This window comes from Pseudomonas sp. stari2, assembly GCF_040760005.1.
Lineage (GTDB): Bacteria > Pseudomonadota > Gammaproteobacteria > Pseudomonadales > Pseudomonadaceae > Aquipseudomonas.
In genome coordinates, this window is sequence record NZ_CP099760.1 from 4615172 (window position 1) to 4671770 (window position 56599).

Here is a 56599-nt window from a genome sequence, read left to right on the forward strand (position 1 = left end):
CCCGGACGACCCGAAAAAACCCTACGACGTGCGCGAAATCATCGCGCGGATCGCCGACGAATCACGCTTTCTGGAGTTCAAGGGTGAATTCGATCAGCAGACCGTTTGTGGCCACCTGAAAATTCAGGGCCGCGCCTGCGGCTTCATCGGCAATAACGGCCCGATCACGCCCAACGGCGCGAGCAAGGCAGCGCAGTTCATTCAACTGTGTGACCAGAGCCAGACACCGCTGCTGTTTTTCCATAACACCACCGGATTCATGGTCGGCACCGAATCGGAACAGCACGGCGTGATCAAGCACGGCTCGAAACTGATCCAGGCCGTGGCCAATGCGCGGGTGCCGAAACTGACCATCGTGGTCGGCGGTTCCTACGGCGCGGGCAACTACGCGATGTGCGGGCGCGGCCTCGATCCGCGCTTTATCTTCGCCTGGCCCAACAGCCGCACTGCGGTGATGGGTGGCGCCCAGGCCGGCAAGGTGCTGCGCATCGTCACCGAAGCCAAACAGCTCAAGGACGGCCTGGTGCCCGACCCGAAAATGCTCGACATGCTGGAGCAGGTCACCGCGCAGAAACTCGACAGCCAGTCCACCGCCCTCTACGGCAGCGCCAACCTGTGGGACGACGGGCTGATCGATCCGCGCGACACCCGAACCCTGCTCGGTTACCTGCTGGACATCTGCCACGAAGCCGACATCCGCACGTTGCAACCCAACAGCTTCGGCGTCAGCCGGTTCTGATTGCCACGGACTCAAGGAGAACAATAAAAATGATCTTCACCCCGGAACACGAAGCCCTGCGCCGCACCGTCCGCCAATTCGTCGAGCACGAGATCAACCCGCACGTCGATGAATGGGAAAAGGCCGGGCGCTTTCCGATCCACGAGATTTTCCGCAAGGCCGGCGAACTCGGTCTGCTGGGGATTTCCAAGCCGGAAAAATTCGGCGGCATGGGCCTGGATTACAGCTATTCGATCGTCGCCGCCGAAGAGTTCGGCACCATCCACTGTGGCGGCATTCCAATGTCGATCGGCGTGCAGACCGACATGTGTACTCCCGCCCTCGCCCGCTTCGGTTCCGATGAATTGCGCGAAGAGTTTTTGCGCCCGGCGATCACCGGCGAGCAGGTCGGCTGCATCGGCGTCTCGGAAGTCGGTGCCGGCTCCGATGTCGCCGGGCTCAAGACCACCGCGCGCAAGGACGGCGACGACTATGTGATCAACGGCAGCAAGATGTGGATCACCAACTCGCCGAGCGCCGACTTCATCTGCCTGCTGGCCAACACTTCGGACGACAAGCCGCACGTCAACAAGTCGCTGATCATGGTACCGATGAACACACCGGGCATCAGCCTCAGTTCGCACCTGGACAAGCTCGGCATGCGCAGCTCGGAAACCGCCCAAGTGTTTTTCGACAACGTACGCGTGCCCCAGCGCAATCGCATCGGCCATGAAGGCGCCGGGTTCATGATGCAGATGCTGCAATTCCAGGAGGAACGCCTGTTCGGCGCGGCCAACATGATCAAGGGCCTGGAATACTGCGTCGACAGCACCATCGAGTACTGCAAGGAGCGCAAGACCTTCGGCAACGCGCTGATCGACAATCAGGTGATCCATTTCCGCCTCGCCGAATTGCAGACCGAAATCGAATGCCTGCGAGCGCTGGTCTATCAGGCCACCGAGCAATACGTGAAAGGCCAGGACGTCACCCGACTGGCCTCGATGGCCAAACTCAAGGCCGGGCGTCTCGGCCGCGAAGTCAGTGACAGTTGCCTGCAGTACTGGGGCGGCATGGGCTTCATGTGGGACAACCCGGTGGCCCGTGCCTATCGCGATGTGCGACTGGTGTCGATTGGCGGCGGCGCCGACGAAATCATGCTGGGCATCATCTGCAAACTGATGGGCATCCTGCCGGGGAAAAAGAAATGAGCGCCCTGCCCGATTGTCAGACGCTGCTGCTGGAACGGCACAACGGCGTGTTGCACATCACCCTCAATCGCCCGGAATGCCGCAACGCCATGAGCCTGCAAATGGTCGCCGAGTTACGCGCAATTCTGGCCACTGTGCGCGATGACCGCAGCGTGCGCGCCTTGGTGCTCAGCGGTGCCGGCGGGCATTTCTGCGCCGGTGGCGACATCAAGGACATGGCCAACGCCCGCGCCCAGGGCAGCGAAGCCTATCGCGAGTTGAACCGAGCCTTCGGGTCACTGCTGGAAGAAGCACAGCACGCGCCGCAAGTGCTGATCACCGTGTTGCAGGGCGCTGTGCTCGGGGGCGGCTTCGGGCTGGCCTGTGTCAGCGATATCGCCATCGCCGATCATCAGGCGCAGTTCGGTTTGCCGGAAACCAGTCTTGGTCTGCTGCCGGCGCAGATCGCGCCGTTTGTGGTGCAGCGCATCGGCCTCACTGAAGCCCGCCGCCTGGCGCTGACCGCCGCGCGTTTTGACGGCCATCAGGCACGGCGTCTGGGGCTGGTGCACTTTGTCGAGCAGGATTCCCAGGCGCTTGCCGAACGTTTGGATGAAGTGCTGCAACATGTGCTGTGCTGCGCCCCCGAAGCGAATGCCGCCACCAAGAAACTTTTGCTGGCCAGCGCCGGCCAACCATCGAGTGAATTGCTGGATGAAGCGGCGCAGTGGTTCAGCGAAGCCGTGACCGGTGCCGAAGGTATCGAAGGCACGATGGCGTTTGTGCAAAAACGCAAACCCGGATGGAGCACCTGACCTTGCGAAAGCGAGCTCGCGATGAGGCCCTCCAATCCACCGCCAACATTCAGGAAAAACCACCATGCCCGCCCTCCACAAAGTCCTGATCGCCAACCGCGGTGAAATCGCCTGCCGCATCCAGCGCACCGCCCAGGCCCTCGGTTATCGCACGGTCGCGGTGTTCAGCGACGCCGACGCCGATGCGCTGCATGTCCGAATGGCGGACGAGGCAGTGAACATCGGCCCGGCACCGGTTCAACAGTCCTACCTGAATATCCCGGCGATCCTCGACGCCGCCCGGCGCAGCGGTGCCGACGCCATACACCCAGGCTACGGCTTCCTCTCGGAAAATGCCGAATTCGCCCGCGCCTGCGAACAGGCCGGCCTGACCTTCATCGGCCCCAGCGTCGAAGCCATCGAGCTGATGGGCAGCAAACGCCAGTCGAAAATTGCCATGCTCGCCGCCGGAGTGCCGTGCATCGCCGGCTATCAAGGTGCCGAGCAGGACGACGCAACCCTGACCCTTGAAGCCGAACGCATCGGCTATCCACTGATGATCAAGGCCAGCGCCGGCGGTGGCGGACGCGGCATGCGGCTGGTGCATCACGCCGAGGATCTGACGGCGCAATTGCGCACGGCGCGCTCTGAAGCCCTCAACGGATTCGGCAGCGACGAACTGATCCTCGAACAGGCCCTGATCGAACCACGGCATGTCGAGATTCAGCTTTTCGGCGACCAGCACGGCAACCTGATTTACCTCGGCGAACGAGACTGCTCGATCCAGCGTCGTCACCAGAAGGTCATCGAGGAAGCGCCGTGCCCGGTAATGACCGAAGAACTGCGCCAGGCGATGGGCGAAGCGGCGCTCAAGGCTGGGCGGGCGGTGAACTATGTGGGTGCCGGCACCGTTGAGTTCCTGCTCGATGCCCGCGGCCAGTTCTACTTTCTGGAGATGAATACCCGGTTGCAGGTCGAACACCCGGTAACCGAATTGATTACCGGGCTGGACCTGGTGTCCTGGCAACTTTTGGTTGCCGAAGGCCAGCCGCTGCCGTTGACCCAGGCGCAGGTAAAACTCGAAGGCCACGCCATGGAAGTGCGTCTCTACGCCGAGGACCCGGCCCAGGGATTTCTGCCTCAGACCGGTCGTGTCGAAACCTGGGCACCGGTGCTGGATCGTGGGGCGCGGGTTGATCACGGGCTGATCGAAGGTCAGTCGATCTCACCGTTCTACGACCCGATGCTCGGCAAACTGATCACACACGGCGCGACCCGCGAAGAGGCCCGGCGCAAACTGTTGTGCGCGGTGCAGGACAGCGTGTTGCTCGGCGTGCAGAGCAATCAGCGACTGCTCGCCAGTCTGTTGCAGCATCCGCAGTTCATCAGCGGTGAGTTCAGCACCGGGTTTATCCCGCAACACTTCGCCGATCATCCTTGTCTGCATCCCCATACACCGAGCGCCGAAGAACTCGCAGTGGCGGCGCTGCTGTTTTATCAATCCGCCGCAGGTTCGCACCGCACACCGCTGGCCGGTTGGCGCAACAACGCTGGCGCGCCGCTGAACTATCGGCTGGGTCTCGACGATCAGGCGTGGAGTGTGCATTTGCTCGCCGCCCCAGATGGCATCGTTCGGGTTCAAGTGGCTGAACGTGCCTTCGAACTGAAGCTCATCGAATACAACGAACGCTCGATATCCCTGGAAATCGAAGGCCTGCGCCGACGCCACGCCTATCGGCTGCACGACGACCAGCTCTGGCTGTTCACCCGTCCCGGCAGCCTGCGCCTGGTGGATCGAACTCATGCCGTGATCGACAGTCAGACCAGCGTCAGCACCGGCACCTTGAAAGCCCCGATGGATGGCGCAATCATCGATGTGCTTGTCAGCGAAGGCAGCCCGGTCAGCAAAGGCCAGTTGCTGGTGGTGCTGGAGGCGATGAAAATGGAGCACCCGCTCAAGGCCGGCATCGATGGCGTACTCAAGCGGGTGCAGGTCAAGGTCGGCGATCAGGTGAAAAATCGTCAGGTTCTGTTGCAGGTCGAGTAGTCACCGCGCGCATCCGCAAGGTTTGACTACGCTCTGAATAATCAGGACGCGGAAATCAGGAACCCTGCGATGCCCCATTGGCTGGTCATAGATCTGGAAGCCACCACCGATGAGGGTGGCTGGCCGGTTACGGAAATGGAGATCATCGAGATCGGCGCCACGCTGGTGGATCGTGCCGGTCGCGAGCAGGATCACTTTCAACGCTTCGTCAAACCGACGCGTCGGCCACTGCTGACGCCGTTCTGTCGCGAACTCACGCATATCACCCAGGCCAATATCGACGCGGCACAGCCGCTGACCGACGTCTGGCCGGCGTTCGAGCGCTGGCTCGGTCAGCACCAGACACGCCTTGAAGGCTGGGCCAGCTGGGGCGATTACGACCGCAAGCAATTGCTTCAGGAATGGCAGCGCCTGCAACTCGACAGCGCGCTGAGCCGTGTGCCGCACATGAACCTCAAACAACGCTTTGCCAAGGCCCGACGTCTCGAACGACCTCTTGGACTCAATGGCGCCCTGCAACTGGCGGGCATGCAGTTCACCGGTCAGCAGCACCGGGCACTGGAGGATGCACGTAATACCGCCCGATTATTGCCGCTGGCGCTGCCGCTCTAGCGCAGGTGACGACGCCCTGAGCCTTGTGCATACTGGCCAACCTTTTTGACCCTTTTAAGCCCTTTTCGAGAGGAATCGCCCATGTTTAAAGTCAACGAGTACTTCGACGGCACCGTCAAGTCGATCGCCTTTGGCACTGCTGAAGGTCCTGCGACCATCGGCGTCATGGCCCCGGGCGAATACGAATTCGGCACCAGCCAGCGTGAAATCATGCACGTGGTGTCCGGCGCACTGACCGTCAAACTGCCGGACAGCAGCGACTGGGAAACCTTCGCTGCAGGCAGCCAGTTCAACGTGCCAGCCAACAGCAAGTTTCAGCTGAAAGTGGCCGTCGACACCGCTTACCTGTGCGAATACCGCGGCTGAAACCACGGTTTTCTGCGGCAATAAAAAATGCCCGTGTCCTTGGACACGGGCATTTTTCGTTTCGGGGCAGATTACTCGAGGATTTCCACCGGCATGCCGACTTCGAGTCGACCGTTGCTGTCATTGACCAGGTTCTGACCGAACATCGCACCATCGGCCTGGGCGCGGGTCTTCTGCAGGGTCGCCAGTGGTTCGCGGTCAGCGCTGCGTTCACCGGTCTGCGGATCGATGGTGGTGAGAATGCACCGCGAGCATGACTTGACCACGCGGAACTCGACATCGCCGATGCGGATGCGCTTCCAGCCATCCTCGGCATACGCCTCACTGCCTTCGATCACCAGGTTCGGCCGGAACCGCAGCATTTCCAGCGGGCGCCCGACTTCCTGCGACAGATGTTGCAGCGACGCCTCGCCAATCAGCAGCAACGGGAAACCGTCGGCGAACGCCACCTGGTCGTCATCGTTGCCGTACCCGGCTGCAGTCGTACGGGCGCGATCCAGCGGCACTTGCACCAGACGGGTCGGTTTGCCGATGAACTCGCTGACCCAGCGGGCCGCTTCTTCGCCGGCATCAGGCACGCGCAGGGTGTCGCGCCAGATGGTCACGCCGCGCAGTTCGGCTTCGTTGCCCGGCAAGGCGATATCGATCGCCGAATGCCCCGGCGCATCGAGGGTCAGGCCACCGTCGGCATTCCACAGCGCCGACAACTGGCTCATCTTCGCTTCGGCACGCTGAGTCAGGAAACGCCCGCTGGCCTCATCCACCAGCATCCAGCGTCGATCGCCCTCAAGCCCCAGTTTGTCCAGGCCGATCCCTTGCAGAACCTCGCCCTTGCCGGATTTCAACGGGTAACGATAAAGCGCGCTCAGACGCAGCATGGCCAACTCCCTGATGGGTGAAAAACGCCACCCTATACGAGCTGGGTCGCCGAATCAAAGGCCGGAGAATGAGGAAGCGAACTAGCTCGCTTCCGCTGCAACCGCGTCGTGATCAGGCCGGGACTTCGTCGAGCATCAGGCGCTGACGAACTACATCGACCAGCTTGTCCGGCTGGAACTTGGAGAGGAAGTTGTCACAGCCGACCTTCTTCACCATCGAGTCGTTGAAACTGCCGGACAGCGAGGTGTGCAATACCACATACAAGCCACGCAGACGCGGGTCGTTGCGGATTTCGGTGGTCAGGCGATAGCCGTCCATCTCCGGCATTTCGGCGTCGGTGAACACCATCAGCAGTTTGTCGGTCATGTTCACCCCGGTGTCCGCCCAGGCCTTGAGCATGTTCAGGGCTTTAAGGCCGTCGCTGGCGATATGCATCTTCACGCCCAACTGGCCGAGGGTGTCGCGCAATTGCGAGAGCGCCACGTTGGAGTCGTCCACCAGCAACACTTCGCGGCCACGGGCGCGTTCCAGCACCGGATCGTCCAGTTTGTCGCGAGAAACCTTGGCGTTGTACGGCACGATTTCGGCGAGGACCTTCTCGACGTCGATGATTTCCACCAGTTGATCGTCAACCTTGCTGATGGCGGTCAGGTAGTGCTGGCGGCCGGCGCTGGTCGGCGGCGGCAGGATGGCTTCCCAGTTCATGTTGACGATGCGGTCCACACCACCGACGAGGAACGCCTGCACGGAGCGGTTGTACTCGGTGACGATGATCGTGCTGTTGGGGCCCGGTACCAGCGGACGCATGCCGATCGCCTGGGACAGGTCGATCACCGGCAGGGTCTGGCCGCGCAGGTTGACCACACCGCAGACAAACGGGTGACGCTGAGGCATCAGGGTCAGCTTCGGCAGTTGCAGGACTTCCTGAACCTTGAACACGTTGATCGCGAACAATTGGCGCCCGGCCAGCCGAAACATGAGAATTTCCAGGCGATTCTCACCCACCAGTTGCGTGCGTTGGTCTACCGTATCGAGAATGCCGGCCATCAATGACTCCTGGGCTGTTCTGGTGAATTCATTAAAGGGGGTTATCGGCTGATTCCGGCCAATCTTGATCCCCATACAAATCACCTACAAAATGCCATGAGAAGGCATTGATGTCACATTAACATCATGCTTTACTGCCTCCGTGATTTCATCTGCTACATTTTCTGCGGCGCGACCTCGGTTTGCGCGGCAGGTTCCCGTGTCTAAGGGATTCCCCTAGTAACAATCAGGCCCAACCTGATGTTCGCAATATCCAATAGCCATTAATGTGACGCCATTCTCATTGCATGAACGGAGTCAGGCTTTTGTGTGCGATCGCAGGTCAGTGGAAACTCACCCTCTCGAAACCCCTGTCAAAAGCCTCGGCACCGCAGGGCGCGATCTCACGACGGTTCATGATCGTCGACACACACGACATTCGCTCATCAGACATGACGTTGTGGAGATAAGCATGCCGAACGACCGTAAAGAGTGGGCGCAGCGGTTCCCCGAATTTCTTGTCGAGGCTGAAACGCTCCTGGCCAAGTCCGAAGAGTGCCTGAGTCATTTACAACTGATCAGCAATGACAAGGACGCCATCGACTGCATGCTCAGCAGCCTGCTCAAACTGGCGAACAAGGCTGACGCCCTCGCATTGGTGGCAGTGTCCGAATTCTGCCTGCACCTGCACGGCCTGCTCACTCAGACGCAGGATCATGTCGACCTGCATGCCCAGGCGCTCGACGCCCTGAAAGATTGCTTCACCTTGATGGCCTGGCAACTTGAACTGGTCGACCAGAGCACCGGCCAGTTGAGCCTGGACGAAAGCGAGCAGACGTCCCTCATCGAAGCGTTCGCCTTCCAGGTCGGACAGAGCCAGTTTCAGCCGCCGCTTAGTGCCAAACCCTTGTCCCTCGTGTCATACGCGGAGCGGCAAGCGTAATCGAGTGCACGCCGGGCCCATTGCAGGCCGTTAGTTCGAGCCATCGAATGTCGCAATTGAATAACTCATGCCTGCCAGCGACAACCTCAAATAAATACGCTCCAACATGCAGACTGGCCATCGTTGAAGTCAGGGTTTACCTGTGTATGAAAATTGAAAACTTCAGGTTTCATCGATAATTATCGATCCCAATAAATCAACTTTTTCCATTATGGAACTCGCGTCCAAATGGCGTAATTCCTGACTCTTTGGACATATAGGGTGAACGCGACCAACGGTATGTTAAGTGGTATTATGCCGCCCGTTAGTTGCTTTCACTTAATGGCACAGTGACTTCAATGATCGGGCCCCACCGAAGTTGGCAGTCAATTATCGATCACTGAACCGTATTGAAACCAACAACCTGAATCACAGATTTTCAGACAGAGACCGCCGGCCACTCCGCCCGGTCTACCCGCAGCGAACATCCATTGGCTCCATCCGCTATGTACGCCAGCCTCAAGTCAATCACCACATGGCCACCCTCCCGAGAAAACGCGCGCAGGTTCACGCTCACGCTTTGCATTGGCGCGGCGGTGGGCAGCCTGCTGACTTATGGTTTGTCTGCACCGCTGTCGTTTGGTCTGCTTTTGATCAATCTGGCAGCTGCCGGCTGTGTCTGGACACAGCATCGCCTGTCGCGCAAGTCGATTAAGTTTCAGCCTCAGGAACTGGCCGATCGATTACTCGAAGTTCAGGAAAACGAACGTCACCGCCTCAGTCGCGAATTGCACGACGATATTGGCCAGTTGCTGACCGCCGCCAAGCTGCAGAGCGAATGGCTCAAGCGACGGCTGCCGGACGAATTGCAGGAACAGTGTTCGGCACTCTGCGACACCCTTGAGGAAACCCTCAATAAAGTCCGCGACGTTTCGGCCATTCTCAATCCACGGCAACTGACCAGCCTTGGCCTGGAAGCCAGTCTGCGTGCGCATCTGCTCAAGACATTGACCAACACTTCGGTGCACTGGAGCCTGGACTGTCAGCAGCGTTTGAACGGCATTCCCGAAGAAATGGCAGTCGCCGCGTTCCGCATCACCCAGGAAGCCGTGACCAACATCCTGCGTCATGCGCAGGCCAAGAACCTGCTGATCCGCGTGCAACGCCTTCCCCAAGGCTTGACCCTGCTGATCAGCGATGACGGTCTGGGCTTTGCCCCGGCCGCCAATCCCGGTCGTGAAGGACAACGAGGCATGGCCGGGATGGCCGAGCGGATCGAGCAACTGGGCGGCAGCCTGAGCGTGACGAGCGAACCGGGCAAAGGCACTCAAATCGAAGCACTATTCCCCTGGGCGCCCCGTGCACTCGAGCGGGCCAGTACGAATAAGGTTATGCGTTGACTTGTAACTTACTTCTGGTGGATGACCACTCGCTGATCAGGGCCGGCGTGCGCGCTCTGGTGCTGGATATTCCCGGTTATGCGGTAATCGGCGAAGCCAATGACGGCTCGCAGTTGCTTGAAATGGTCGAGCAACTGAACCCCGATATCGTCTTGCTGGATATTTCCATGAGAGAAACCGGCGGCCTGGAGGCGTTGCAACGGCTCAGACGGGTTCGTCCGCACAGCAAGGTGCTGATTCTGTCGATGCACACCGACCCTGCGTTGATCATGCAGGCACTGGAATCCGGTGCCCACGGTTATCTGCTCAAGGACACCACGGCCACCGAGCTCGAACATGCGCTGGAAGCCCTGCGCAACAATGAACGCTACCTGAGCCCGGCCATCGCCCACACTGTGATCAATCAGGCACTGACCCGCAATCAGAAGCTGCAACCGGAAGTCGCCGACTCACATAACCTGACAGCGCGCCAGCTGGAAATCCTGCGCCTGATCGTGCGCGGCAAGTCCACCCGCGAGATCGCCAATGGTCTGGGCCTGAGCATCAAGACCGTGGAAACTCACCGCTCGCAGATCATGAAACGCCTGCAGATTTACGATGTGGCCGGGCTGGTGCTGTTTGCCGTACGGGAACAGATCATCAGTCTGGACGACTGACGCGCGGCGTCCTGCCCAATAGCGGCGAGTTTTCCGGCAAGTGCACACGCAACGCCGCCGGACGCGCCGCAAACCGCAGACTGTCTCCTTCCAGAGGCTCGCCATCGAGATTGATGCAGAGCCCTTCGGCGACCTTGATTTCGACCCACGGCAAACGCGTGCGCACAAACATGTTGTCGATGCCGAACCCGTCGCTGAGCAGATTTTTCAGTGTGCCAACCAATTCCTGCGGGGCCGGCAGGATGCTGATATCCAGCAGGCCGTCATCCGCTAATGCCTCTGGGCACAATACATGCCCTCCGCCCGCTTGGCGGCCGTTGCCGATGCCCAGCGCGAGCAGCTCACCGCGCCAATGGAAATCCGGCCCCTGCAATTCGCCATAGGCGGCGTGCAGCTCACTGAATCGCGACAAGCCTGTAAACAGATAGGCCGCGCCCCCGAGTACCTTTTTCAGATCTTCCGAGGTATTGGCGGTGACCTGACTGCCAAACCCGCCCGTGGCCATGTTCAGGAATATCTGCCCGCCCACCTCCCCCAGATCGATCTCACAGGCAGGTGCATCAAGCAACTCGAGTGCCTCATCCGGCTCCAGAGGAACACCGGCCGCGCGAGAAAAATCGTTGGCAGTGCCCAGAGGCAACAACACCAGACTGGCCTTGCCCGGGTGAGCCGCCAGGGCCTCGGCGATATCACGCAAGGTGCCATCGCCACCGCCAGCAATGATCTGCCCGAATCCGGCAGCCAGAGCTTCTTCGACCAGACGCTGGGCATCGCCGGCTTCCCAGGTCAGGCGTACAGCCAATTCCCAGCCCTGCTTGCGTTTGCGCTCAACAGCGGCACGAACCGCTTCGTTGAGTGCCTGCTTGCCATGCAGAATTAACAATGCCCTGCGTTCACTCATTTTGTGTCACTCCCGGAATTGAATCAGCTCGGGACATCTTGACCCTCACGGCACGTAAAAGAGCCGTCGCAATCCCAAGTATTTCCAGTACCCCCTTTCACTCGTCCTACAAGGCGGTATTTTTTCGTACGGAATGTAAGGAATCGGCTCAATTGACCCACCCTGGCCATTGGTACACCGTGTGTCGGTGGCAACAATTTTCAACCCGATAACACAAGGATGTGCAGGTAATGAGTCAAAACATCATCAGGACTTTCGATCATTCGAGTAGCCGTTTCTGCCGGCAGAAACTCATGGCAGCAGGCGGGTATTTCCATGCACAGCCATAAAGCAAGAATGCCAGTGAGTCCGGTTGCCCCCCTCTCCGACAGTCGCGCCAGTCAAAAAGCCGAATTCAACAGCTGTACCAAAAACACTGGAGAAACCGTTATGGAACCTCGTGTCACCGAGCTGGAAACCCACCTCAAGTACATCCGCCGTGACATGGACGAAGTAAAGGGAGACGTCAAAGCCATCAAGCACCGTCTCGCCTACTCCGCAGGTGCCACAGCGGTGGTTCTTGGATTGTTGGGCTGGGTTGCCAATAGTCGCTTCGACCAGCTCGTTGCACTGATCAGCCGTTGACGGACTGAAGTGCAGGCCCATGACGAGCCTGCATTTCAATGATCAGCCGAGAAGTTCACTCATGGGAATGAAGGGCACCATGTCTCCCTGAGTCAGGGTGCGCCCCTCCTGCACCTCTACCAATCCATCAGCCCAAGCGGCGCTACGCAAAACGCCCGAACTCTGGTTGCGGTAGATCGTTGCCTGTCCCTGCTCCAGACGTCCCCTCAGGAATTCACGCCGATTGCCGGCCTGGGGCCAGACGAATCCAGCCGGAACTGGAAACTTGAGTGGCTCGACATCCTGCACCCCCTGACGACGCAGCAAATAGGGCTTGGTCAACAAGGCAAACGTCACCAGGGTCGACGCCGGGTTGCCGGGCAGACCGATGACCGGAACATCGCGGAAATGACCTACAGTCAAAGGCTTCCCGGGTTTGATCGCCAGCTTCCACAGTGTCAGCTCACCCTCTTCCCTCAGCGCAACGCCGAGGAAGTCCGCTTCCCCAACCGATACGCCACCGGTCGACAGTATCAAGTCGGCTTCCTTGAGCGCCTCAAGACGTGCGCGGGTGATGGACAAGTCATCCGGAAGAATCCCGGCATCCAGCACTTCACAACCCAAACGCTGCAGCCAGCTGCACAGCACCACCCGGTTGCTGTTGTAAATCTGTCCCGGGCCCAGTGCCGTTCCCGGTTCGACCAACTCATCGCCAGTGGACAACACTGCCACGCGGATCTTGCGGACCACATCAAGGCCGGCGCAGCCCAAAGACGCAGCCAGCCCTTGCTCGATCGGACCGAGCCGGGTTCCCGCAGACAGGATCAACTCACCCACTGTAGTTTCTTGCCCCTGCGGGCGGATGTTCTGGCCGGACACCATGGTCTCGATGAACCGCACTCGTTCGTCAGCTTCGATCACGGCGTTTTCCTGCATCTCGACGCAATCGGCGCCCGGCGGAACGGGCGCCCCCGTAAAGATACGGGCGCAGGTGCCCGGCTCCAGCGGTTCAGGCGCCTGACCGGCAAAAACCTTCTGACTGACCGGCATCGGCTCACCAGTCCAGTCGGCCAGGCTCAAGGCATAACCGTCCATGGCACTGTTGGGCCATGGCGGCAGATCCAGCGTCGAAACCAGATCCTGCGCCAACACCCGCCCCTCGACCTGCGCCAATGGCAGATACTCTGATTCGACAATCCGCGAGGCGTCAGCCATGTCCAGCAGACGCGCCAGGGCCACCTCGACCGGCATCAGGCTTCCGGCCTTTCCAGGCTTACCCGCGGGATACACAGGGAGCCGCCTGTTTCAGATGAGGGACGAAATTGCATGGACGGTGCCGCGAATCCAGTTGCTCAGCCAGGATGCCATCCCAACCGGTACGAACCGCGTTGGTCGAGCCCGGCAGACAGCAGACCAGCGTACCGTTGGCCAACCCTGCCAGGGCACGGGACTGCACAGTGGAGGTGCCGATATCGGCAACCGAGATCTGGCGGAACAGCTCACCAAAACCATCGACTTGCTTGTCGAGCAGGCACGCAACGGCTTCGGGTGTACTGTCGCGACCAGTAAAGCCTGTGCCCCCGGTGATCAGCACCACCTGCACGACGTCTTCGGCAATCCAGTGGGCGACTTGCGCACGGATTTTGTACAGGTCATCTTTGAGCAATACCCGCTCCGCCAGGTTGTGACCGGCTGCGGTCAATCGGTCGACGAAGACCTGGCCGGAGGTATCGGTTTCCAGGGTACGAGTGTCGCTGACCGTCAATACCGCGATATTGAGCGGTGCGAAAGGTACATCAGCCTTGGCTTTCATAGGCTCATCCAGTTGTAGGAGAAACAGCCCGGTGTTATATCACAGCGCCCCATTTTTTCGCCGAACCTGCGGAGAGTTGCCATGACTTCCAATACCCGATTGCCGCCCTGTTCCGTCCTGTTGCTGGCCGGTGGACGAGGCCAGCGCATGGGTGGTCAGGACAAAGGACTGATCGAATGGCAAGGGGAACCACTGATCGCTCATTTGCAGCGCAAGGTTCGTCCGCTGACCGACGACCTGATCATTTCCTGCAACCGCAATCGCGAACGCTATGCACCCTTTGCCGATCAATTGGTCTCGGATGACGAGGAAAATTTTCCCGGGCCATTGGCCGGTATTCGTGCAGGCTTGCGAGCCGCCCACCATACGCATCTGCTGGTATTGCCATGCGACGTACCGCTAATCGACCTTCCCCTGTTGCAGAGCATGCGCGAGACCGCGAGCCTGCAACCTGAAAACCCGTTGATGCTGCGTCACGACGAGCACTGGGAACCGCTGCTTTGCGTGATTCCCGTGGCGCTTCTGCCCGCATTCGAAGAGGCCTGGCATGAGGGGGAGCGCAGCCCTGGCCGGCTCATGCGCAGCCTTGGCGCCCAGGCCCTGATTTGCCCGGACAACGACCCACGGCTGGCCAATCTCAATACCCCGGAACTGTTAAGCTCTCATAACACTGTGTCAGACTGACCGCATTCAAGGAACTCTCACGCCTTGCATACGTCTACAAGCTCAGTAACCAAAAGAATTCCCTTCGGAGACAAACACATGACTCAACGGACTCTCGCCACTTTCATGCTCGCTCTGGGCCTGGCCACCCTCGCCGGTTGCGCTTCGCCAACGGTGATCACCTTGAATGACGGTCGCGAAATCCAGGCTGTCGACTCGCCTAAATACGACAAGGATTCGGGCTTCTACGAATTCGAACAACTGGACGGCAAGCATACTCGCATCAACAAAGATCAGGTTCGCACCGTTAAAGAGCTGTAAGCGACGCCAGATCCAGATATAGAAAAGCCCGCATGATGCGGGCTTTTTCGTGGGCGCAAGAAAGTGGCCAACGGTGATAATCACCAGTCCAGCGTGATCCGGCTTTCAAATTCGCGCTCCTGCCTAGTGACTGGATCGATGAACCGCAACCCCTGCGCCAGCAGCTTCAGCGGTTTGGCGTAATCATCCTCAACGTCCTTCAGAACCTGAGGGTAGAACGGATCGTTGCAGATGCTCGCGCCCAGCGCCGTCATGTGTACCCGCAACTGATGCTTCTTGCCGGTCACCGGATACAGGCCGTAGCGCCAGAGGTCACCGTTCCTTTCGCGCACTTCCACTGCCGTTTCGGTGTTGCTGACACCGGGAGCTTCCTGCATGCGGAAAAAAGGCTCGCCATCGACCATACGGCTCTTGTGTACCAATGGAAAATCCAGCCCCGGCAATGCAGCAGCGATGGCTTCGTAGCGTTTTTCGATTTGCCGTGTCGGGAACAATGACTGATACGCCGAACGCGTCTGCGGGTTGGCCGAAAAAATTACCAACCCGGCGGTATGCCGGTCAATCCGGTGCAGCGGCACCAGGTGCGGATTGTCCAGTCGGCGAATCAACCGGCGCAGCAGCGTTTGCTCCACGTATTCCCCCGCTGGCGTCACCGGCAGGAAGTGGGGTTTGTCTGCGACGACCAGATGCTCGTCCGCGTAGAGAATCGACTCGACCACCGGAATCGGCTTTTCATCCGGCACTTCGCGAAAGTAATGGATACGCAGGCCTTCCTTGTACGGCAAGTCCAGCGCAATTGGCTGGCCTTCACCATCCAGCACCCGACCTCGGGCAATCCGGTCCAGCCATTGAGCGCGTCCGATGGCACTGAAGTGATCACATAGACAATCGAACACTGTCCGCCAGTCGCCGGGAGGCAGATAAAGCGTGCTGGCCTGATTCTGTGCGGCGGAAAATGTAGGTGTGCTGGACATACGGAGAACTCGAACCCTCAAAGCAGAGCGGCATTATCCAACACGGGGCGCAGCAGACCTAGCGCAGAATCAGGCAGGGATCGATTTGAGGGCCGCTGCCTCGGTGAATTCCTTCAGCCAGCGCAACACATCGACAGCCTCCCAGCGGCCCGGATCGTACAACGCGTACAACAAGCCCTGATAACCCACCACATCCAGCTGCTTGTGATAGCCGGCGCGCTGGAACAACGCCTCGATCTCGGCAAAACAGGTATTGAAATGCAGCTTGTTGAACGGCGTCTTGCCCTCCGTGACCAGACCGTCCAGGCGCAATTCGTGGACGGCTTCGCGCACTACGTCAACCGACATCCGGTTCACGCTGCTTTTCAACTGTTCGACATTGACCACGGTTCATCCCTCTGACGTCCTGACTGCCCTGCTTATCGCCCCAAAGGGGCACAGCACGACGAGCTCACCCATTTACTGTATGAACATACAGTAACCGAATAAACCCCAGAGTGCCAAGGTTCGATAACCGTCTCGATGAATGGCCAGACAGCGTCGAGGGAAAGGATTAACGCAGAAATGCCACAACCTGATCGGCGCTGAACGGCCAGCCCAGTTCCGCCCCGGTATCAACCCGGCGCAGCACAGGAATCCGCAGGCTATAAGCTTCGAACCAGGACTCATCGTCAGCAATGTCCACCAGTTCCACTAGCAGGCCATGCTCGACAAACGGCATCAGCTCGGCTTCAGCGACTTCACACAGATGGCACCCCAGGGTACCGAACAACTGGCATTCAGGAAGCATGCGCGTTCAATCCCAAATTTTGATTGGCCATTTTAGGCCTGACCTGTGAACCCGTCGACCCACCAGAGACCTCAAGCCGTTGAGCGGGGCTGTCCTCGCAAAACCCTGACTCAAATCAGCCCGCACAAATGTGTTTTACACCATGCTCCGGTGTTTTTTGCCTCTACGCTTGAAGAGCCTGACCCTGCCGCCGGAGTGTTTTGTGTTTGCCAATCTGTTGATCATTCTTGCCTCGTCACTGGTGATGATTGCCCTGTTCCGCCGCCTGCGCCTGCCACCGGTGCTGGGCTATCTGTGCGTCGGGCTGATGGTCGGACCGAAGGCGTTCGACTGGATCAACGAGAGCGAGCATCTACCGGACCTTGCAGAGTTGGGCGTGGTATTTCTGCTGTTTTCCCTGGGGCTGGAATTCTCCCTGTCGAAAATGATCGCCCTGCGTCAGGTGGTTTTTCGTCTGGGCAGCCAACAGGTACTGGTCAGTTCAGCGCTGTTGGGAAGTGTGCTGATGCTGCTGGGCATGCCTCTCACCCCGGCGCTGCTGCTCGGCGCGGGTCTGTCGCTTTCTTCCACGGCGATCGTCACCAAGGAACTGGGCAGCCTCGGCGAAATCTTCAGCAGCCACGGCCAGAACGCAGTGGGCGTCCTGTTGTTTCAGGACGTGGTAGCCGTGTTGTTGCTGACGCTGGTGCCCGTCTTCGCCGGCAGCAGCGATCAAGCCTGGTATTGGGCGTTGCCGCTGACACTGCTCAAGACTGTCTTGCTGTTCATCGGCTTGCTGCTGGCCAGTCGCTGGCTGTTGCCACGCCTGTTCCAGGAGGTGGCGGCATCGCGCTCGGCCGAGCTGTTCGTACTGTTGGCGCTGGTCATCGTGTTGCTCACGGCATGGCTGACTCACCTGCTCGGCCTGTCCCCTGCCCTCGGCGCCTTCCTGGCCGGCATGCTGCTGGGGGAAAGCCATTATCGGCATCAGATCGAGGCCGATATCCGGCCGTTCCGCGACATCTTGCTCGGCCTGTTCTTCGTCAGCATCGGCATGCTGATCGACCTGCAATTGTTCGCCAGCCACAGCGTGCTGATTATTGCGATGACCCTGGGTTTGCTGGTGATCAAGGGTTCAGTGGTGGCGCTGCTGGTGAAATGGCGCGGCAACGACAATGAGACCGCGTGGCGCAGCGGCCTGGCACTGGCTCAGGGCGGTGAGTTCTGTTTCGCCCTGATGGCCCAGATGCAGCAGACCCGATTGCTCCCCGCCGAACTCGGCGCCCTGCTGCTGGCCGCCACGTTTTGCTCGATGCTGCTGACGCCGCTGATGCTGCGTGCCGCACCACGCATCGCCGCCGCTCTGCACCGCAAACCCAATCAGGAAGCGCAGATCGAGGAAATCAGTGCCCTCAATGCCGGGTTGGAAGGGCATGTGGTGATCTGTGGTTACGGCCGTGTCGGTCAATCCATCGGGCGCATCATGCGCAATGCCGGGCAAACCTACATCGCACTGGACAACGATCCGGTGCGGATACAGGAAGCCGCCACCGCCGAACGCGACGTCCACTACGGAGATTCAACACGCGGCGATCTGTTGACCGCCGTCGGTTTGCTGCGCGCGAGGTTGCTGGTGATTGCCGTGGATCAAGCCGACGTGGCCTTGCGGGTTCTCAATGAGGCCCGGCGCCTCAACCCGAAAGTGCCGATCCTGGTGCGCACCCGGGACGACAGCCAGTCGGCCGAGCTGAAAGCAGCCGGCGCCAGCGAGGTGGTGCCGGAACTGCTGGAGTCGAGCCTGATGCTCGGTTCGCATGCCTTGGTCCTATTGGGGTTTCCTGCGCACCAGGTGCAGGAGAAAGTCGATCAGGTGCGCGCCGACCGTTATCGCCTGCTTCACGGCTTTTATCCCGGGGCCGCTGATGAGGAGACCTAATCCTGACTTACCGCGCCAATCTTGTGCAGCGACAGGTCAGCGCCGTAATACTCCTGTTCCTGACTCAGGCGCAGACCATGCAGTGCCTTGATCGAGCCGTAGACGGCAAAGCCACCGACCAGCGCCACCAGCACGCCCGATGCCGTGCCGATCAACTGGCTGATCAGGCTGACGCCACCGAGTCCGTCCAACGCGCTCGAACCGAAGATCCCGCAGGCGATGCCACCCCACACGCCACACAAGCCGTGCAACGGCCAGACACCCAGCACGTCGTCGATCCGCCATTTGACTTGCGCGGCCGTGAAGCACCAGACAAACAGGGCACCGGCAATCGCACCGGTGACCAGCGCGCCCACCGGATGCATCAGGTCGGATCCGGCACACACCGCCACCAGACCGGCCAGCGGACCGTTGTGCAGAAAGCCCGGGTCATTGCGTCCGACGATCAACGCCGCCACGGTACCTCCCACCATCGCCATCAACGAATTGACCGCCACCAGGCCACTGACGCCCTGCAAGGTTTGCGCGCTCATCACGTTGAAGCCGAACCAGCCGACGATCAGGATCCACGAGCCCAGCGCCAGAAACGGAATGCTCGACGGCGCGAACGCCACCAACCGGCCATCGCGATAGCGGCCGTTGCGCGGGCCCAGCAACAGCACCGCCGCCAGCGCCAGCCAGCCACCCATGGCGTGAACCACCACGGAGCCGGCGAAATCATGGAACGGGGCGCCGAATCGCGCGGTCAGCCAGGCTTGCAGACCGTAGTTGCCGTTCCAGATCATCCCCTCGAAAAACGGATAGATGAACGCCACAATCAATGCCGTCGCGCACAGCTGCGGAACGAACCGCGCCCGCTCGGCAATGCCGCCGGAAATGATCGCCGGAATCGCCGCTGCGAACGTCAGGAGGAAGAAAAACTTCACCAGCCCGTAACCATGATCGGCACTGAGCACCGCCGCCGGTTGCAGAAACGTCACCCCGTATGAAATCCAATAGCCTATAAAGAAATAGGCCAGGGTCGATACGGCGAAGTCGCTGAGAATCTTCGACAGAGCGTTCACCTGATTCTTCTGGCGAACCGTTCCGACCTCCAGAAAGGCGAAACCGGCGTGCATGGCCAGCACCATGACCGCACCGATCAGAATGAACAACGTGTTGGAACTATGAACGAGCGTATCCACAGCGCTTTGCAGATTTTCCATGAAGAGGCAGACCCAAGGCTGAAAAAGGCACCAAAGCGGTTCATGCAGACATTTCACGCACCAAGTTGCGACCGCGCAGTCATGACCCCCATGGAGCCGGTGAACCGCTTTGGCGCACGAGGTCGATGTCCTGAGCTGAACCCGTGTCATCCGGGCTATGATTTCCCGGCTTCGCGCCCGACAACAGCGCACTGCTGCCGGATGACGCACCACGACACAGCAAAAGATGTACCAGTCATTTGTAATGAACCTTCACGCAAGGCTCATACTCGAAAGTTTCAGAAGCCGCTTCAGACCGCCACTTACGGAGATTCCCAATGGCCAGCACCAAGGCAAAGACTGCTCAAGAAATCCTGATGAACGACTTCCAGACCCTGGTCAGCGACACCGAACGGTTGCTGGAACACACCGCCACGCTGGCCGGTGATCAGGCTGACGAATTGCGCGAACAGATCCACGAAAGTCTGCTGCGTGCGCGAGAAACCCTGAAGCTGACCGAAGACACTCTGCGCGAGCGCGGCCAGGCTGCGGTCACCGCCACCGAAGATTATGTGTCGGCCAACCCGTGGCAATCCGTGGGTATCGCGGCGGGTGTGGGCTTTCTGATTGGCCTGCTGGCCACGCGGCGCTGATCATGTCGATCGGTGAATCCGGCCCGACTGCGGGCACTGCCTCTTCCACGCGGCGCCTGGGTGCAGCCGTCCTTGGTCTGTTGCACAGTCATGTCGAACTGTTCGGCATCGAACTGCAGGAGCAGAAAGCACGCACCGTCAGCCTGTTGCTGTTTGCAGGCCTGGCGCTGGTGTTTGCATTGCTGTTGCTGGTCGGCCTGTCGACCCTCGTCCTGATCGTGTTCTGGGACACGTATCGTCTCGCCGCGATCGTCGGCCTGTGCGTGTTCTACACCCTGGCGGCGATCTTCTGCGCATTGCGCCTCAAGGCTGCGATCTTCGATGAGTCCTCGCCCTTCCACGGTACCCTGGAAGAACTGGCCAACGACCGGGAGCGCCTGCTGCCATGAGCCTTCCTGAACTTCCGCGCAACAGCTCGCGCCAGGAAATGCGCAAGGCCCTGATCCGTCTGCGCATGGAAATGCATCGCCAGGAAATCCGTCACGAAACCGGCCAAATGCTGCAGCCCTTGCAACGCATGCGCGGCATGACGCAGAACCTGCAGGACGGTTTCGGCATCAAACATGCGCCGTTATGGGGCGTAGCCGCCGTGACACTACTGGGGTTCCTGACCGGCAAAGGTGCGAAAAGCGGTGGCATCGGCGGCCTGAGCCGGTTGATCCGCCTCGGCACCAGCCTCGCCCCGCTGATCAAACTGGTCATGCAGAACTCGGGTAAACGCTGAGCTGCACATCTGGCTGCATTCTTGCACTGCTGGCGGGATTGAATCTCTTCACCCGGAGATTCAATCCCGTTTGCCTACCCGGCAGGCAGGACCCCACCAGAACAACAATGACCAAGGAGGCCCCGTGATCGACGGGCAACCGCTCGCCTGCTTTCAGCCTTTCATCGATACCGCCACCGGACGCATTGCAGGCGTCGAGGCTCTGGGTCGACTGCGCCAGGCGCATGGACAACTGACTTCGGTCGGGCCGTTATTCGCCGACCCACGAACGCCCGCTACCGCCTTGCGCCGTCTCGACCGGCAGATTCGTGACAATGCACTGAGCCGATTTCACGAAGCACCGCCAGACTGGTTTCTCAGCCTGAACATGTCACCGCGCTGGATCAGCCGTCTGCGCGCCGATCAGGCGCTTCCCAGCCTGAAACAACTCGCCCGGCATGGCGTCGACCCGCAGCGGATTGTCTTCGAGATCACTGAACTGGGCGGCAACAGTGAGCGTCTGTCTGAAGTGGTCGCACGCTATCGCGATGCCGGGGCGCGAATCGCGATCGACGATTTCGGCGCCGGGTATTCACAACTTGATCGTGTGCTCGCATTGCAACCGGACATCCTCAAGCTCGACATGCGCCTGTTTCAGGCCGCCGCGCTCGGCGGCCCGAGCAGCGATGTGGTCAAGGCGCTGGCACAGATGGCCGAAAAAACCGGCTGCTGGATCATCGCTGAAGGCGTGGAGACCGAAGCGCAGCTGAATTTCGCGCTGGAGTGTGGTTCACGCTACGTACAGGGTTTTCTGTTCGCCCAGGCGCAGGAGGCTTTTTTTGCGACGGATGCGTTCGTCCAGCGCTTCGCTGAACTGCGCCAATCCTATGTGAAGCAGAAGCTCAATGAGCGAGGCAAGTTGATGGCCATGCGCCAACAGCTCGGCGAGTTGATGACGATCCTGCAGACCTGGGCCCAGGCTCGCGCGCCGCTCAGCGCCTTGCCGCAACTTGATGCCTTTCCGTGGTTGCTGCGGTTTTATCAGTGCGACCGTCAGGGCACGCAACTAACCCCGAATCTGGAATGGCGCCAAAGCGGCTGGGTCGCCGACAACCGCTATCTGGGGCACAACTGGTCGTGGCGCCCCTATTTCTACCACCTGCTGGCCGAAGGCTGGGAAGAACGGCGGCTGACGCTCTCCAACACCTACCGCGATGCCACCAGCAACCAGTATTGCCTGACCGCCGGGCAATTCTTCGACAATGGCGAACGCCTGCTGTTGATCGACATTGATGCCGCCGGACTGTAGTTGCGCTTGCAGACACCCGCTCGAACCGGGAAGCTAGGGCACCAGTCACCCGACGGAGAGAATCAGCCTTGGATTGGCAAACCCTGCTCAACCGCGAACGTCTCGGCAAGCCTCTGCACAGCCCGCAGGAACTCGGGCGCAGCCCGTTCCACAAAGACCATGACCGCATCATTTTCTCTGGCGCCTTTCGCCGCCTGGGACGCAAGACCCAGGTGCATCCCGTGTCGAGCAACGACCACATTCACACGCGACTGACCCACTCGCTGGAAGTCAGCTGCGTCGGTCGTTCGCTGGGCATGCGCGTCGGTGAAACCCTGCGTCGCGACCTGCCAGAGTGGTGCGAGCCGAGCGATCTGGGCATGGTCGTCCAGTCCGCCTGCCTGGCCCATGACATCGGCAATCCGCCGTTTGGCCATTCCGGTGAAGACGCCATTCGTCACTGGTTCCAGCAGGCTGCGGGGCGCGGCTGGCTGGATGCGATGAGTGACGCCGAGCGCGGTGACTTCCTGAACTTCGAGGGTAATGCCCAAGGTTTCCGGGTCCTCACGCAATTGGAATATCACCAGTTCGACGGTGGCACCCGGCTGACCTACGCGACCCTCGGCACCTACCTCAAGTACCCGTGGACCGCGCGTCACGCCGACTCCCTGGGCTACAAGAAACACAAATTCGGCTGCTATCAGAGCGAGTTGCCACTGCTGGAACAGATCGCCCACAAACTGGGTCTGCCGCAACTCGAAGAGCAGCGCTGGGCACGCCATCCACTGGTGTATCTGATGGAGGCCGCGGATGACATCTGCTATGCGCTGATCGATCTGGAAGATGGCCTGGAGATGGAGCTGCTGGATTACGCCGAAGTCGAGTCGCTGTTGCTGGGTCTGGTCGGCGACGATCTGCCGGAAACCTATCGACAGTTGGGCCCGCAGGATTCGCGCCGGCGCAAACTGGCGATCCTACGGGGCAAGGCCATCGAGCACCTGACCAACGCCGCCGCCCGGGCCTTCGTCGAGCAGCAGGACGCGCTGCTGGCGGGAACGCTGCACGGGGATCTCGTGGAGCATATGCACGGCCCGGCCAAACGCTGTGTCTTGAATGCAAAAGACATCGCCCGCCGGAAGATCTTCCAGGACAAGCGCAAGACGCTGCACGAGATTGGTGCCTACACGACACTGGAAATTCTTCTCAACGCGTTTTGCGGCGCGGCTCTGGAACAGCACAACGGCCGTACGCCGTCGTTCAAGAGCCGCAGAATCCTCGATTTGTTGGGTAACAATGCGCCGGATCCACACGGCCCGTTGCACACATCGTTCCTACGCATGATCGACTTCATCGCGGGCATGACTGACAGTTACGCCAGTGACATGGCCCTGGAAATGACGGGGCGCTCCAGTCATTGATGCTTCGTAGCCCGATCGGTCAGGCATTGATCGGTCGGGCACGATCCCACGATCCACGCAGCACACAAAACAGATTCGGGCCAGGGTCTGTTGCAGGTTCCACCCTCACTCACATAGGCATCGTCCGAATGTCGCGAAGCATCATCGAAACAAAAAACCGAAGAAGTATTAATGTTCGATAAATATTAAACAGCCAGGCTTTTCAGCAATACACTGCGCTCCTTTGAAGAAATCCAATTAACGCCCCACTCCCTCTACCTACGTCAAAACTAGTTAACACGTAGTACTGTTCTTCTTTATTTGTAGGATTAATCCTAGATTGCCGATGAAGCACTATCAGTTCATGCGACCGCTCATTCATCTGAGCTAAGGTGCGCCCTTTATTCGCGCTCGCATGGGACTTTATTATGAACTCCGTTTTTATTGTCGACGATCATCCGGTTATTCGTCTTGCCGTTCGAATGTTATTGGAACATGAGGGCTACAAGGTCGTCGGTGAAACCGATAATGGGGTCGATGCCATGCAAATGGTTCGAGAGTGCGCGCCTGACCTGATCATTCTCGACATCAGCATTCCGAAGCTGGATGGCCTGGAAGTCCTCGCTCGCTTCAATGCCATGAGTTCCCCGTTCAAGACATTGATACTGACCGCACAGTGTCCGACGCTGTTCGGCATTCGCTGCATGCAGTCCGGCGCATCGGGTTACGTATGCAAGCAGGAAGACCTGAGTGAACTGGTCAGCGCCATCAAGGCAGTACTTTCCGGTTACAACTATTTCCCCAGCCAGGCTCTGAATCCCGCTCGCAATGATGATGTTCGCTATGCGGAACTGGAACTTTTCAAGTCCGTCAATGACCGGGAACTGATGGTATTGCAACTATTTGCCCAAGGCCGCACAAACAAGGAAATCGCCAAAGGCATGTTCCTCAGCAACAAAACCGTCAGCACTTACAAGAAACGGCTAATGCAGAAACTCAAGGCCAAATCCCTTGTAGAACTAATCGAAATGGCCAAACGTAACGCACTCGTGTGAGAGCCAACATGCCCAGCCGTTTAAAGAATTGTCTGATTGTAGTGAGTGCGTACCTTGGATTGAGCGTTCATGTAAATGCCACGCCCATCACCTCGCAAGACCTGACCCTGCTTAACCGTTCGACCAGCAAGTTGCTGCCAGTTTCACTTGAATACTCGCAACGGGATTGGCTGCACGGTCGCAAAGAACTGATTCTGGGTACATCAGCTCCCGACTATCCGCCTTTTGACATGACAGCCAGCGGCCACGACTACGAAGGCTTCACAGCTGACTACGCCGGACTCGTGGGCCAGGCAACCGGCCTACCGATCCGGGTAAAGCGCTATGCCACGCGAGACGCCGCGATACGAGCATTGATCGATGGCAATATCGACATGCTCGGAACGTCCAACGGGCTGGAAGCGGAAAATGCCCACATCATGCTGTCCGCCCCCTACGCCGTCGATCAACCGGTATTGGTGACCCGCGAGGGCGAAACCCGGTCACTGAGCGATGGGCTGGCCGGTATGCGGCTGAGTATGCTGTATCACTACCTGCCGCTGGACGAGGTCAAGTCCCTCTATCCAAAAGCGTTGATCACGTCCTATCCGTCTTACCAGAACGCAATCAACGCGGTCGCTTTCGATCAGGCAGACGTGTTTCTCGGTGACACCATTTCCACCCACTACATGATCAGCAAGGGTTACCTGAACAACATCCGGATGGCCAATTTCGGCAAACACGAAGCCCACGGTTTCAGCTTCGCCGTGCGCCGTGACAATCCTCATCTGCTGGGCATCATCGATAGTGTGCTCAAAGCCGTCCCGGGCAGCGAGCGCGAGACTATTGCCAAACGCTGGAGTGCCGGCAGCGACACCTTGCTGACCGACCAGAAACTGCAACTGACCCATCGCGAAGAACAATGGCTGAAAAAGAATCCGGTGGTGAGCGTGGTCGTCAACGAGGCCTTTGCTCCTCTGACGTTCTTCGACACGGACGGCAATTTTCGCGGCATCAGCGCCGACCTGCTCGAACTCATCCGGTTGCGCACCGGCCTGCGCTTCGAAATTCGTCGCAGCCGCAGCGACGCCGAGATGATCAAGCAGATCGAGAACCATCAGGCCGACCTGATCGCCGCTCTGCTACCTACCGCTCAGCGAGAGAAAACCCTGAAATTCAGCCGCCCCTACCTTGAAAACTCCTACGTTCTGTTGACGCGCAAGGCGGCGGACAGTCCGACGCATCTGGGCCAGCTCAAGCGCAAACGCCTAGCCATCGCCCAGGGCAATCCGATGATCGAGTACCTGCGCCACGAGTTTCCGCGCATTCAGTTGATCGAAACACCGGACACCTTCAGTGCCGTGGCACTGCTCGACGAAGGCCAGGTCGAGGGGGCGGTGAACTCGCTGGTGATTGCCAATTACTTCATCGCCTCACACATCTTCGAACAGCCGTTGCAGATCACCACCACGATTGGCACGCGGCAGGCAGCCTTTTCCCTGGCAACGGCCCGGGACAGCACGGAGCTGGGCTCGATCATCGACAAGGCGCTGATGAGCACAACGCCCGAAGAACTGGGGATCATCAATGGTCGCTGGCGGGGTTACTCAAACCTTTCACAGGGCACCTGGCACCATTATCGACGCTTGTTCTATCAGGTGATCGGAGGCGCCGGCCTGCTCTTGCTGTTGTCGATGCTCTGGAATGCCTACATGCGCCGCCAGATCAAACAACGCCAGTCGGCCGAACGCGCGTTGAATGATCAACTGGAATTCATGCGTTCGTTGCTCAACGGCACCCCTCATCCGATCTATGTGCGTGATAGACAGGGCCTGCTGCAAAGCTGCAACGACAGTTACCTTGAGGCCTTCAACGCCAGACGCGAAGATGTCATTGGCAAGAATGTGATGGAAGGTGCGCTCAACAACGCTTCCGAAGCCAGAGCCTTTCAGGCCGACTATCACCGGGTAGCGTCCGAGGGTAAGCCACTCGTGCAAGACCGGCCTTTGCATATCGGCAACCGGCGACTGACCATCTATCACTGGATACTGCCGTATCGCGACTCCAGTGGCGATGTCCAGGGAGTCATCGGCGGCTGGATCGACATCAGTGAACGTCATGAACTGCTCGACGAACTGCGCACCGCCAAGGAGCGTGCGGATGAAGCCAACCGGGCCAAGAGTACCTTCCTGGCAACCATGAGCCACGAAATCCGTACCCCGATGAACGCAGTGATCGGCATGCTGGAGCTGACGCTCAAGCGCATGGACAAAATGCATCCGGACCGCTCCAGCATCGAAACCGCCTACAGCTCGGCCAAGGACCTGTTGGGCTTGATCGGCGACATACTGGATATCGCCCGGATCGAATCCGGACGCCTGAGCCTGAGTCCCGAACGGGTCAATCTCATTGAAACTGTCGGCTCGGCGACCCGGATTTTCGAAGGCCTGGCCCGACAGAAACGGCTGGCCTTGATCGTGCACGTCTCCCCTCCCGAACTTAACGTCGACGTGCACCTGGACCCCTTGCGCTTCAAGCAGGTGCTGTCGAACCTGATCAGCAATGCCATCAAGTTCACCAACAAAGGCCAGGTCAGAATCACCCTTGAACTTCTGGCCAGCGAGGTTCCCGAATGCTCGCAAGTGCATCTGACCGTTCAGGACAGCGGCATCGGTATCTGCGCCGAAGATCAGCGGCGTCTGTTCGAACCTTTCACCCAGGCCCGCCATGGAAAGGATCGGGCAATCAGTGGTGCGGGACTTGGACTGGTCATCAGTCGTAGCCTCTGCGAAATGATGGGTGGCCAACTGCAACTGAGCAGCCAGCCCGGGGTCGGCACACAAGTAAGTGTGTCGCTGCCACTGGCCACCCTGCCCGCTGAAGTGACCGGTCCGAAACACGAACCGCAGATCAAGACCGCTCTCACCCCCCTGAATGTTCTGGTAGTCGACGACCACCCGGCCAATCGCCTGTTGATGTGCCAGCAACTGGAATTCCTCGGCCATCTCTTCAGCATCGCCGAAGAAGGGCGAAGCGCACTGGAACAATGGAAAAACGGTTCATTCGATCTGGTCATCGCCGATTGCAACATGCCCCTCATGAACGGCTATGAACTGACTCGCGCCATCCGTCGCCACGAAAAACTCATGCGGCGTCCGACCTGTACCGTGCTGGGGTTTACGGCCAATGCACAACCGGAAGAGATTCTTCGCTGCAAGCAGGCCGGCATGGACGACTGCCTGTTCAAACCCCTGAGCCTGATTGTCTTGAGCCAGTGGGTCGACAGCGTCCAGCCGCTGTTCCCTGCGCCTGCATTCAACCTGCAAGGGTTGAAGTCGCTGACCGGAGGCAATCCTGTCCAGATTCAGCGACTGCTGACTGAACTGCTCGACAGCAGTCGGCTGGACCGAAAGGATCTGCAGGCATTGTCCCCCCAACGGGATCACCAGGCACTGGCCGAGATCGCACACAAAATCAAAGGTGCAGCGCGTATTGCCCAGGCATCACGCCTGATCGAAAGTTGCGACGCGCTGGAACAGGCCTGCCTGCAAGCATTGCCGACTGACGAGATCCAACGCCGCTGCAAAGCGAGCAACCTCGCCATCCTTGAACTGGAGAAAGCACTGGAGCAGCAACTGATGCAGGCTGATCAGAGCATAACGATCGGGCCTTAACTATGCTTGAGCGCTGAGCAGTGTGTTTACCAACACGGAGAGCCCGCAATGCCCAGCCCACTGCGTCCGGATCAACGCCGGTTTCCTCTGCACGTGCACATTAGCGTGATGTTCACCTTTCTGCTGTTGCTCACAGGAGTCGTGCTGGGGCTATTCAATTACCGCCAGACAACACAGATCATTCTGTCAAGCAGCGAGAAACTGTTCGAACGCATCGAACAGGATGTACGCGTCGACCTGCAATCGACCTATTCGCCGATCCGGCACCTGCTGAGCCTGCTCGCGGACAACCCGGGAACCCAGACCTTTGTCCTCGAACAACGCCTGGCGCTGCTCAAGCCATTCAGCCAGTCACTCGCGGACAACCCGGACCTGGCCTCATTGTATTTGGGTTACGACAACGGCGATTTTTTCATGGTGCGCCCATTGCGCGGTGCATCACTCAAAACGCTGCTGAAAGCTCCGGGCGCGGCGGCGTATCAAGTCTGGAGCATCGAACATGACGCCAATGGCAGCGTCAGATCGCAATCGCTGTTCTTTGATCAGGCGTTATCACCGGTCGGTCGACACGACAATCCGGACGATGCCTACGACCCGCGCAGCCGAGGCTGGTACATCGGCGCACAAAAACAGAACGAGCAGATCACTACCGAACCCTACGTGTTCTTTTCCACCCACAATGTCGGCACGACCCTCGCCAAGCGTAGCGGTGAGCATGCCGTGATCGCTGCCGATCTGACCCTCGACGCGCTATCGGCAACCCTGACCAAGCATGTTGTAACGCCGGCGACAGAAATCGTCCTCTTCGACGTCGATGGCAACGCCGTGGCGTATCCCGACAGCGGCCGGCTGATCGTCGATGATCGTACCGCGCGCCTGGCCAAGGCGGCCGACTTGAGCCCGAGCCTGAATGCCCTGTTGTCCGGCGGGCATCAGGGCAATCGGCTGAAGGCTGACGGACGACGCTGGATCGTCGCCCGCAGCAGTCTGCAGGAAGGCGGCCCGAAAGGTTTGCAGATGGCCTTGCTGGTACCAGAGGACGAGTTGCTGGTCGATGCCTATCGCATGCGCTGGCAAGGTGCGCTGATTACTCTCGCCACCCTGTTGCTCTGCCTGCCGCTGGGCTGGCTGATCTCGCGAATTCTGGTCAAGCCGCTGCATGCACTGGTCAAGGAAGCCGATGCCATCCGCAGCTTCGATTTCAACTTTCCCCTGACCCGTCGCTCGCCGGTGCTGGAGGTTGACCAGTTGAGCCTGTCGATGGCGCGGATGAAGGACACCCTGGCCAGCTTCTTTCGCATCACCGACAGCCTGACCGCCGAAACCCGGTTCGCCCCGCTGCTGCAACGGGTGTTGTTCGAAACGGTGCAAATTGCCCAGGCCCAGGTGGGCCTGATCTACCTGCGTGAAAGTGATGGCAACCGCATGGAGCCTTACGGGCTCGTGGTCGACGGCACTTCCCAGCCACTGGCAGCGTTCGACATTCAAGGCCACAACCTTGACACCGCGCAGGGTCCCGCCTGGTTCGAGCAACTGGCGCATGCCGACAACGTGGTGAGCAACCTCGGCTTCGAACAGGCCGCCGACCTGCAAAAGGTTCTGCTGGCCATGGACACGCCGCGCGTCCACCTGATCGGGATCCGCCTGCACAACCAACACAACGAAACAATCGGATTACTGGTGTTGCTGATCAACGACAGCGGCACCCCCGCCGACCTGGAGAAGCTGCGGCCCGACCGCATTGCGTTCCTGCAAGCGGTGTCCGGTGCGGCGGCGGTGAGTATCGAAAGCCAGCGCCTGCAAGCCCGACAGAAACAACTGCTCGATGCGTTCATTCAACTGCTCGCCGGCGCCATCGATGCCAAGAGCCCTTACACCGGCGGGCATTGCCAACGCGTGCCGGAACTGACCCTGATGCTCGCCCACGCCGCAGCGGCCAGCGAGGCCCCCGCCTTCAGCGACTACCAGCCCAGTGAGGACGAATGGGAAGCCTTGCACATCGCCGCGTGGCTGCACGACTGCGGCAAGGTCACGACGCCGGAATACGTCGTCGACAAAGCCACCAAACTGGAAACCCTGAACGATCGCATTCATGAAATCCGCACCCGGTTCGAAGTGCTCAAGCGCGATGCCTGGATCAGCTACTGGCAAGCCCTGGCGTCAGGTGGCGACGAGCGAAACCTGGCTAACCTGCGCGACACGACGCTGGCAGCTCTGGATGATGATTTCAGTTTCGTAGCACGCTGCAATCTGGGTAGTGAAGCAATGGCAGACGCCGATCTTAGGCGTCTTGAGGGCATTGCACAGCGCACCTGGACACGCACACTGGATGACCGCCTGGGCGTTTCATGGGAGGAAAACCGGCGTCAGGCACGCACATCGGCGCCCCTCCTGCCGGTCAGCGAAAAGTTACTGTCCGACAAGCCCGAACACCTGCTCGAACGCGCCGACAGCGAACTGATTCCGGAGGACAACCCGTGGGGGTTCAAACTCGACGTCCCGCGCTACAAATACAACCGCGGCGAGCTGTACAACCTGAGCATTCCTCGCGGCACCCTGACCCGAGAGGAGCGTTACATCATCAACCATCACATGGTGCAGACGATTCTGATGCTCAGCCATCTGCCCTTCCCCGGGCATCTGAACAACGTGGCGGAAATCGCCGGCGGCCATCACGAAAAAATGGACGGCACCGGTTACCCGAAACGCTTGAGACGTGAAGAAATGAGCCTGCCGGCACGGATGATGGCGATTGCCGACATCTTCGAAGCGCTGACCGCCGCCGACCGCCCGTACAAAAAGGCCAAGACCCTCAGCGAAGCGCTGGGGATCATGGCCACCATGTGCCGCGAGGCGCACATCGATGCCGAACTGTTCGGCCTGTTCATTCGCGAAGGCCTTTATCTGCAGTACGCCAGTCGTTTCCTCGATCCGCAACAGATCGATGCGGTCGACCCTGCCGGCGTGCTGCGCAAGGCGGGGCTTGCGGCGTGATCAGCAGTCGGTCAGGCGCAGGAAGATCGCTGCCAGTCGTTCGATACCAGCCTGATCGTCTACACCGAAACGTGAAAGCTTCGGGCTGTCGAGGTCGAGCACACCGATCAGACGACCGTCCTTGACCAGCGGCACCACCAGTTCGCTGTTCGACGCGCTGTCACAGGCGATGTGGCCGGGGAACGCGTGAACGTCTTCGACCCGTTGTGTCTGCAGACTGGCCGCCGCCGCGCCACACACACCGCGACCGAACGGAATGCGTACGCAAGCGATCTGGCCCTGGAACGGGCCGAGCACCAGTTCTTCATTGCGATTGAGGTAAAAACCGGCCCAGTTCAGATCATCGAGCTGGTTGAACAGGAACGCCGAAAACTGCGCGGCGTTGGCGATGAAATCGCGTTCGTCCGCCAGCAGCGACTCCAGTTGCGCGGCCAACATGCCATAGCCTTCGAGGCCCTGGCCGCTCTGTTGCAAATCAATCATGCCTTGTGCTCCAGCAATTTCAGTCCCACCCAGTAACGGGCGAATTGGTACGCGCAACGTCCGTTGCGGTTGCCACGGCCGGTCGCCCAGCGCACGGCAAGAATGTCCAGTTGTTCGTCACGTTGCCAGCTCAGGCCGGCCTTGGCGGCCAACTGGCCGATCCAGTGCTCGACGACATTGAGAAAGTGTTCCTGGGTAAACGGATAGAACGACAGCCACAAGCCGAAGCGATCCGACAGCGCGATCTTGTCTTCTACCGCTTCGCTGGGATGCAGTTCGCCATCGACGCGCTTCCAGTTTTCGTTGTCGCTTTCCTTTTCCGGCACCAGATGGCGACGGTTGGAGGTGGCGTACAGCAACACGTTGTCCGGCGCCTGCTCCAGCGAGCCATCCAGCACGCTTTTCAGCACGCGGTAATCACCTTCGCCGGATTCGAACGACAGGTCATCGCAGAACAGGACGAATCGTTGCGGCAGTTTGGCAATCTGCTCCACCACCCGCGGCAGATCCGCCAGGTGATCGCGCTCGATCTCGATCAGGCGCAGACCAGCCTTGGCGTGTTCGGCCAGCAGCGCCCGCACCAGTGAGGATTTACCGGTACCGCGCGAACCCCAGAGCAGCGCATGGTTGGCCGGCATGCCGTCGAGAAACTGTTGGGTATTTCGGCCCAATTGCTCCAGTTGCCGATCAACACCGATCAAGTCCGACAGACGCATGTCTAGGCTGACTTCCAGCGGCAGCAGATAGCCGCTGCGACCGTCACGCTGCCAGCGTGCGGCCAGGCAAGTGCCCCAGTCGATGACCGGGCGTGGCGCCGGCAGCAGCGGTTCGATCCGCGCCAGAACCGATTCGGCGCGCTCAAGAAAAGCATTCAATCGGGAATCCACGTCTTCTCCTCGGGCTGGTTCACAGTAATGATGGCGATACAGCGACGACCAATAGCGTTCGACACCCGCCCCGGCCCTTGTTACAAGGCGATTCGGGAACCACGGCATCCATACATGATCGACTATGCTTGAGCAGCGAAGGGAAACGGAAGTGGTTCAACACCCCATGGATATCAAATTCACCCACCGGCTGTCGTACAAACAGGCCCGGCTTACCGTGCTGGTCGGGTTCATTCTGGGCACGCTGCTCAGCCTGCTGCAAATCGGCATCGATTATGCCAGTGAAGACGCGTCCATCAACCGTGAAATCCTGTCTTTGCTGGAAATCAGCCATAACCCGGCCTCGCGTATCGCCTATAACATCGATGCCGAGCTGGCCCAGGAACTCACGCTGGGCCTGCTGCGCTCGCCGGCCATCATTTCCGCACAACTGACCGACAACAATCAGACGGTACTGGCCAGCGTGAAGCGCCCGGAGCTGCAAAGCGGCTATCGGTTGATCAGCGACTTCCTGTTCGGCGCCAAACGCGAGTTCGAAGATCGGCTCTATCTCGACCACTTGCCCAACGAATCCCTCGGTACCCTGAGCCTGGAAGTCGACACCTATGCCTTCGGCAGCCGCTTCCTGCGTCGGGCCGAAGTCACGCTGCTCAATGGTTTTGCCCGCAGCCTGATTCTGACCGGCATCCTGCTGGCACTGTTCTACGTGATGCTGACCAAGCCGCTGGTGCGGGTGATCCGTGAACTCAGCGGGCGCGATCCGCGCAGTGCCGAACCGACCACTCTTGAATGTCCGAGTGGCCACGCCAACGACGAGATCGGCGTGCTGGTGAAGGTCGCCAACCAGCAGTTCGAGAACATCGCCACGGAAATCCAGCAACGGCGCACCGCGGAAAACCGCCTCACCGACTACCTCGCCCAACTCGAAGATATCGTGTCGGCGCGCACCGCCGAACTCAAAGCGATCAACGCCCGCCTCAGCCAGTCCAACGAAGAACTGGAGGTCGCTCGCAGCACTGCACTGGACATGGCCGAAGCGCGCTCAGCGTTCCTTGCCAACATGAGCCACGAGATCCGCACCCCGCTCAACGGCCTGCTGGGCATGATCGCGCTGTCCCTCGACGGCCCGCTCAATGGCGAACAACAGCAACAACTGTCCATTGCCCACGACTCGGGCAAAGTGCTGGTGGAGTTGCTCAACGATATTCTCGACCTGTCGAAATTCGATGCCGGGCAACTGGAGCTGGAACAGATCCCGTTCGACCTCGGCTCGCTGATCGAAGACACCGCCAACCTGCTTTCGCAGAATGCGGCACCGAGTGTCGAGCTGACGTGCCTGATCGATCCGCACTTTCCGGCGCTGGTGCTCGGCGACCCGACACGGGTCAGGCAGATCGTCAGTAACCTGCTGTCCAACGCCCTGAAGTTCACCCGTTTTGGTCGGGTCGATGTGCGTTTGTCGACCTGGAAGGATGGCGTGCGCATCGAGGTATGCGATACCGGCATCGGCATTGCCCAGGAGGCCCAGGTCAAGATTTTCCAGCCGTTCACGCAGGCCGGGGCCGGTATTACCCGCCAGTACGGCGGCACCGGACTGGGCCTGGCGCTGACCTACAACCTGTGCGAAGCCATGGAGGGGCGACTGACGATCAGCTCCGAAGTCGGTTTCGGCAGCCAGTTCTGTGCCGAACTGCCACTGCCCTGCCACACCCGCGCGGTCATTCCGGCACAACTGCATGGCAGCGTGCTTGCCATCACCACGGCGGCCAGCGGCCTGTCAGAGCTGCTGAGCAGTCTGTTGCCGGTCTGGGGCCTGTCGTACGAACAGCGCACGATTGAAGCGTCACTGCTCGGCCCGTCACCGGACATCATCATCACGGATTGCCCCGAATGCCTGTTCGGCCTGCGGCCGACCATGACCGCACCGATTCTGCTGGTGACGGCTTACGGCAGTTTTCTGCCGGGCGAAGAAGCCGCCGCCCTCGCCCCGCTGCAACAGCAGGCTCGCCCCCTGGCTCGCAATGCGCTGTATCAGAATCTGCGCAGAACCCTGCAACCGGACATCACCACCATCGACCGCGGGCGGCTTGAAAGCGTGCCGTCACAGCGTCGCGGGCGAGTGTTGCTGGTGGAAGACAACCCGGTCAACCAACTGGTGGCCAAGGGCATGCTGGGTAAACTCGGTTGCGAAGTGGTGGTGGCGGCCCATGGCGCAGAAGCGCTGGATCAACTGGAATACCACGAGTTCGATCTGGTGCTGATGGACTGCAACATGCCGGTGATGGATGGCTACGAAGCGAGCCGGCAAATCCGTCAGAGCGGCCGCTGGCCGCACCTGCCGATCGTGGCGTTGACGGCCAACGCCATGTCTGAAGAACGCGAACGCTGCCGGGCTGCTGGTATGAGTGACTATCTGGCCAAACCATTTCGTCGCGAAGAACTGGCCGCACTGCTGGATCAGTGGATACCGACTACGACAACGCTTTGATTTGCCCCAGCAGATGGTCAAGCCCGGTGCGCAGTTCGTTGAGCCGATCCATGTCCACGCCGCTGTCGCACAGCAACCGGTCCTTCAATGGCCCGACTTGCTCGCGCAGCGCCTGCCCCTGAGGCGTGAGGCTCAGGTGAACCTCACGCTCGTCCCGCGCCGAACGTTGGCGCTGCACCAGTTGCAGTTGCTCCAGACGCTTGAGCAGTGGCGTCAGCGTCCCGGAATCCAGCGCCAGACGCTCACCCAACGCCTTGACGGTCGGTTGTTCAGGCGCCGCTTCCTGCCATTCCCACAACACCAGCATCGCCAGGTATTGCGGGTAGGTCAGGCCAAGCTGATCGAGCATCGGCTTGTAGGCACGAATCACTGCCCGGGACGCGGCGTACAGCTTGAAGCACAACTGACTGTCGAGCTTCAGCGCATCGGCTGACAGTTCGTTCATTTGAGCAGGGCTTCGATCTCACGGCTCAAATCCTGCGGCTTGGTGGCCGGGGCGAAGCGCTTGACCAACTGGCCGTCCTTGCCGATCAGGAATTTGGTGAAGTTCCACTTGATGCCCTGGGAACCCAGTACCCCCGGCGCACGCTTCTTCAACTGCACGAACAGCGGATGCGCACCGTTACCGTTTACTTCAATCTTCTTGAACAGCGGGAAGCTGACGCCGTAGTTGAGCTCACAGAACTCGCTGATCGCACCCTCGTTGCCGGGCTCCTGCTTGCCGAACTGGTTGCACGGAAAGCCCAGCACCACCAGCCCCTGATCCTTGTAGGTCTGCCAGAGCTCTTCAAGACCCTTGTATTGCGGGGTGAAGCCGCACTTGCTGGCAGTGTTGACCACCAGCACCGCTTTGCCGGCGAAATCGGCCAGGGTCTTCTGCTCACCCTTGATGGTGGTGCACGGGATGGTCAGCAGGTTATCGCTCATGGTGCGCACTCTGGAAAGTTGAGAAGCTGTAAAAATAGCGAGCAATTGAATTGTGTGCAATTTAATTATCCGAAAGGCGATCCGTGGATCGCCCGCATCGGCTATTCGCGCGGCACCAGGTCCAGGCACACCGAGTTGATGCAGTAACGCAGGCCGGTCGGCGGCGGGCCATCGGGGAATACGTGGCCGAGGTGAGCGTCGCAGCGGGCGCATTTCACTTCGGTGCGGATCATGCCGTGACTGGTGTCGCGGATTTCGGTCATGGCGCTCTCGCCGATCGGCGCGTAGAAGCTAGGCCAGCCGCAACCGGAGTCGAATTTGGTCTTGGAATCGAATAGCGGCTCGTTGCAGCAGACGCAGTGATAGACACCGTCGGTCTTGGTGGCGTTGTATTTACCCGAGAACGGTCGCTCGGTGGCACTGAGACGACACACGTTGTATTGCTCAGGGTCGAGCATCGCGCGCCATTCCTCCAGGGTCTTTTCTATCTTTTCCATCATCACACCTCAGCGGCTGAAAAAGCCCGATCTGTACCTTTTCCACGGATCGGGCGGCACGTATGATTGCGCCTCGTCACACGCCAGTCTGGCAGCGGGATCCTGCGCATTCAAACGGATTGTTGGAAACCGCCGCTCAAGACGCTTGCCTGTGTGAAGACGCAGGATTCCCAGCACGGTTGTCCATTCGCCGCCTGGATCGTTCATTTTCGGGATCACATCGCCATGCAGTTCAGCAAATCGAACAAGCTCGCCAACGTCTGCTACGACATTCGCGGCCCAGTGCTCAAGCACGCCAAACGCCTGGAAGAGGAAGGCCATCGCATCCTCAAGCTGAACATCGGCAACCCGGCGCCCTTTGGTTTCGAAGCGCCGGACGAAATTCTCCAGGATGTGATCCGTAACCTGCCGACCGCCCAGGGCTACAGCGACTCCAAAGGCCTGTTCAGCGCCCGCAAGGCCGTGATGCAGTACTACCAGCAAAAGCAGGTAGAAGGTGTCGGCATCGAAGACATCTACCTGGGCAACGGTGTCTCCGAGCTGATCGTGATGTCGTTGCAGGCACTCCTTAACAATGGCGACGAAGTGCTGGTGCCGGCGCCGGACTATCCGCTGTGGACCGCTGCGGTGAGCCTGGCCGGCGGTAACGCGGTGCACTACCTGTGCGACGAAGGCGCCGACTGGTTCCCGGATCTGGCGGACATGAAGGCCAAGATCACCCCGAACACCAAAGCCATGGTGATCATCAACCCGAACAACCCGACCGGCGCGGTGTATTCGAAGGAAGTGTTGCTGGGCATGCTGGAACTGGCCCGCCAGCACAACCTGGTGGTGTTCTCCGACGAGATCTACGACAAGATCCTTTACGACGACGCCGTGCACATCTGCACCGCTTCGCTCGCGCCGGACCTGCTGTGCCTGACCTTCAACGGTCTGTCGAAGTCGTATCGCGTGGCGGGTTTCCGTTCCGGCTGGATCGCCATTTCCGGGCCGAAACACAACGCCCACAGCTACATCGAAGGCATCGACATGCTGGCCAACATGCGCCTGTGTGCCAACGTGCCGAGCCAGCACGCGATCCAGACCGCCCTCGGCGGCTACCAGAGCATCAACGACCTGGTGTTGCCGCAAGGTCGCCTGCTGGAACAGCGCAACCGCACTTGGGAGTTGCTCAACGACATTCCCGGTGTGAGCTGCGTGAAGCCGATGGGTGCCCTGTATGCATTCCCGAAGATCGACCCGAAGATCTGCCCGATCCACAACGACGAGAAATTCGTCCTTGACCTGCTGCTGTCCGAGAAGTTGCTGGTGGTTCAGGGTACGGCCTTCAACTGGCCGTGGCCGGATCACTTCCGCGTCGTGACCTTGCCTCGTGTCGATGACCTGGACATGGCCATCGGACGTATCGGCAACTTCCTCAAGTCCTACCGTCAGTAACCACCCACCAGTGCGCAACGACCTTTTCGTTGCGCACTGTCTGATTCAGCAACACTTCTGCCCAGCCCCCTTCCGTACGCCTTCTACACTGTCGACTCGTACCGATCACACGTGCCTGACGCAACGGTCGTGGGTAGCGGACGACTGTCATCCATGTCGTCTCCGGGGGTAGGAATTGTCCCGCACACCGGAGAATCCGATGTAGGACACAGTTTGAAATAGTCACTCGGTTGAATCGCCCGGTGCCGCACCTTATATACCCCGCAGTACGCTACATCTTTAGCTTGAGGAGATTTCTACAACCATGATGCGCATCCTGCTGTTTTTGGCCACTAACCTGGCGGTCGTGCTGATAGCCAGCATCACCCTGAGCCTGTTCGGCTTCAACGGGTTCATGGCGGCCAACGGGGTTGACCTCAACCTCAGTCAGCTGCTGGTTTTCTGTGCGGTCTTTGGTTTCGCCGGTTCGCTGTTCTCGCTGTTCATCTCCAAATGGATGGCGAAGATGAGCACCAGTACGCAAATCATCACTCAACCGCGCACCCGCCACGAACAATGGCTGCTGCAAACCGTCGAGCAACTGTCCCGCGAAGCCGGGATCAAGATGCCCGAAGTCGGGATTTTCCCGGCCTACGAAGCGAACGCCTTCGCCACCGGCTGGAACAAGAACGACGCGCTGGTCGCCGTGAGTCAGGGCTTGCTCGAGCGGTTCAAGGAAGACGAAGTGAGGGCCGTTCTGGCCCACGAGATCGGCCACGTGGCCAACGGTGACATGGTCACCCTGGCACTGATCCAGGGCGTGGTGAACACCTTCGTGATGTTCTTCGCGCGGATCATCGGAAACTTCGTGGACAAGGTGATCTTCAAGAACGAGGAAGGCCAGGGCATCGCGTACTACATCGCGACCATCTTCGCCGAACTGGTTCTGGGCATTCTGGCCAGCGCAATCGTGATGTGGTTCTCGCGCAAACGGGAATTCCGTGCCGACGACGCCGGCGCTCGCCTGGCCGGTACCGGCGCGATGATCAACGCCCTGCAACGCCTGCGTGCTGAACAGGGCCTGCCGGTGCACATGCCCGACACCCTGAACGCATTTGGTATCAACGGTGGCATCAAACAAGGGTTCGCACGCATGTTCATGAGCCACCCGCCGCTGGAAGAGCGTATTGACGCCCTGCGTCGTCGCGGCTGATCATCCCGGCTGAAAACGAAAGGCCCGCAGTGATGCGGGCCTTTTTTGTGCCTGTTACCGACCAGTCAACCGGTACACCCGCTCTTCCAGGCGCATCACTCCTGCCTCCAGGAACTTCCCGCTTTCGCTCAATACGTCCTGTTCTTCCAGCGCCTGTACCTGCCAGTCGCCACCAAACAGCCGCTGCACCTCGGCATCTTCCACCGCAAACGGCGGCCCGGGCATTCGCGCCTGATCATAATCCAGCGTGATCAGCAAACCGCGTATGCCTGCCGGCAAGATATTCTGCAAGTGCGTCGCGTAGCGCTCACGCATCGGTGGCGGCAAGGCAATCAGCGCCGCACGGTCATACAGAGCCGTGCAATCAGCCACATCGCTCGCGGACAAGGCGAAGAAGTCCCCGCACCACAACTCGATCGCCCCGGCCCGATAAACCTTGAAGCCGCCCTCTTCGCTGAGCTGCGGCTGCAATTGCTGCTCACGGAAGAAATCCTCGACAGCCCTCTGCGACAGTTCGACGCCGAGAACCCGATTCCCACACCCAGCCAGCCACAACAGATCCAGGCTTTTCCCGCACAACGGCACCAGCACACGCGCCTGCGCCGGGATGCTCAGATCGGGCCAATGCCGCTGTAAATACGGGTTCACCTCGGGCTGGTGAAAGCCGATCTGATTCGATTCCCACTTCTTGTGCCAAAACTCCGGCTGCATGGTTCCTCCTAAGAATTCGATCAAAAAGCGTTAAAACTTATATTGGAATTAGATCAATGAACTGACTGAAGATGAACCATCTTAACGCTCAGGAACCCTTCCATGTTTCCCAGCCTGTTTATCTCTCACGGCTCACCCATGCTCACACTGGAACCCGGCGCCAGTGGCCCGGCCCTGGCGCGCCTGGCCGCCGAACTGCCACGCCCGAAAGCCATCGTCATCGTTTCCGCCCACTGGGAAAGCCATGAGCTGCTGGTCAGCAGCCATCCGCAACCGGAAACCTGGCACGATTTCGGCGGTTTCCCCCGTGCATTGTTTGAAGTGCAGTACCCGGCACCGGGCAATCCGCAATTGGCGCAAGAGGTCGCCGAACTGCTGATCGTCAACAACCTGCCCGCGCGTCTCGACTCGCAACGACCGTTCGACCATGGGGTGTGGGTACCGCTGTCGCTGATGTATCCGCAAGCCGATATCCCGGTAGTTCAGGTGTCCCTGCCCAGCCGTAGCGGCCCGATGTTGCAGACCCGGGTCGGCCAGGCGCTGGCCAGTCTGCGCAGCCAGGGCATTCTGTTGATCGGTTCCGGCAGCATCACCCACAACCTGCGTGAACTGGACTGGCATGCCGGCCCGGAAAGTGTCGAGCCGTGGGCCCGGGAATTCCGCGACTGGATAGTCGACAAGCTCGCCGCCAACGATGAAGTCGCCCTGCACGATTACCGCCAGCAAGCGCCTAACGCCGTGCGCAGCCATCCGAGCGACGAGCATCTGTTGCCACTGTACTTCGCCCGCGGCGCCGGCGGTGATTTCAGCATTGCGCACCAAGGGTTCACCATGGGCGCGCTGGGCATGGACATCTACCGTTTCGGCTGAGGCGCTCATTTCCCAGCTCAAATCGCAGGCAAAAAAAATCCCCGAACCAGTCGGGGATTTTTTTATGTTCGATCAATCAGCCCAAGGGCGGATCAATCTTCGCGGTAGCGACGCAGCTTCAACTGCTTACCGGCAACGCGAGTGTCCTTCAGCTTGGTCAGGAGCTTGTCCAGACCATCTTCCGGCAGCTCGACGAGGCTGAAGCTGTCACGCACCTGGATGCGACCGATGGCTTCACGTGCCAGACCACCTTCGTTGAGGATGGCGCCCAGCAGGTTTTTCGCCGCGATACCGTCACGCGCGCCCAGCGCGGTACGGCAACGAGCACGGCCTTCGCCCAGCGGCATCGGAGCACGACGCTCGCGATCACCACGGTCCGGACGATCACCGGAACGCTCAGGACGGTCGCCACGTGGAGCGCTGTTCGGCACCAGTGGACGTTCCTTCTCGATCGCTGCCAGGTTCAGCGCCTGACCATTGGTGGCCTTGCGCAGCAGAGCGGCAGCCAGGGCACGCGGGGTGCAACCGATGTCGGCGGTCAGGCGATCCAGCAGATCACCGTGAGTCGATTCGGCGTCAGCCACCAGCGGCGACAGGCTGTTGGTCAGTTTCTTGATGCGGGCATCGAGAACGGCCTGGGCGTCCGGCAGACGTACTTCGGCAACTTTCTGACCGGTTACACGCTCGATCACTTGCAGCATGCGACGCTCACGAGGCGTCACCAGCAGCAGCGCGCGGCCTTCGCGACCGGCACGGCCGGTACGGCCGATACGGTGCACGTAGGATTCCGGATCGTACGGCATGTCCACGTTGAACACGTGGGTGATGCGCGGAACGTCCAGACCACGGGCGGCAACGTCGGTCGCCACAACGATGTCCAGACGGCCATCCTTGAGCGAGTCGATCACGCGCTCACGCTGGTTCTGGGCGATGTCACCGTTCAACGCCGCGGCTTTGTAGCCTTTGGCGTCGAGAGCACTGGCCAGATCCAGGGTCGCTTGCTTGGTGCGCACGAACATGATCAGAGCGTCGAAATCTTCCACTTCCAGCAAGCTGAGAACGGCAGAGGTCTTCTGGTCAGCGTGAACCAACAGGTGAGCCTGTTCGATCGCGGTAACGGTCTGAGTCTTGCTCTGGATCTTCACGTGCTTTGGATCGCGCAGGTGACGCTCGGCGATGGCACGGATCGATTGCGGCAGGGTCGCCGAGAACAATACGGTCTGACGGGTTTCCGGCATGGCCTTGAAGATGACTTCGAGGTCGTCCATGAAGCCCAGCTTGAGCATTTCGTCTGCTTCGTCGAGAACCAGGTGGTTCACGGTCTGCAGCACTTTTTCGTCGCGACGCAGGTGGTCGCACAGACGGCCCGGAGTGGCGACAACGATCTGTGCGCCATTACGGATTGCTTTCAATTGTGGGCCCATCGGCGCGCCGCCGTAGACAGCCACAACAGTTACGCCCGGCATTTGCTTGGCGTAGGTTTCGAAAGCGGTTGCAACTTGTAGCGCCAACTCACGAGTTGGGGCCAGGATCAGAGCTTGCGGCTCGCGCTTGGACGGATCAATGCGGTGCAGGATAGGCAGGGCAAAGGCAGCGGTTTTACCGGTACCGGTTTGCGCCTGACCAATCATATCGTGACCGGCGAGGATGATCGGGATCGACTGCTGCTGAATGGCCGAAGGCTCTTCATAGCCGGTAGCGACTACTGCAGCGACAATATTGGGATGAAGTTCAAGAGCGGCGAAGCCGCCGATTTCCTGGGTCATGGGTCTGCCTCTAAGTGCATCCGCAAAGACCCATGCTCCAAAGCTGCACATGCCGTGTTGAGACTCAAGAGTCGCCCTGGCAGCTTTGTCGGCGGGGATTTGCGAAAACGAATGAATGAAAAAGAATCGTCAAGGAAGAGCCCGCAGTGCGGACGTGCAGCCGAAGCTGACTTCGGGGAATTGCGCTACCTAAACGCGGCCCGGTTAAAGGCCGGCGCGCACTATACCGGAATTTGCCCAAAAAGGGAGCTTTTTTTATCGGTGAAATACAGTTGTCACCGCTGTGTAACGGGGTTTTGCGGATAATCGGGCAAAGGTCTATTTTTCAAAGACCCCGGCCCTGCGGGCGATGGCGCTTAAACGATTCACCGATGTGCGGCATCTGGTCGCTGCACCCTTTCTTTCCGTCCGAGGAAACACCCATGAATCAGCCCTGCCCCGGCCGCGTCAGCCGTGCGCGCCACGGTCACGTCCATTTGATTGGTCTGGACCGTGCAGCCAAGCGCAATGCTTTCGATCTGGATCTGCTCAATGACCTGGCCCTGGCCTACGGTGAATTCGAGGCCGACAGCGATGCGCGGGTGGCTGTGGTGTTCGGGCATGGTGAGCACTTCACCGCCGGGCTCGATCTGGTGAATGCCAGTTCCGCCCTGGCCCAAGGCTGGCAGGTGCCATCCGGCGGTTGCGATCCGTGGGGAGTGTTCGTCGGGCCACGGGTCAGCAAACCGGTGATCGTTGCCGCGCAGGGTTATTGCCTGACCATCGGCATCGAGCTGATGCTCGCCGCCGACATCAACCTGTGCGCCAGCAATACCCGGTTCGCCCAGATGGAAGTACAGCGCGGGATCTTTCCGTTCGGCGGTGCGACGTTGCGCTTTCACCAGGTCGCTGGCTGGGGCAATGCCATGCGCTGGCTGCTGACCGGCGACGAATTTGATGCCCATGATGCGTTGCGCCTGGGTCTGGTGCAGGAAGTCATGGCCAGCGAAGACTTGCTGCCGCGCGCCATCGAACTGGCCGAACGGATTGCCCGACAGGCGCCGCTGGGGGTGCAGGCGACGCTGATGTCGGCGCGTCAGGCGCGCTATGAGGGCGAGACCGCCGCGGCGCAGAGCTTGCCGCCGCTGGTGAAGAAATTGCTGGCAACCGAGGATGCCAAAGAAGGTGTGCGTTCGCTGGTGGAGCGCAGACCGGGGGTCTTCAAGGGCATTTGAGGCTCAGGTTGCCGGGCGAATTGCCTTGATCAACGACGCCAGCGAATAACCCAGCTTCGGCGCAAGCGCTTCAGCTCGCGCGGTGAGCGCCTGCATGTCCAGCACCTGATCGAGATCCGCCGGCACGATCAGAATCACGTTGCCCTCCTTCACCGGCAGTTCCCAGTAATGCCGGTGATAGAGCCCGCGCAACAGCGCCGCCCCCAGAGGTTTTCCGTCATCGGTGGCCCACTGGTTGATCACCAGCCAGCCACCGGGATTCAGACGTTTCTGACAGTCACCGAGGAAATTCCACGCAAGGTGCGCGGCGCCCGGGCCGACATCGGTGTAGAGGTCGACGAAGATCAGATCCGCGGGTTCGGCCGTCGGCAACAGTTCGATTGCATCACCAACGCGGATGTACAGACGCGGATCGTCATCCAGCCCGAGGTATTCGATAGCCAGACGCGGCACGTCCGGGCGCAGCTCGATAGCTTCGACATCTTCCAGCGGCAGGAACTTGAGGCAGGCCTGGGTCAGCGTCCCCGCGCCCAGCCCGAGAAACAACGCGCTCTCCGGTTGCTCATGGCAAAGCGCGCCAATCAGCATTGCCCGGGTGTAGTCGTACTCCAGCCAGCTCGGGTCGGCGGTAAACACGCAGCTTTGCTCGATCGCATCGCCGAACTCCAGAAAGCGGTAGTCGGCCACTTCCAGCACGCGAATCACGCCGAACTCATCCTGTACCTCGGCGAGCAACAGCTCGACGCGCTCCTCAGTCATTTCATCTCCTGGTGGTCACCGGGCGCGGTGACGCGATGGCACCGCTGTGGCGCCGTGGCAAAGCGGCGATTGTCGGCGAAGCGGCGGGAGCAGGTCACGCACTAATTGCTGCTAACATGGCCGTCCGTGCGTAGAACCTTAGAGACCGTGATGAACCAACCCTGGAGCCCTGACAGCTGGCGCGCCTTGCCGATCCAGCAACAACCCCAATACCCCGACGCCGCGCACCTGCGCCAGGTCGAGCAGACGCTGGCCAGCTATCCGCCGCTGGTGTTTGCCGGCGAAGCGCGCGAGTTGCGTCGTCAGTTTGCCGAAGTCACCCAGGGCCGGGCGTTCCTGTTGCAGGGCGGCGACTGCGCGGAAAGCTTTGCCGAGTTTTCCGCCGCCAAGATCCGCGACACCTTTAAAGTGCTGCTGCAAATGGCGATCGTCATGACCTTCGCCGCCGGTTGCCCGGTGGTGAAAGTCGGGCGCATGGCCGGCCAGTTCGCCAAGCCGCGCTCGGCCAACGACGAGACTATCGACGGCGTGACCCTGCCGGCCTACCGGGGCGACATCGTCAACGGCATCGGTTTCGACTCGGCCAGCCGCGTACCGGATCCGGAGCGCCTGCTGCAGTCCTATCACCAGTCCACCGCGACCCTCAACCTGTTGCGCGCCTTCGCCCAGGGCGGTTTTGCCGACCTGCATCAGGTACACAAGTGGAACCTCGATTTCATCGCCAACTCGGCGTTGGCCGAGAAGTACAGCCACCTCGCCGACCGCATCGATGAAACCCTGGCGTTCATGCGTGCCTGCGGCATGGACAGCTCGCCGCAACTGCGCGAGACCAGTTTCTTCACGGCCCACGAAGCGCTGCTGCTGAACTACGAAGAAGCCTTCGTACGCCGCGACAGCCTGACCAACGACTACTACGATTGCTCGGCGCACATGCTGTGGATCGGCGACCGCACCCGTCAGCTCGACGGCGCCCACGTCGAGTTCCTGCGCGGGGTGAACAACCCGATCGGTGTAAAAGTCGGCCCGAGCATGAACCCCGACGACCTGATCCGCCTGATCGATGTGCTCAACCCGGACAACGATCCGGGCCGCCTCAACCTGATTGCGCGGATGGGTGCGAACAAGGTCGGCGATCACCTGCCAGCGCTGATCCGCGCGGTGCAGCGCGAAGGCAAGCAGGTGCTGTGGAGTTCCGACCCGATGCACGGCAACACCATCAAGGCCAGCAGCGGCTACAAGACCCGCGACTTCGCGCAGATCCTTGGTGAGGTGAAACAGTTCTTCCAGGTTCATGAAGCGGAGGGCAGCTACGCCGGCGGCATCCACATCGAGATGACCGGGCAGAACGTCACCGAGTGCATCGGTGGCGCGCGGCCAATCACTGAAGATGGATTGTCGGATCGCTATCACACCCATTGCGACCCGCGGATGAATGCCGATCAGTCGTTGGAACTGGCGTTTCTGATTGCCGAGACGCTGAAGCAAGTTCGCCGTTAAACCGCATCGCCCCTATCGCCAGCAGGCTAGCTCCCACTTAATTTTGTGTACGACACAGATTCAATGTGGGAGCCAGCCTGCTGGCGATGAGGCCAGTTCAATCAGCGCCGATCTGAACCATAGCCATCCGGAGCCGACCCGCACTTTCGCGCTGACAATTAAGCTGCACCTGCTCAAGTCCCAGCCAATCTGCCATCCGCCGCAGATTCAGCGCCAAGGCCAGCATCCCCGCCTCGTCCAGTCCCGTTTCCTCCTCGTGTACGGCATGCACCGTCAACCGCCCCGCCGCCCGCTCGGCGCGCAGATCGACCCGCGCAGCAATCCGTTCGTTGTGCAGGAACGGCAGCACGTAATAGCCGTAAACACGTTTATCCGGCGGCGTGTAAATCTCCAGCCGATAGCGGAAATCGAACAGCCGCTCGGTGCGACTGCGCTCCCATATCAATGAGTCAAACGGCGACAGCAATGCGCTGGCCTCGACTTTTCGCGGGATTTTCGGCTCGGGCAGGCAGTAGGCAATCTGGCGCCAGCCAGCAACTTCGCAGGTCAGAAGTTGCCCGTCTTCCACCATCTCCGCCAGACGCGGGCGGGCATCGGAAGGGTTCAGGCGGAAGTAATCGCGCAGGTCTTTTTCCGTGCCGACACCCAGCGTCTGCGCTGCATGCAATAGCAAACCGCGCTGCGCCTCGGCCTCATCGGGCAACGGCTGTTGCAGCACAGAAGCCGGAATCACCCGCTCCGGCAAGTCATACAGCCGCTCGAACCCACGGCGCCCGGCCACGGTGACTTCGCCAGCGGCAAACAGCCATTCCAGCGCATGTTTTTCCGCGCTCCAGTCCCACCACGGTCCAGCCTTTTCCTGGCGGGTCGACAGACTGCCGGCGCCCAATGCGCCTTGCTCCTCGACCGACGCCAGCACCCGGCGAATGGTGTCCTGTTGCTCGCGGCCGAAACGCGCCAGTTGCTGATAGATGTCTTCACCACGCCTGGCCCGCTGCATTCGCCAGCCCATCAACGGGTACATCGACAGCGGCAGCAACGACGCTTCATGACCCCAGTATTCGAACAGCGAACGACGTCGCCCCGAACTCCAGGCAGCCTGGTCGAGCAAGTCAGCAGAATAAGAACCGAGACGGGAAAACAGCGGCAGGTAGTGCGAGCGCACCACGGCGTTGACGGAGTCGATCTGCAACAGGCCGAGGCGTTCGATCAGCCGGTTGACGTGCAGAGCTTTGACAGCCGGCGGCTGGCGCCCGTGAAACCCTTGGGCAGCCAGTGCCAGACGTCGAGCCTGTTTAAGGGAAAAGGACAAAGTCGCGGGCATGTGTACCTCCATGGCTGCTCGCAACCTACCTCACTGCAATATGGTTTGTGTAGCGGTGGCCTCATCATTTATGCATCGGATCGTCCCAGAACGGCCGAATCGCTTCATGCTCGACATCGGCACGGCTGACCCCGATATCCTTCAAAGCCTCGTCGCTCAGACTGGCGAGCAGCTCGCGTTCACGGTGAAGTTCGTACCAGCGGCTAAACTTGTGCAGCAGATCGGAAATCAGATGGACCGGCACTCTTTCATCGCTCACATACAGTTTTTGACCTTTCATCGTGTTGCCCTCCTTTAGGGATGGCTCAAGTCTCGCGCTGGGGCTACGATCAATCCAACGAATGTTTCTGATGGCAAGCATCACGGAGATTCATCAATTGTCGGCGTACCCCAGTATCGATACCGATGTCCTGCGCACCTTTGTCGCAATTGCCGATCAGGGAGGTTTTACCCGCGCCGGCGAAATGGTCAACCGCACTCAGTCGGCGGTGAGCATGCAGATGAAGCGTCTGGAAGAGGACGTGTTGCAGCGCCAGTTGTTCGAGCGCGACGGACGTCAGGTGCGCCTCACTGCCGAGGGCCAAGTGTTGCTCGGCTACGCACGGCGCATCCTGAAACTGCACAGCGAAGTCTTCAACACACTGCGCGAACCGCACATGGTTGGTACGGTGCGAATCGGTACGCCGGACGACTATGTGATGCGGTTTCTGCCGGGGATCCTGTCGCGTTTCGCCCAGTTCTATCCGCTGATCCAGATTGAAGTGCACTGCGAGTCGACCAAACAGTTGCTGCAACGCACGGATCTGGATCTGTCGATCGTCACCCGCGAGCCAGGTAATGAGATTGGCCAGTTGCTGCGCAAGGAGCGCTTTGTCTGGGCCGAGGCGCAGAATTTCAGCGCCCACGAGCAGACGCCGTTGCCGCTGGCGATGTTCAACAGTGATTGTTTCTGTCGCCTGTGGGCCTGCAACGCGCTGGACGCGATGGGCCGCGAATACCGGATTGCCTACAACAGCACCAGCCTGTCGGCGTTGATGGCGGTGGTGAGCGCGGGTCTGGCGATCACCGCGCAGCTGGAAAGCCTGATCACCCCGGACCTGCGGATTCTCGGGGCCGCCGAGAATCTGCCACTGTTGCCCGAGGCCAGCATCATGCTGATCCGCAACCTCAACAATCCCTCGCCGATCACCGAATGCCTGGCCGAGCACATCGTCGAAGGCTTTAAACTTTAAAGGCGAGCATCACCGCACACAGCACCAGGAACCCGCAGAACAGCCCGCGCAGGAGTTTTTCCGGCATTGCGTGGGCCACTTTCACGCCCCAACTGATGCTGGCCAGCCCGCCAACGGCCAGCGGCAGGCCGATCATCCAGTCCACTTCGTGATGCACCGCGTACGTCACCAGCGTCACGCCGGTGCTCGGCAACGCCAATGCCAGCGACAACCCCTGAGCGACCACCTGAGTGGTACCGAAAAGGCTGGTCAACACCGGCGTCGCCACCACCGCCCCGCCGACGCCGAACAAGCCGCCCATGGCGCCCGACGCTGCGCCGAGCACGCCCAGCCATGGCCACGAATAACGCATCTCGGAAGTTGCTGCCTGACGCGCGCCAAACATGCGCACCAGGTTGTAGGCCGACAACGCTACAAGGAACGCGACAAAGCCGATGCGCATGGTTTGTGCGTCGATGCCCACGGCCCAGATTGAGCCGATCCACGCAAAGCAGAATCCCATCACTGCCAGCGGCAATGCATGGCGGAGTTCGATGCGGTTACGCTGGTGATAACGCCACAGCGCCAGCATCACATTCGGCACCACCATCACCAGCGCCGTGCCTTGGGCGATTTGCTGATCAAGCCCGAACCACACGCCCAGCAGCGGAATGGCAATCAAGCCACCGCCGATGCCGAATATCCCGCCCAAAGTGCCGAGGGCGGCGCCAAATACCAGGTACAGCATAAAATCGATCACAGCGGCATTCCTCATACGTCAGTCAGCGCATCGTACGCAGTCGGTGCTGGCACGGAAACGCATAGCAACGCACAATGGCTTTGCCAAATTCGCATAGGCGCTGAGCTGATCGATGAATCCCAATCAATTGACCGAACAACTTGGACTGTTCCTCGATGTGCTGGAGAGCGGCAGCTTTTCTGCTGCTTCACGGCGACATCCGCTGACGCCCTCGGCCGTTGCCCGGCGCATCGACAGTCTGGAAAGCGCTGTCGGCAGCCAGTTGTTTATCCGCAGTACTCATGCGGTGCGCGCCACGCCGGCCGGTCTTGCGTTTGCCGAACGGGCACGGCGCATCGTGGCGGAGTTGCAACTGGCCCGGGCTGAAGCGGTGTCTCTGAGCAGCGCGCCGGAAGGCTTGATTCGGGTGGATGCGCCGGCGGCATTCGGGCGTCGGCATTTGGCCCCGGTGATTGCCGATTTTCTGGTGCTGTATCCGGGACTCGACGTGCAACTGCACCTGATAGACAGCTTCGTCGACATGGACGGATCGAACCTGGGCAAGGTCGATCTGGTGCTGCGTGCCGGACAGATGGCTGACACTCGCCTGGTGGCCACACCATTGGCGAGCATCGTGCGCATTGCCTGCGCCAGCCCCGACTACCTGAAGCGTCGAGGCGTGCCGGGCGAGCCCGCGCAATTGAGCGAGCATGACGGCCTCGATTGGGACGGCCTCGCCCCACCTTTCGCCTGGCGTTTCGAGCAGGACGGACAGATGCAATTGCACCGCCCGGCACGGGTGCGCATGAGCGCCAACAACGCCGAGGCTTTGGTCTGCGGCGCACTGGCGGGGCTTGGGATTGCGCATCTGCCGACCTGGCTGGCCAGCGAATACCTGTTGCGTGGCGAGTTGCTGCCGCTGTTTTGTGAAAATGGCCTGCCAACACCGGAAAGCGCCGGCATTTACGCGCTGCGGCTGCAACAGCAGGCCAGCTCCCGCAGCCGCCTGTTGCTGGAATACCTCAAGACCCGGTTCAGCCCAGTGCCGCCGTGGGATCTGGCCCTGCAACGAGAGTTGGGCCGGCACTGACCGATTTCGCCACCGGGCACAATTGTCTGGCGCATTAAAGATTCGAGCGCTAGATTCATCGGTATCACCGTTCAAGGCACCGACATGACCAACGACCGCGACACCTCCGATCACTGCGAAGACCTGCTGCTCGACAATCAGGCCTGCTTCGCCCTGCATTCCACTTCGCTGATGATGACCAAGGTCTACAAGCCACTGCTGCAAGCGCTTGGGCTGACCTATCCGCAATACTTGGCGATGATGGTTTTGTGGGAGAAGGATGGTTTGACTGTCGGAGAAATCAGTACGCGCCTGCTGACCGATCCGGGCTCGCTGACCCCGCTGCTCAAGCGTCTGGAGGGTGAAGGTTTGCTGAGCCGTACGCGAAGCCGTGAGGATGAGCGGGTAGTGATTGTTGAACTGACTGCCCAGGGACGCGCCTTGAAAGACAAGGCCCGAACCGTTCCACAATGCATCCTCGGTGCCAGTGGCTTCACGCTGGAGCGTCTGCAAAACCTGCAAGCCGAGTTGCAGGCCTTACGGGGTCATTTGCAGGACAGCCTCGCTTAAGACCTTCCCTTCCCTACGGGCGCAGCCTTGCGCCTGTAGGCGAATCGCCCCTTCCCGGCTTACCCACGAAAAAATTTTTCCTCTCGTTTACGTTAAAAAAATCCTATATATCAAAAACTTGAGATCACAACTCCACCTGATCCAAGTGCCAATTGCCGATCTTTTCAAAAATTTATCTTGCGCGCTAAATATTCGCGCAGTACATTTACTTCGCACCTAGTTAGCGCGCAAACAATTAGCGCAACAAACCACACTTAATGAGGCTCACACCATGCAAACTCTCTACACCGCAATCGCAACCTCCACTGGCGGCCGTGACGGTCGTGCGATCTCCAGCGACAACATTCTCGACGTCAAACTGGCCACCCCGAAAGAACTCGGCGGTGCCGGTGGCGCAGCTACCAACCCTGAGCAACTGTTCGCTGCCGGCTACTCGGCCTGCTTCATCGGCGCGCTGAAATTCGTCGCCAGCCAGACCAAACGCAAAATCCCGGACGACGCCTCGATCACCGCTCACGTCGGTATCGGCCAGATTCCTGGCGGTTTCGGTCTGGACATCGACCTGCACATCAGCCTTCCAGGCCTGGAACAGGCTGACGCGCAAAGTCTGGTCGACGCGGCTCACCAGGTTTGCCCGTACTCCAACGCCACCCGTGGCAATGTCGATGTACGCCTGCACGTCACCGTGTAATCACTGACACCCAGGCCCGAACAGGAAATGAACATGAACACTTTCAGCAAAGTCTTGACCGGTACTCTTCTCGCTCTGTCCATCCACAGCGCATTTGCCGGGGAGGTTGAACACAACACCCAGGCGTTCCTCGATGTGCTGAACGCCGGCACCGGCAAACCGATGGAACAGATGACGCCCAAAGACGCCCGCGCCGTACTGACGGGCGCGCAGTCCGGGGTCAAACTGACGCTGCCCAAAGCCGATGTCAGCGAGAAGACCATCCAGGTCGATGGCCAACCGTTGAGCCTGACCATCGTCCGTCCGGCCGGGGCCAAGGGCGAGTTGCCGGTGTTCATGTTCTTCCACGGCGGTGGCTGGGTGCTGGGAGATTTCCCGACCCACGAACGTCTGGTGCGGGATCTGGTGGTCGGCTCAGGGGCAGCGGCGGTATTCGTCAACTACACCCCTTCGCCGGAAGCGCATTACCCGGTGGCGATCAACCAGGCTTACGCGGCAACCAAGTGGGTGGCCGAACACGGCAAAGAGATCAACGTCGACGGCAAGCGTCTGGCGGTGGCGGGCAACAGTGTCGGCGGCAACATGGCGGCAGTCGTCGCCTTGATGGCCAAAGACAAAGGCACGCCGGCAATCAAGCTCCAGGTGTTGCTGTGGCCGGTGACCGATGCCAATTTCGACACTGGTTCGTATAACCAATATGCCGAGGGGCACTTCCTCACCCGCAACATGATGAAGTGGTTCTGGGACAACTACACCACCGACGCCAACCAGCGTAACGAGATCTACGCCTCGCCGCTGCGGGCCACGACTGCACAATTGAAAGGTCTGCCGCCTGCACTGGTGCAGACCGCCGGGGCCGACGTGCTGCGTGACGAAGGTGAAGCCTACGCCCGAAAACTCGACGAAGCCGGGGTGCCGGTGACTTCAGCGCGCTACAACGGCATGATCCACGACTACGGTTTGCTCAACGTGGTCAGCCAGGTACCGGCGGTGCGCTCGGCGATGCTGCAAGCTTCGGAAGAACTGAAACAGCATCTGAAGAAGTAATTTTCATCAGATACAAAAAAGCCCGACTCAATGGTCGGGCTTTTTCTTTCCGCAAAAAACAGTGCTTATTTAGCACGGCCTTTGTAGGAACCGCCTTCGCGGGTATCGATCTCGATCATGTCGCCGATTTCGATGAAGTCAGCAACCGACAGCTCGGTACCGTTCTTCAGTTTGGCAGGCTTCATCACCTTGCCGGAAGTGTCACCGCGAGCGGAACCTTCGGTGTAGTCAACCTGACGCACGATGGTGGTCGGCAGCTCTACGGAAACCAGACGCTCTTCGAAGAACACGGCTTCGCAAACGTCGGTCATGCCTTCTTCCACGAATGGCAGAACGCTTTCGATGTCTTCAGCGTTCAGCTCGTACATGGTGTAGTCAGTGGTGTCCATGAACGTGTAGGTGTCACCGCTGATGAAGGACAGGGTCGCTTCTTTGCGGTCCAGGATCACGTCGTCCAGCTTGTCGTCCGCACCGTAAACGGTTTCGGTCTTGTAACCGGTCAGCAGGTTCTTCAGCTTGGTCTTCATGATCGCGCTGTTACGGCCCGACTTGGTGAATTCAGCTTTCTGAACCAGCCAAGGATCGTTGTCGATACGGATCACGGTACCGGGTTTGAGTTCTTTACCAGTTTTCATTGCGAATATCCGAATTTGGATGGGATTTACAAAAATCTAGGCCGCGTATCATATCCAATTTCGGTAAAACTGTACCAGCGCCGTCGCAAGATCGGCCTGCAAGGCCTGTTCCAGACACCATGCTTCGGCATTTTCCTGCAGTTCCGGCCAATATTTACGGGCCTCAAGCCAGTTCTCGCCGATAGGCTTCCCGGCACTCCAGGCCCGCCAGAGACCGTTCATCGCCTCGGCAGCTTCAGTCGAAAGACCTTTTCCATAGAGCGCGAGGAAGGCATCGAGCTTGTCCAGATGGATATCTTCGTCCTGCTGATAGATGTGCCACAGCATCGGCCGCCCCGCCCATTGCGCCCGTACGAATGAGTCTTCGCCGCGCACTGCGTTGAAATCGCAGCACCACAACAGTTGATCGTATTGATCCTGTCGGACGAACGGCAGTACCTGCACGGTCAGTGACCGATCGACATGCACTGCGCCGACCGTCAACGACTCAACGCCGAGCCAGCGTGCAACATCACCCAGAATCCGTCCCTCCGGCACCAGCAGATAAGTGGGCGTCGAGTCTGCCGCAAGCACATCCAGCCAACTGGCGAGTCCGGCATTCTCGTAGGCGAACAGCGAAATCAATTGCGTACCGGGCGCAGTAACAACTCCCAGTGTTTGCAGGAATTGTCGTTGCGCCTCGGGATCCTGCTGAAACCGCTGACGTCGCACAAGCAATCCGCTTTCACGCAACAACCCGCCAGTGCCCGCCTGGAACCCCGGGAAGAAAAAGATCTTCTGCACGGACTTGTACTTCACCGACGGCAGACCGTGACAGCCGACCACCCAGTCTTCAGCGCTGAGATAGTCGAGGTTAATCCACAATGGCGGCGTTATCCGCTCGGCCATGGCGTCCATGTAGACACCCGGCAACTGGCAGGCGAACGCCGCGATCACTACGTCGGCGGCGTCCGTTTCCGGCCATTCTGCCGGCCAGTGCCGGACCTCGACACCCTGCTGCCATTGCGAGTCGAGATTGATGTCGAGTTCCGGGCAAATCCGTTCGAACGCGCGCAGGTCATCGACCCACAGCCGCACCGCCAATGCATGCTCGGCCACCAGTTGCCGGGCCAGACGCCAGGTCACCCCGATGTCGCCATAGTTGTCGACCACGGTACAAAAGATGTCCCAGCGGGTTTTCGGTTGCGGCATTCAAGACTCCCGTTGGCAAAAGCGACGATTGTCCGCATAAATGTCTGCGTGCAGAAGAGCCGACGACGATTAATCTTCGTGCGACAATCGCCACTTGCCCGCAATCATCCGCCAGGAGGCAGCCATGCCCTATCGCCCCAATACGCGTCGCCCCTTGCCTGTCCAGCTTAGCGCGCTGCAATTGACCGGCAGCATTGCCCTGGGCCTGTGGCTGGGTTTTCTGGCCATTGCGCTGACTTGCTGGCTCGCTTCAATACTGTTCAGCCGTCAATTGCAACCGGTGGCGGATGCAGTGCAACAACTGAGCAAGCCACCGGTGGCCACCCAGCCACAATCAGAATCCGAGCCGCAAAACCGTCTGTTCGAACAATACGAAGAAAACCTGCGCAAGAACGAACAGCAGAATCGCCTGGATCAGGCCCGCAGCAGCACGCGCAACCAGTCGAACCCGAAATGCCAGTTCTGGCTCCAGCAGGATCAGACTGCTCCGAGCGAAAAGAGCCGCGCCAACGTCCTGCAATTCTGCGATTGATCATGAACAAGTACGCCGTCCACCAACTGATTCTCGACAAACTGCGCGTCGACCTCGACATCGCCGAGCGCGCGGCACAAACCGCATACGAAACCGCGACCCACGAAGAGAACATCGCTGAAAACAAGTACGACACCCTGGGGCTTGAGGCGTCGTACCTGGCGGCCGGGCAAGCGAAACGGGTCGAGGAGATCCGCCAGGCACTGGCGGTCTGCCAGAACCTGACGCTGCGGGCCTATGACGATCAACGCGGGATTGAAATCGGTACCCTGCTCGGTCTGGAAGACGAGAAGGGTCGCGAGCAATGGCTGTTTCTGGCGCCGGATGCGGCGGGCCTGAAAGTAGACGTGGTCGGTCAGCCGGTCACCGTCATCACCCCGCGCTCGCCGCTGGGCAAAAGCCTGCTGGGCAAGTTCGAGGGTGATGAGGTGGAGATTCTGGTGGCGGGCACCCGGCAACAGTTCGCTGTCACCGAGGTGCTCTAGACAGGGGCTTAGTGGACGGGCAGTTCGACGCCTTCGAACAGTTCTTCCAGTTCCTGCTTGTTGTGGCACTGGATGGCCTTGGCCATGACGTCGCGAGTCAGGTGCGGCGCGAATTTCTCGATAAAGTCGCACATGAAACCACGCAGGAAAGTGCCGCGACGGAAACCGATCTTGGTCACGCTGGACTCGAAAAGCTCGCTGGCATCAAGCACCACCAGGTCGTTGTCGAGTTTGGTATCGACCGCCATTTTCGCCACGATGCCGACACCCAGACCCAGGCGTACGTAGGTTTTGATCACGTCGGCGTCGGCGGCGGTGAACACCACTTTCGGCGTCAGGCCACGATGGCTGAAAGCCTCGTCGAGTTTCGAGCGACCGGTGAAGCCGAACACGTAAGTCACGATCGGGTATTCGGCCAGCGCTTCGAGGGTCAGCTTCGGCAGTTTGGTCAGCGGGTGGCCCTGAGGCACGACCACGCAGCGGTTCCAGCGGTAGCACGGCATCATCACCAGATCGCCAAACAGTTCCAGCGCCTCGGTGGCAATGGCGAAATCCACGGTGCCGTCAGCGGCCATTTCGGCGATCTGCATCGGCGACCCCTGGTGCATGTGCAGTGCCACGTCCGGGTATTGCTTGATGAAGTTGCTGATCACCGGCGGCAGTGCGTAACGTGCCTGGGTGTGAGTGGTGGCGATCGACAGGGTGCCTTTCTTCTCGTTGGAGAACTCCTGAGCGATCTGCTTGATGCTCTCGACCTTGCGCAGAATCTCACCGGCGGTGGTGATGATGCGCTCGCCGGCCGGGGTGACGCGGGTCAGGTGCTTGCCGCTGCGGGCGAACACTTCGACGCCCAGTTCGTCTTC

At 59.9% G+C, this 56599-nt stretch carries 57 protein-coding genes (2 of these 57 cut by a window edge); 34 read left to right on the forward strand and 23 right to left on the reverse strand.

All coding sequences use genetic code 11. The features are described from left to right. The 6 genes from atuC to NH234_RS21020 form a co-directional block, all read left to right on the forward strand. Nucleotides 1-739 carry the 3' end of a geranyl-CoA carboxylase subunit beta gene (gene atuC, locus NH234_RS20995; protein WP_367254183.1) on the forward strand. The gene continues 878 nt to the left of window position 1, outside the view, so the window shows 739 of its 1617 coding nt (coding positions 879-1617); its start codon lies beyond the left edge, outside the window; it ends in the stop codon at nt 737-739. A 29-nt stretch (nt 740-768) separates the two neighbouring features. Continuing rightward, nucleotides 769-1926: a citronellyl-CoA dehydrogenase gene (atuD, locus tag NH234_RS21000; protein WP_367254185.1), complete on the forward strand. Its 1158-nt coding sequence runs from the start codon at nt 769-771 to the stop codon at nt 1924-1926. Next, entirely contained in the window at nt 1923-2720 is a 798-nt protein-coding gene (locus NH234_RS21005) for an enoyl-CoA hydratase-related protein (protein ID WP_085730619.1), read from the forward strand. Before atuD ends, NH234_RS21005 begins: the two co-directional genes overlap by 4 nt. A gap of 64 nt (nt 2721-2784) precedes the next feature. Then, the gene (locus NH234_RS21010; protein ID WP_367254187.1) at nt 2785-4746 is read left to right on the forward strand and encodes an acetyl-CoA carboxylase biotin carboxylase subunit; all 1962 of its coding nucleotides are present in this window, start codon (nt 2785-2787) and stop codon (nt 4744-4746) included. 69 nt (nt 4747-4815) lie between these two features. Further along, the gene (locus NH234_RS21015) at nt 4816-5358 is read left to right on the forward strand and encodes an exonuclease domain-containing protein (protein WP_085730617.1); all 543 of its coding nucleotides are present in this window, start codon (nt 4816-4818) and stop codon (nt 5356-5358) included. Nucleotides 5359-5439: 81 nt separating this feature from the next. Continuing rightward, nucleotides 5440-5724 (forward strand): pyrimidine/purine nucleoside phosphorylase, encoded by a 285-nt coding sequence (locus tag NH234_RS21020; protein WP_007940055.1) that lies wholly within the window; start codon nt 5440-5442, stop codon nt 5722-5724. 71 nt (nt 5725-5795) lie between these two features. On the opposite strand, the gene NH234_RS21025 is transcribed toward NH234_RS21020, so the two are convergent. Together NH234_RS21025 and NH234_RS21030 are read right to left on the reverse strand one after the other, a co-directional pair. After that, a complete protein-coding gene (locus NH234_RS21025) occupies nt 5796-6602 on the reverse strand; it encodes an MOSC domain-containing protein (RefSeq protein WP_367254190.1) in 807 nt (268 codons plus the stop codon). Between the two features lie 112 nt (nt 6603-6714). After that, a complete protein-coding gene (locus NH234_RS21030; RefSeq protein ID WP_003226705.1) occupies nt 6715-7650 on the reverse strand; it encodes a chemotaxis protein CheV in 936 nt (311 codons plus the stop codon). 451 nt (nt 7651-8101) lie between these two features. Here NH234_RS21030 and NH234_RS21035 point away from each other — a divergent pair, with 451 nt between their 5' ends. The 3 genes from NH234_RS21035 to NH234_RS21045 all read left to right on the forward strand — a co-directional run bounded on the left by NH234_RS21035 (nt 8102) and on the right by NH234_RS21045 (nt 10607). Beyond that, complete coding sequence (locus NH234_RS21035; protein ID WP_085730615.1) at nt 8102-8572, forward strand: hypothetical protein; 471 nt, start codon at nt 8102-8104, stop codon at nt 8570-8572. Between the two features lie 485 nt (nt 8573-9057). Next, nucleotides 9058-9951: a sensor histidine kinase gene (locus NH234_RS21040; RefSeq protein ID WP_085730614.1), complete on the forward strand. Its 894-nt coding sequence runs from the start codon at nt 9058-9060 to the stop codon at nt 9949-9951. Further along, a complete protein-coding gene (locus NH234_RS21045) occupies nt 9948-10607 on the forward strand; it encodes a response regulator transcription factor (RefSeq protein WP_085710728.1) in 660 nt (219 codons plus the stop codon). Before NH234_RS21040 ends, NH234_RS21045 begins: the two co-directional genes overlap by 4 nt. On the opposite strand, the gene yegS is transcribed toward NH234_RS21045, so the two are convergent. Further along, nucleotides 10591-11508, reverse strand: a complete 918-nt coding sequence (gene yegS / locus NH234_RS21050) for a lipid kinase YegS (RefSeq protein ID WP_085730613.1) — start codon at nt 11506-11508, stop codon at nt 10591-10593. The genes NH234_RS21045 and yegS overlap by 17 nt on opposite strands. Before the next feature lie 315 nt (nt 11509-11823). Here yegS and NH234_RS21055 point away from each other — a divergent pair, with 315 nt between their 5' ends. Next, nucleotides 11824-12132 (forward strand): hypothetical protein, encoded by a 309-nt coding sequence (locus NH234_RS21055; protein ID WP_170929618.1) that lies wholly within the window; start codon nt 11824-11826, stop codon nt 12130-12132. A 42-nt stretch (nt 12133-12174) separates the two neighbouring features. Here NH234_RS21055 and glp read toward each other — a convergent pair whose 3' ends face one another. Then, a complete protein-coding gene (glp, locus tag NH234_RS21060) occupies nt 12175-13401 on the reverse strand; it encodes a gephyrin-like molybdotransferase Glp (protein WP_085730611.1) in 1227 nt (408 codons plus the stop codon). After that, nucleotides 13385-13924 carry a molybdenum cofactor biosynthesis protein B gene (gene moaB / locus NH234_RS21065; RefSeq protein ID WP_367254195.1) on the reverse strand — a complete coding sequence of 180 codons (540 nt, stop codon included), beginning with the start codon at nt 13922-13924 and terminating at the stop codon, nt 13385-13387. Before moaB ends, glp begins: the two co-directional genes overlap by 17 nt. Nucleotides 13925-14005: 81 nt before the next feature. Here moaB and mobA point away from each other — a divergent pair, with 81 nt between their 5' ends. Both mobA and NH234_RS21075 read left to right on the forward strand, forming a co-directional pair. Continuing rightward, nucleotides 14006-14608 (forward strand): molybdenum cofactor guanylyltransferase MobA, encoded by a 603-nt coding sequence (gene mobA / locus NH234_RS21070; protein ID WP_085730609.1) that lies wholly within the window; start codon nt 14006-14008, stop codon nt 14606-14608. Nucleotides 14609-14686: 78 nt separating this feature from the next. Next, nucleotides 14687-14908 (forward strand): YgdI/YgdR family lipoprotein, encoded by a 222-nt coding sequence (locus NH234_RS21075; RefSeq protein WP_085730608.1) that lies wholly within the window; start codon nt 14687-14689, stop codon nt 14906-14908. Between the two features lie 80 nt (nt 14909-14988). Here the strand turns inward: NH234_RS21075 and NH234_RS21080 are convergent, their stop codons facing one another. The 3 genes from NH234_RS21080 to NH234_RS21090 all read right to left on the reverse strand — a co-directional run bounded on the left by NH234_RS21080 (nt 14989) and on the right by NH234_RS21090 (nt 16672). Further along, nucleotides 14989-15882 (reverse strand): pseudouridine synthase, encoded by an 894-nt coding sequence (locus NH234_RS21080; protein WP_367254197.1) that lies wholly within the window; start codon nt 15880-15882, stop codon nt 14989-14991. Nucleotides 15883-15951: 69 nt separating this feature from the next. Further along, entirely contained in the window at nt 15952-16269 is a 318-nt protein-coding gene (locus NH234_RS21085) for a transcriptional regulator (RefSeq protein ID WP_085730606.1), read from the reverse strand. Between the two features lie 166 nt (nt 16270-16435). Beyond that, entirely contained in the window at nt 16436-16672 is a 237-nt protein-coding gene (locus NH234_RS21090) for a glutaredoxin family protein (RefSeq protein WP_007955734.1), read from the reverse strand. Nucleotides 16673-16874: 202 nt separating this feature from the next. Between NH234_RS21090 and NH234_RS21095 the strand changes: the two genes are divergently transcribed. Further along, on the forward strand, nt 16875-18587 hold the full coding sequence (locus tag NH234_RS21095) for a cation:proton antiporter (RefSeq protein ID WP_367254199.1): 1713 nt from the start codon (nt 16875-16877) through the stop codon (nt 18585-18587). Here the strand turns inward: NH234_RS21095 and NH234_RS21100 are convergent. After that, the gene (locus tag NH234_RS21100) at nt 18584-19792 is read right to left on the reverse strand and encodes an ammonium transporter (protein ID WP_367254201.1); all 1209 of its coding nucleotides are present in this window, start codon (nt 19790-19792) and stop codon (nt 18584-18586) included. The two genes, NH234_RS21095 and NH234_RS21100, sit on opposite strands and share 4 nt — an antisense overlap. 317 nt (nt 19793-20109) lie before the next feature. Here NH234_RS21100 and NH234_RS21105 point away from each other — a divergent pair, with 317 nt between their 5' ends. From NH234_RS21105 to NH234_RS21140, 8 genes are all read left to right on the forward strand, one after another. Beyond that, nucleotides 20110-20424, forward strand: coding sequence for a YqjD family protein (locus tag NH234_RS21105; RefSeq protein WP_085710739.1), 315 nt, complete (start codon nt 20110-20112; stop codon nt 20422-20424). Nucleotides 20425-20426: 2 nt separating this feature from the next. After that, a complete protein-coding gene (locus tag NH234_RS21110; RefSeq protein WP_085730603.1) occupies nt 20427-20813 on the forward strand; it encodes a phage holin family protein in 387 nt (128 codons plus the stop codon). After that, on the forward strand, nt 20810-21148 hold the full coding sequence (locus tag NH234_RS21115) for a hypothetical protein (RefSeq protein WP_367254204.1): 339 nt from the start codon (nt 20810-20812) through the stop codon (nt 21146-21148). Before NH234_RS21110 ends, NH234_RS21115 begins: the two co-directional genes overlap by 4 nt. Before the next feature lie 124 nt (nt 21149-21272). Beyond that, a complete protein-coding gene (locus NH234_RS21120; protein WP_085730601.1) occupies nt 21273-22436 on the forward strand; it encodes an EAL domain-containing protein in 1164 nt (387 codons plus the stop codon). A gap of 68 nt (nt 22437-22504) precedes the next feature. Then, nucleotides 22505-23833 (forward strand): deoxyguanosinetriphosphate triphosphohydrolase, encoded by a 1329-nt coding sequence (locus NH234_RS21125; RefSeq protein WP_085730600.1) that lies wholly within the window; start codon nt 22505-22507, stop codon nt 23831-23833. A 407-nt stretch (nt 23834-24240) separates the two neighbouring features. Further along, on the forward strand, nt 24241-24867 hold the full coding sequence (locus NH234_RS21130; RefSeq protein ID WP_085730599.1) for a response regulator transcription factor: 627 nt from the start codon (nt 24241-24243) through the stop codon (nt 24865-24867). An 8-nt stretch (nt 24868-24875) separates the two neighbouring features. Next, a complete protein-coding gene (locus NH234_RS21135) occupies nt 24876-28520 on the forward strand; it encodes a transporter substrate-binding domain-containing protein (protein WP_367254207.1) in 3645 nt (1214 codons plus the stop codon). 48 nt (nt 28521-28568) lie between these two features. Next, nucleotides 28569-31514 carry an HD domain-containing phosphohydrolase gene (locus NH234_RS21140; RefSeq protein WP_367254209.1) on the forward strand — a complete coding sequence of 982 codons (2946 nt, stop codon included), beginning with the start codon at nt 28569-28571 and terminating at the stop codon, nt 31512-31514. Here the strand turns inward: NH234_RS21140 and NH234_RS21145 are convergent, their stop codons facing one another. Further along, nucleotides 31515-31997 carry a GAF domain-containing protein gene (locus NH234_RS21145; RefSeq protein WP_085730596.1) on the reverse strand — a complete coding sequence of 161 codons (483 nt, stop codon included), beginning with the start codon at nt 31995-31997 and terminating at the stop codon, nt 31515-31517. It lies immediately after the preceding gene. Further along, on the reverse strand, nt 31994-32884 hold the full coding sequence (locus NH234_RS21150) for an ATP-binding protein (RefSeq protein WP_192561900.1): 891 nt from the start codon (nt 32882-32884) through the stop codon (nt 31994-31996). The genes NH234_RS21145 and NH234_RS21150 overlap by 4 nt, the downstream gene beginning before the upstream one ends. 166 nt (nt 32885-33050) lie before the next feature. Between NH234_RS21150 and NH234_RS21155 the strand changes: the two genes are divergently transcribed. After that, complete coding sequence (locus NH234_RS21155) at nt 33051-35372, forward strand: response regulator (RefSeq protein WP_085730594.1); 2322 nt, start codon at nt 33051-33053, stop codon at nt 35370-35372. On the opposite strand, the gene NH234_RS21160 is transcribed toward NH234_RS21155, so the two are convergent. The 3 genes from NH234_RS21160 to msrB all read right to left on the reverse strand — a co-directional run bounded on the left by NH234_RS21160 (nt 35356) and on the right by msrB (nt 36796). Further along, nucleotides 35356-35817: a MarR family winged helix-turn-helix transcriptional regulator gene (locus NH234_RS21160; RefSeq protein ID WP_367254211.1), complete on the reverse strand. Its 462-nt coding sequence runs from the start codon at nt 35815-35817 to the stop codon at nt 35356-35358. The two genes, NH234_RS21155 and NH234_RS21160, sit on opposite strands and share 17 nt — an antisense overlap. Continuing rightward, nucleotides 35814-36299: a glutathione peroxidase gene (locus tag NH234_RS21165; protein WP_085730592.1), complete on the reverse strand. Its 486-nt coding sequence runs from the start codon at nt 36297-36299 to the stop codon at nt 35814-35816. The genes NH234_RS21160 and NH234_RS21165 overlap by 4 nt, the downstream gene beginning before the upstream one ends. Nucleotides 36300-36400: 101 nt before the next feature. Next, nucleotides 36401-36796 (reverse strand): peptide-methionine (R)-S-oxide reductase MsrB, encoded by a 396-nt coding sequence (gene msrB / locus NH234_RS21170; RefSeq protein WP_085730678.1) that lies wholly within the window; start codon nt 36794-36796, stop codon nt 36401-36403. Between the two features lie 225 nt (nt 36797-37021). Here msrB and NH234_RS21175 point away from each other — a divergent pair, with 225 nt between their 5' ends. Further along, on the forward strand, nt 37022-38233 hold the full coding sequence (locus tag NH234_RS21175) for a pyridoxal phosphate-dependent aminotransferase (protein WP_085710751.1): 1212 nt from the start codon (nt 37022-37024) through the stop codon (nt 38231-38233). Nucleotides 38234-38537: 304 nt separating this feature from the next. Further along, the gene (htpX, locus tag NH234_RS21180) at nt 38538-39425 is read left to right on the forward strand and encodes a protease HtpX (RefSeq protein ID WP_085730591.1); all 888 of its coding nucleotides are present in this window, start codon (nt 38538-38540) and stop codon (nt 39423-39425) included. Between the two features lie 54 nt (nt 39426-39479). Here the strand turns inward: htpX and NH234_RS21185 are convergent, their stop codons facing one another. Then, on the reverse strand, nt 39480-40136 hold the full coding sequence (locus NH234_RS21185) for a thiopurine S-methyltransferase (protein WP_367254214.1): 657 nt from the start codon (nt 40134-40136) through the stop codon (nt 39480-39482). Nucleotides 40137-40238: 102 nt separating this feature from the next. Here NH234_RS21185 and NH234_RS21190 point away from each other — a divergent pair, with 102 nt between their 5' ends. After that, complete coding sequence (locus tag NH234_RS21190; protein WP_367254216.1) at nt 40239-41006, forward strand: class III extradiol ring-cleavage dioxygenase; 768 nt, start codon at nt 40239-40241, stop codon at nt 41004-41006. Nucleotides 41007-41098: 92 nt separating this feature from the next. Here the strand turns inward: NH234_RS21190 and NH234_RS21195 are convergent, their stop codons facing one another. After that, nucleotides 41099-42772 (reverse strand): DEAD/DEAH box helicase, encoded by a 1674-nt coding sequence (locus NH234_RS21195; protein WP_007955707.1) that lies wholly within the window; start codon nt 42770-42772, stop codon nt 41099-41101. 422 nt (nt 42773-43194) lie between these two features. Here NH234_RS21195 and NH234_RS21200 point away from each other — a divergent pair, with 422 nt between their 5' ends. Then, nucleotides 43195-43986, forward strand: coding sequence for a crotonase/enoyl-CoA hydratase family protein (locus tag NH234_RS21200; RefSeq protein WP_085730588.1), 792 nt, complete (start codon nt 43195-43197; stop codon nt 43984-43986). A gap of 3 nt (nt 43987-43989) precedes the next feature. Here the strand turns inward: NH234_RS21200 and NH234_RS21205 are convergent, their stop codons facing one another. Next, nucleotides 43990-44745: a spermidine synthase gene (locus tag NH234_RS21205; protein WP_085730587.1), complete on the reverse strand. Its 756-nt coding sequence runs from the start codon at nt 44743-44745 to the stop codon at nt 43990-43992. A 150-nt stretch (nt 44746-44895) separates the two neighbouring features. Between NH234_RS21205 and NH234_RS21210 the strand changes: the two genes are divergently transcribed. Then, a complete protein-coding gene (locus tag NH234_RS21210) occupies nt 44896-46242 on the forward strand; it encodes a class II 3-deoxy-7-phosphoheptulonate synthase (RefSeq protein ID WP_367254219.1) in 1347 nt (448 codons plus the stop codon). A 97-nt stretch (nt 46243-46339) separates the two neighbouring features. On the opposite strand, the gene NH234_RS21215 is transcribed toward NH234_RS21210, so the two are convergent. Together NH234_RS21215 and NH234_RS21220 are read right to left on the reverse strand one after the other, a co-directional pair. Then, on the reverse strand, nt 46340-47566 hold the full coding sequence (locus NH234_RS21215) for a winged helix-turn-helix domain-containing protein (protein WP_367254221.1): 1227 nt from the start codon (nt 47564-47566) through the stop codon (nt 46340-46342). 64 nt (nt 47567-47630) lie between these two features. Then, on the reverse strand, nt 47631-47846 hold the full coding sequence (locus NH234_RS21220; protein WP_085607148.1) for a DUF1127 domain-containing protein: 216 nt from the start codon (nt 47844-47846) through the stop codon (nt 47631-47633). A gap of 97 nt (nt 47847-47943) precedes the next feature. Here NH234_RS21220 and NH234_RS21225 point away from each other — a divergent pair, with 97 nt between their 5' ends. Continuing rightward, a complete protein-coding gene (locus tag NH234_RS21225) occupies nt 47944-48798 on the forward strand; it encodes a LysR substrate-binding domain-containing protein (protein ID WP_170929765.1) in 855 nt (284 codons plus the stop codon). Here the strand turns inward: NH234_RS21225 and NH234_RS21230 are convergent. Next, nucleotides 48788-49537 (reverse strand): sulfite exporter TauE/SafE family protein, encoded by a 750-nt coding sequence (locus NH234_RS21230; RefSeq protein ID WP_367254223.1) that lies wholly within the window; start codon nt 49535-49537, stop codon nt 48788-48790. The two genes, NH234_RS21225 and NH234_RS21230, sit on opposite strands and share 11 nt — an antisense overlap. 112 nt (nt 49538-49649) lie before the next feature. Here NH234_RS21230 and NH234_RS21235 point away from each other — a divergent pair, with 112 nt between their 5' ends. The 4 genes from NH234_RS21235 to NH234_RS21250 all read left to right on the forward strand — a co-directional run bounded on the left by NH234_RS21235 (nt 49650) and on the right by NH234_RS21250 (nt 52893). Beyond that, nucleotides 49650-50606: a LysR family transcriptional regulator gene (locus NH234_RS21235; protein ID WP_227233148.1), complete on the forward strand. Its 957-nt coding sequence runs from the start codon at nt 49650-49652 to the stop codon at nt 50604-50606. Nucleotides 50607-50690: 84 nt separating this feature from the next. Further along, complete coding sequence (locus NH234_RS21240; protein WP_085683430.1) at nt 50691-51155, forward strand: MarR family winged helix-turn-helix transcriptional regulator; 465 nt, start codon at nt 50691-50693, stop codon at nt 51153-51155. 271 nt (nt 51156-51426) lie between these two features. After that, nucleotides 51427-51846 carry an organic hydroperoxide resistance protein gene (locus tag NH234_RS21245; protein ID WP_034155242.1) on the forward strand — a complete coding sequence of 140 codons (420 nt, stop codon included), beginning with the start codon at nt 51427-51429 and terminating at the stop codon, nt 51844-51846. A 33-nt stretch (nt 51847-51879) separates the two neighbouring features. Next, a complete protein-coding gene (locus NH234_RS21250; protein ID WP_367254226.1) occupies nt 51880-52893 on the forward strand; it encodes an alpha/beta hydrolase in 1014 nt (337 codons plus the stop codon). A gap of 65 nt (nt 52894-52958) precedes the next feature. Here the strand turns inward: NH234_RS21250 and NH234_RS21255 are convergent, their stop codons facing one another. Together NH234_RS21255 and earP are read right to left on the reverse strand one after the other, a co-directional pair. After that, complete coding sequence (locus NH234_RS21255; RefSeq protein WP_003226785.1) at nt 52959-53528, reverse strand: elongation factor P; 570 nt, start codon at nt 53526-53528, stop codon at nt 52959-52961. A 48-nt stretch (nt 53529-53576) separates the two neighbouring features. Further along, on the reverse strand, nt 53577-54719 hold the full coding sequence (earP, locus tag NH234_RS21260) for an elongation factor P maturation arginine rhamnosyltransferase EarP (RefSeq protein ID WP_085730580.1): 1143 nt from the start codon (nt 54717-54719) through the stop codon (nt 53577-53579). Between the two features lie 124 nt (nt 54720-54843). On the opposite strand from earP, the gene NH234_RS21265 reads away from it, so the two are divergent. Both NH234_RS21265 and NH234_RS21270 read left to right on the forward strand, forming a co-directional pair. Continuing rightward, nucleotides 54844-55251, forward strand: a complete 408-nt coding sequence (locus NH234_RS21265) for a hypothetical protein (protein ID WP_085730579.1) — start codon at nt 54844-54846, stop codon at nt 55249-55251. Nucleotides 55252-55253: 2 nt separating this feature from the next. Next, nucleotides 55254-55736, forward strand: coding sequence for a transcription elongation factor GreAB (locus NH234_RS21270; protein ID WP_367254229.1), 483 nt, complete (start codon nt 55254-55256; stop codon nt 55734-55736). Between the two features lie 8 nt (nt 55737-55744). Here the strand turns inward: NH234_RS21270 and cysB are convergent, their stop codons facing one another. After that, a protein-coding gene (gene cysB, locus NH234_RS21275; protein WP_085700020.1) for an HTH-type transcriptional regulator CysB crosses the window boundary here: on the reverse strand, nt 55745-56599 show its 3' portion. It continues 120 nt past the right edge of the window; only the last 855 of its 975 coding nucleotides appear in the window; the start codon falls outside the window, past its right edge; the stop codon is at nt 55745-55747.

Bases quoted from the DNA above. Each gene is read 5' to 3' on its own strand.
- NH234_RS21255 (WP_003226785.1), bottom strand. From the start codon at position 53,528: ATGAAAACTGGTAAAGAACTCAAACCCGGTACCGTGATCCGTATCGAC.
- NH234_RS21025 (WP_367254190.1), bottom strand. From the start codon at position 6,602: ATGCTGCGTCTGAGCGCGCTTTATCGTTACCCGTTGAAATCCGGCAAG.
- NH234_RS21220 (WP_085607148.1), bottom strand. From the start codon at position 47,846: ATGAAAGGTCAAAAACTGTATGTGAGCGATGAAAGAGTGCCGGTCCAT.
- NH234_RS21005 (WP_085730619.1), top strand. From the start codon at position 1,923: ATGAGCGCCCTGCCCGATTGTCAGACGCTGCTGCTGGAACGGCACAAC.
- NH234_RS21160 (WP_367254211.1), bottom strand. From the start codon at position 35,817: ATGAACGAACTGTCAGCCGATGCGCTGAAGCTCGACAGTCAGTTGTGC.
- NH234_RS21055 (WP_170929618.1), top strand. From the start codon at position 11,824: ATGCACAGCCATAAAGCAAGAATGCCAGTGAGTCCGGTTGCCCCCCTC.
- NH234_RS21270 (WP_367254229.1), top strand. From the start codon at position 55,254: ATGAACAAGTACGCCGTCCACCAACTGATTCTCGACAAACTGCGCGTC.
- NH234_RS21115 (WP_367254204.1), top strand. From the start codon at position 20,810: ATGAGCCTTCCTGAACTTCCGCGCAACAGCTCGCGCCAGGAAATGCGC.
- moaB (WP_367254195.1), bottom strand. From the start codon at position 13,924: ATGAAAGCCAAGGCTGATGTACCTTTCGCACCGCTCAATATCGCGGTA.
- msrB (WP_085730678.1), bottom strand. From the start codon at position 36,796: ATGGAAAAGATAGAAAAGACCCTGGAGGAATGGCGCGCGATGCTCGAC.
- NH234_RS21235 (WP_227233148.1), top strand. From the start codon at position 49,650: ATGAATCCCAATCAATTGACCGAACAACTTGGACTGTTCCTCGATGTG.
- NH234_RS21155 (WP_085730594.1), top strand. From the start codon at position 33,051: ATGGATATCAAATTCACCCACCGGCTGTCGTACAAACAGGCCCGGCTT.
- NH234_RS21200 (WP_085730588.1), top strand. From the start codon at position 43,195: ATGAATCAGCCCTGCCCCGGCCGCGTCAGCCGTGCGCGCCACGGTCAC.
- NH234_RS21165 (WP_085730592.1), bottom strand. From the start codon at position 36,299: ATGAGCGATAACCTGCTGACCATCCCGTGCACCACCATCAAGGGTGAG.
- NH234_RS21075 (WP_085730608.1), top strand. From the start codon at position 14,687: ATGACTCAACGGACTCTCGCCACTTTCATGCTCGCTCTGGGCCTGGCC.
- NH234_RS21100 (WP_367254201.1), bottom strand. From the start codon at position 19,792: ATGGAAAATCTGCAAAGCGCTGTGGATACGCTCGTTCATAGTTCCAAC.
- NH234_RS21135 (WP_367254207.1), top strand. From the start codon at position 24,876: ATGCCCAGCCGTTTAAAGAATTGTCTGATTGTAGTGAGTGCGTACCTT.
- NH234_RS21145 (WP_085730596.1), bottom strand. From the start codon at position 31,997: ATGATTGATTTGCAACAGAGCGGCCAGGGCCTCGAAGGCTATGGCATG.
- NH234_RS21035 (WP_085730615.1), top strand. From the start codon at position 8,102: ATGCCGAACGACCGTAAAGAGTGGGCGCAGCGGTTCCCCGAATTTCTT.
- NH234_RS21250 (WP_367254226.1), top strand. From the start codon at position 51,880: ATGAACACTTTCAGCAAAGTCTTGACCGGTACTCTTCTCGCTCTGTCC.
- NH234_RS21190 (WP_367254216.1), top strand. From the start codon at position 40,239: ATGTTTCCCAGCCTGTTTATCTCTCACGGCTCACCCATGCTCACACTG.
- NH234_RS21030 (WP_003226705.1), bottom strand. From the start codon at position 7,650: ATGGCCGGCATTCTCGATACGGTAGACCAACGCACGCAACTGGTGGGT.
- NH234_RS21130 (WP_085730599.1), top strand. From the start codon at position 24,241: ATGAACTCCGTTTTTATTGTCGACGATCATCCGGTTATTCGTCTTGCC.
- atuD (WP_367254185.1), top strand. From the start codon at position 769: ATGATCTTCACCCCGGAACACGAAGCCCTGCGCCGCACCGTCCGCCAA.
- NH234_RS21210 (WP_367254219.1), top strand. From the start codon at position 44,896: ATGAACCAACCCTGGAGCCCTGACAGCTGGCGCGCCTTGCCGATCCAG.
- mobA (WP_085730609.1), top strand. From the start codon at position 14,006: ATGACTTCCAATACCCGATTGCCGCCCTGTTCCGTCCTGTTGCTGGCC.
- NH234_RS21110 (WP_085730603.1), top strand. From the start codon at position 20,427: ATGTCGATCGGTGAATCCGGCCCGACTGCGGGCACTGCCTCTTCCACG.
- NH234_RS21240 (WP_085683430.1), top strand. From the start codon at position 50,691: ATGACCAACGACCGCGACACCTCCGATCACTGCGAAGACCTGCTGCTC.
- NH234_RS21040 (WP_085730614.1), top strand. From the start codon at position 9,058: ATGTACGCCAGCCTCAAGTCAATCACCACATGGCCACCCTCCCGAGAA.
- NH234_RS21195 (WP_007955707.1), bottom strand. From the start codon at position 42,772: ATGACCCAGGAAATCGGCGGCTTCGCCGCTCTTGAACTTCATCCCAAT.
- NH234_RS21020 (WP_007940055.1), top strand. From the start codon at position 5,440: ATGTTTAAAGTCAACGAGTACTTCGACGGCACCGTCAAGTCGATCGCC.
- earP (WP_085730580.1), bottom strand. From the start codon at position 54,719: ATGCCGCAACCGAAAACCCGCTGGGACATCTTTTGTACCGTGGTCGAC.
- NH234_RS21015 (WP_085730617.1), top strand. From the start codon at position 4,816: ATGCCCCATTGGCTGGTCATAGATCTGGAAGCCACCACCGATGAGGGT.
- NH234_RS21105 (WP_085710739.1), top strand. From the start codon at position 20,110: ATGGCCAGCACCAAGGCAAAGACTGCTCAAGAAATCCTGATGAACGAC.
- htpX (WP_085730591.1), top strand. From the start codon at position 38,538: ATGATGCGCATCCTGCTGTTTTTGGCCACTAACCTGGCGGTCGTGCTG.
- NH234_RS21140 (WP_367254209.1), top strand. From the start codon at position 28,569: ATGCCCAGCCCACTGCGTCCGGATCAACGCCGGTTTCCTCTGCACGTG.
- NH234_RS21010 (WP_367254187.1), top strand. From the start codon at position 2,785: ATGCCCGCCCTCCACAAAGTCCTGATCGCCAACCGCGGTGAAATCGCC.
- NH234_RS21215 (WP_367254221.1), bottom strand. From the start codon at position 47,566: ATGCCCGCGACTTTGTCCTTTTCCCTTAAACAGGCTCGACGTCTGGCA.
- NH234_RS21205 (WP_085730587.1), bottom strand. From the start codon at position 44,745: ATGACTGAGGAGCGCGTCGAGCTGTTGCTCGCCGAGGTACAGGATGAG.
- NH234_RS21265 (WP_085730579.1), top strand. From the start codon at position 54,844: ATGCCCTATCGCCCCAATACGCGTCGCCCCTTGCCTGTCCAGCTTAGC.
- NH234_RS21185 (WP_367254214.1), bottom strand. From the start codon at position 40,136: ATGCAGCCGGAGTTTTGGCACAAGAAGTGGGAATCGAATCAGATCGGC.
- NH234_RS21090 (WP_007955734.1), bottom strand. From the start codon at position 16,672: ATGCTTCCTGAATGCCAGTTGTTCGGTACCCTGGGGTGCCATCTGTGT.
- NH234_RS21175 (WP_085710751.1), top strand. From the start codon at position 37,022: ATGCAGTTCAGCAAATCGAACAAGCTCGCCAACGTCTGCTACGACATT.
- yegS (WP_085730613.1), bottom strand. From the start codon at position 11,508: ATGAGTGAACGCAGGGCATTGTTAATTCTGCATGGCAAGCAGGCACTC.
- NH234_RS21080 (WP_367254197.1), bottom strand. From the start codon at position 15,882: ATGTCCAGCACACCTACATTTTCCGCCGCACAGAATCAGGCCAGCACG.
- NH234_RS21245 (WP_034155242.1), top strand. From the start codon at position 51,427: ATGCAAACTCTCTACACCGCAATCGCAACCTCCACTGGCGGCCGTGAC.